We start from the raw sequence: 53981 nt of genomic DNA on the forward strand, positions 1-53981 counted from the left end.
CACAGATCACGCGCGTCAGCGGTCCCCGTCAGTCGCCGTCTCTGACCGGGGCCGCTTCTTTTCAAGTTGCAAGTGGCGGTGGGCCAGCCGGCCTCGACTGCGTCTCATGCAACATTCGTCGTCGGATCAAGTTTGACCGACGGCACCGGCGGAGACGTCTTGGCCCGCGCGGCGTCGATGCACACCTTGACAGCCTCGCCCATGCTCACAGTGACCAGGTCGGCCTTGGTCGCTTCTTGCAGCGCCTTCGCTGCGTCCTGATCGAGATCCGCCGCGCAGCAGACCAACATCACCTTGGCCCTCGGGAGGCGCCGCTTCAGGCGGCGGACTCCGTAGCGCATATGGGCAACGCCGGAGTGGCCGAGGTAAACCAGGCAGGCAATCGCAAGTCCTGCCGGCTCGAGCTTGATGACGTTCGCCGTCGACAGCGCCTCCGCTCCCGACACCTTCGCCCCCAATCCGTGCGCCGAGAACAACTGCGCAAGAAGCACCGCGGCCGCTTCATCGATCGGTGTTCGACCCGCCATGCAAAGCAACGGCTGTTCGCTTCTCCACCCTTCCGCAAGGCTATCTTTGCTGAGCACGGGTAACGTGTCAGCGTGCCCGTTGCTCGCCGAGCCGTCGATGGCTGACGCCGCTTCTGGATCGGTCGTCGTCTCGCCAGCCGCAGGAGCGTCATTCTGGTCGGAGAGATCGACGGTCAACTCGGTCACCGCGTCACGGATGGTCGCAAGGCGATCGTAAGCGAGCGCCCCTCGCTCGGCGTCGGCCTGGGCCAACTGCAGCCCCTTGACGGCGACCTCATCGCAATAGGCGATCAGGGACCGCTCTTTCAAAAACTCCTCGGCTTTCTCGGCCGCTTCCGTTGGATCGTTCGCGAGCATGCGCTGATAGAAGATCTCGGGCGGCGACAGCGCCGGACGATCGCCGAACATCACGTCGAGGAACTCCAGGCGCTCCACATGCCGTCCGATGACGACTAGGCAGACCGTCAGCGGCGTCGCGAGCACCAACCCGATGGGGCCCCACAGAGCGGTCCAGAACGCGGCGGACACGACCACGGCGACCGGGGACAGACCCGTGCTTCGTCCGTAGACCATGGGTTCGATGACGTGCCCGAGCAGCGGCTCGACCACGACAAACAGCGCCAGCGTCCAGATCAGCATCGTCCAGCCGGGGTCGACTGCCGCAGCCAGCGCCAGCGGAAAGGCTGCAGCGATGACGGCGCCGATATAGGGCACGAACCGCAGCGCAGCGGCGAGGATCCCCCAGAGAATGGCGCTGGGAATGCCGATGAGCCACAGCCCAACCCCGATCACGACGCCAAATCCGCCGTTCAGGGCAAGCTGGGTCAGGAACAGTCGACTGAGCCTGTAGGCCGCATCATCGAGCGCCGCCGTGGTGCGCTGCAGGTCGGAGGAGCCGGCGAGGCGAATGAGCCTGTTCCGGAGATCCTCGCGCTGGAGCAGGATGAAGATCACGAAGATGATGATGATGCCGGTGGTCGCCAGGGGATGAATGAGCGGCGAGATCAGCGTGCGAAGACTGTCCAACGCTCCGGGATCAGGCTGGCGCACCTCGACCGGAATCGGGGCCACAGGCGTCGAAGGAGTCCCTCGGAGTCCGCTCGGCGGCCGGGGCGCCTCCGGCTCCTTCGGCTTGTCGAGCTCCTTGCCCAGATCCTTGAGCATGTCCGACGCACGCTCGAGCGTTCCTCGCCCAGCCTTGGTGTCGCGGAACGACTGGATCTTGTTGCTCATCGTCGATTGATAGTTCGGCAACTCGCTGGCGAGCTGGGCGAGTTGCGTGGCGAGCAGGCTGCCGAGCGCAAAGATCACCACGAAGGCGAGAACGACCACACTGACGACCGCCAGCCCGCGCGGAGCCCGAAGCCGCTGCAGTTGCGCCACCAGCGGCGCCAGAACGAAGCTGAGCAGAATGGCCAGCGCCACTGGAACGAAGATGTCACGGCCGAAATACAACAGCGCAATGATGATGACCGCGAAGATCGCGACAGCCAACGCGCTGATCAGACCGAGAACTTCCTCGGTGGTTCGGACACTGAGCGGTTGTCGGCTGATCATCACCCGATAACAGACGAGTGAGCCTCCAGTTCCCGCGGGGACCTTTCGTCGCATGCGGGTCAGGGGGCCGCTCCGACTGACAGACCGATCACGCGTTCGACCGCTCCCATCAGTAAACGGGGCGCTTTGTGCCGAGAAGCAGCCACTTCGGGCCGAGAGAGGAGCCACGGCAACGGTGCACTCCCTCTCCCCGTTCTTACGGGGAGAGGGTTGGGGTGAGGGGCAGCCGCACGGGAAGTGCTTGCTTTGAGCGATCGCTCACACTGAACTCGAGCCGCAGTGCCCGTCCGATAGACCTATGTCTGGGCCCCGTATGTGAAATGCCCCTCACCCGGATTGCTGCGCAATCCGACCTCTCCCCGCAAAGAGCGGGGAGAGGTTTTGTCGCCGATGCTGAGACAGACTGCCTCAATGTGTCGATGGAGGCAACAATCCTGCTCAATGTCCCTAATATGAAGCTACTATCTGGGACAGCTCTGTGCGTTGGCCGTGTAATCCGATCAGCTTCAAAACCGCCGGTGCGCTCCCTCTCCCCGTTCTTCACGGGGAGAGGGGTGGGGTGAGGGGCAGCCGCACGGGAAGTGCTGCTTTGAGCGATCGTTTACATTGATGTCGAGCCGCGGAACGGGGTGAGATTACTCCGTCCAAGTTAGGAGGAAGCGCCTCAACCTTTCGCGGACAGCTTACTTCTTCCCGCCCACCGTCTGCTTCACCTCGAACCCCTCGAACTGCGGAGGTCCAAGATAGAGCGGCTTGTTGTCGCCCGCCCCCTTGTGAGCCATGCGGAAGGCTTCGGATTTGGTCCAGTCCTCGAAAGCCGTCTTTGACGCCCAGATCGTGTGCGAGGCGTAGAGCGTGTGGTCCTCGGCCTCTGGGCCCTTCAACAGGTGAAATTCGACGAAGCCGGGCACCTTGTCGAGATGGCTGTCGCGCGACAGCCAGACCTGCTCGAAGGCGGCTTCCGAGCCCTTGGCGACGCGAAAGCGATTCATGGCGATGAACATGCTGATCTCCTGGATGATGTGCCGCTGCACCCAGGATTAGCAGACTTTGCGCTGCGATGCGCCTGCTGACCGTGCCACCGATGGGGCGATCTCTCGCGCGATCGAAGGCGGACCCAGGGCCGCTCTCAGATAACGAACGGCTGAGTGGCTTACGCCACCAGCCCCTTCATCGGCTTCACGGCCGCGCTCTCGGGAAACACGCTGTCGCCGAGCGCGCGCTCACCGAGGCCGAGATGATCGGCGAGCACGCCCTTGAACACGGCGCGCAGATCCGTGGTCGGCGCGAGATCACGCCCCTGATAGAGGCTCGCCATCTTCAGCGTCGGCCAGTCGGCGATCACGCGACCGCCCTTGACCGCGCCGCCGGCGAGCAGCGCAATCGTGCCGGTGCCGTGATCGGTGCCCTGCGTGCCGTTGATCTTCGCCGTGCGCCCAAACTCGGTGGCGACGACCACCACCGTGTCGCGCCAGCGCGGGCCAAGCCCGCTTTCGAACTCCGCGAGCGCGCCATCCAGCCCCGAGAGCAGCTGCGCAAGACGGCCGACTGCGCCGCCTTCGTTCGCATGGGTGTCCCAGCCGTCGAAGGCCAGCGCCGCGATGCGCGGACCATCGTCGGCCGCGATCAGCTTCGCCGCCCCACGCGCGACCTGGCGCATCGCCGCGATCTGGTTGCCGCCTGGCTTGGGCTTCATTTCGTCGCCGAACGCGACCTTCTCCAGCTTCAGTCCCTGCGACAGCGCCGACGCCAGCACGGGATCGCGATGCGTGTAGAGATCGACCAGCCGCATCGCGGTGTCGTCGTCCGCCTGCGGCAGGGTCACCGGCGCCCAGCCCACGGTGGGCGCGGCGCCTCGCAGCACCAGCGGTGCGGTCGGTCCGACCGCGAGCGCGCCGGAGACGCGCGGCCCGCGCGGCAGCGCCTCCATCGCGCGGTTGAGCCAGCCGGATTGCACGCGGCCGGGACCGGCAAAGCCGCTTTCGAGCACATCCTGGCCGTCGAAATGCGAGCGCTCGCGATACGGCGTCGCGACCGCATGGATGACGGCCGCCTTGTTGTCGCGATACATGCGCGCGAATTCCGGCATCGACGGATGCAGCGCAAAGAACGAATCCAGCGGCAGCGCCGGGTGCGGTCCATCGGATGCGAGCGCGATGGCGCCGTGCAGTCCGGCATAATCGGGATCGCCGACCGGCGCGACCGTGGCGAGCCCGTCGAGCGCGCCGCGCAGGATGACGACGATCAGCCGTGGATCGCGCGCGTCGGCCGCGCGGGCGAATTTGGGCAAATACGCCCAGGCGGCAAAGGAGGCGCCGGCCAACATCAATTGCCGTCGCGAGGTCAACAGCGAGGTCGTGATCCGCTCCATCGTCATCTCCTCTGGAATTCCGGCGCCATCAACAGCAGCGCCAGCGCCTGCTGGCGCGATTCCGCGCGCTCGATCGTGCGCCGCGTCTCGGTGGACGTCGCCTCGCCCGCGACGAGATCGAGCAGGTCACGCGGATCGATGTTGTTGCCGAGCCGTGCGGCGAGTTGCGCCGAGATGTCGAGCCGCAGCTTCATGCCCTCGGGCGCGGCCCACATTGCATTGCTGTCGGCGAATCCGTTGGGACCGGCCGGCGCCCACAAGGGCTGGCCAAGCGTGTTCAGCGAGTTGAGATAGAAGCCGGGATCCTCGGGCACGCGCGCCAAGAGACGCCCCCCGGCGACCAGGAACTCATAGGGCGAGCGGATCTTGGTCAGTGGCGCAGACCACGCTTCATCGGAATCGACCAGCGCCAGCGTCACCGCCTTGAGATCGCCGTCGCTTTTCTTGAACACGGCCTCGAGCCGCGCGACCAGCGCCGGCGGCGGATCATCGGCGATGAAATGGCGCGCAAGCTTGGTGGCGACGAATTTCGCTGTCGAGGGATGGCGCGCGATGTCGGCGAGCGCGGCCTCGCCCTGCGTGACGCCGTCATCCTGATAGACCTTGCCGAGCAAGGTCTGCGGCCCCGGCTGGTGCGCATTGGCATTGAACACGAAGCTGCCCGGCGCGCCGTTGCGGGCATTGCGGCCGGCAAAACTCCAGCCGGTAATGATGCGCGCCAGCGAGGTCACGTCCTCCTGCGTGTAGCCGCCACCGACGCCGAGCGTATGCAGCTCCATGATCTCGCGCGCCAAGTTCTCGTTGAGGCCGCGCTTGCGGTTCTGGCCGGCGCGCGAGTCAGGGCCGAGCGATTCCTGGTTGTCGAGAAAGAACAGCATCGCCGGATGCTGCTCGACCGCCTTCAGCATGTCGGCGAAGCGCCCGAGCACGTGCGGCCGGATCGCCTCGCGCTCGAACGAACCGGCCCACATCCGCGCCAGCTCGCCCTTGCCTGCGGAGATGCAGAAATGGTTCGACCAGAACGCCACCAGACGCTCGGTGAAGCCACAATCGGCGAGCACCGCGCGCTGCAGCCGCGCCAGCGCTTCGGCGCGGAAGGTCTTCTGCACCACGTTCGGGGGCTGCTGCGGCTGAGCAGGCTTGGCCTGTGCCGCCTCTCCCGCAGCAGGGGCCATGCTGGCGCCTGTGGTCGGTGCAGCCGAGGCCGTTGCGGTCATCGGAGCGTCGGCGCCGTTCGTCGACAGGCGGGTCTGGCCGGGCTGCTCCGCCGCCGGCGTCTCGGCGGCCGACTTCGCCGCGGCTTCGCGCGCCCGCTTGACCTCCTCCTGGTAGGCGAACACGGCCTCGGCCAGCGCGGGCGTCGGCTGCAGACCGGGGACCTCGAGCAGAGCACCGCTCGGCCGCAGCAGCTCCGCCTTGACGAAGCCGCGCGGATCCGACGCCGCATTGAGGAGATCACCCGAAGCACCGCCGCGCGCGCCGAAGCCGAAGCGGTTCAACGCCACGAGGGCCGCCTGGGGATCACGGGCCATGCCAAAGCCTCATCGAATGCTGCGTCAGACTGAGTGCGCCAGCATCATGAACAGGTTCGATGCCGGTGTGCTGGCGCCCGGTATTGCTGCGCACTATACTTGCCCCACCAGATGAACCGGACATGAAAAAGGACCGGCCGAACGTGGTTCCGAACGTGACAAATCGTTTAGCAAACGTGACCGCGCGACAGCTCATCTGCGAGTCCTGCGGCACGGAATTCAGCTGCGATCCCGGCGGCGCGTGCTGGTGCTTCGACGAGAGCGTTCGCCTGCCGCTGCCGAAAGACGGGCAAAGCCGGTTCAAGGACTGCCTGTGCAGCAATTGTCTGACGAAGCTGGCCCGCGACTCGGAGCCGACATCGTGACACGCTGGCACGTCGAAGCCGTCCTGATCGACATGGACGGCACCCTGCTCGACACCGAGAAGGTCTATCTCGAAGCCTCCATCGCGGCGATGAATGCGCTCGGCTACCGCGACGGCGTCGTCGAACTCTGCCACGCGATGATCGGCATTCCCGGTCCCGACAATGAGCGCACCCTGCGCGATCATTTCGGCGACAACTTTCCGCTGATCGAAGTCAACCGCCTGTTCGCCGCGAAGACCGCGGAGATCCTGCATGCGGGCATGCCGCTGAAGCGCGGCGTGATCGACCTGCTCGATGCGATCGAGGCGGCCGGCCTGCCCAAGGCCGTCGTCACCTCGTCGTCGCGCAGCACGGCGGCCGAGCATCTTCGGCTCGCGGGGATCGACCATCGCTTCGATGCGGTTCTGACGCGCGACGATGTCAGCCGCGCCAAGCCGCACCCGGATCTCTATCTGCTCGCCGCCGAGCGGCTGCGCACGCGGGCGCCGGCCTGCGTCGCGATCGAGGACTCCAATCCCGGCGTCGCGGCGGCGCACGCGGCAGGCGCGATCACCTTGATGGTGCCGGACATCGTGCCGCCGACCGAGCAGTCGCGCGACAAATGCGTAGCCGTGCTGCCGCATCTCGATGCTGTCCGCGAGATGCTCGGCATGCGCTTGCAGCCGGTGCCGACGAGCCGACCCCGAGCTAGCGCGCACGCGCCGCCGTGGATCTCGTTCGCCGCGGCAACGCCGCCGCGACCAACGCTCGCGCCGCCTCGCCCGCGGTCTCCATGTAGCTGGCATCCCGATGCAGCAGCACGACCGCGAACGAGCCGTCGAGCAGCAGCAGCATCTGGCGTGCCAGTTCGGCTGCACGTTCGATGCCGGCCTCCTCGAAAATCGCCCGCAGCCAGGCCTCGAACTTCTTCTTGTGCGCGGCGCCGATCTTGATCGCGGGGTGACCGGGCAGATTGGCGAGCTCCGCCGTCGTGCGCAGGAAGCCGCAACCGCGCCACTTCGGGTGCCGCGCGGACTCGGCGAGATGACGGAAGATCGCTGCAATCTTCTCAGGCAAGGCGCCTTCGGCCTCATCGAACCAGCGCTTGAACAGCGCCAGGTTCGGCTGGTCACGCGCGGCGAGATAGGCCGCGACGAGGTCGTCCTTGCTGCGGAAATGGTAGTACAGCGTCTTCTTGGTGATACCGGCCTTCTCGGCCACCGCATCGACGCCGACGGCGCGGATGCCGTCGGCATAGAACAGCTTGTTCGCCGCAGCGAGAATACGCGCACGGGTGGGATCGGAGGAACGGGCCATGGCAGCGCTCGGCGATGTATACTCACCAGTGAATATACCTCGCTTGGCCTCGCGCCTAGTCTTCGCTGCACCATCTGCCAGCCAGCGAGGCGCCGCCATGACCGATCCCGTTCTGCTTCACGTCTCCGATCACACCGCCCTGCTCACGCTCAACCGGCCGCAGCGGCTGAATGCGCTGAGCTACGCCCTGATCGACGCGCTGATGGCCGCGCTCGACCGCATCGAGACCGAGCCCGGCATCAGGGCCGTGATCCTGACCGGCGCCGGTGAGCGCGCCTTCTCGGCCGGCGCCGACATTCATGAATTCTCGGAGAGCGTCAGCCAGGGCCGCGCCGTCGCGCTGCGCGACTTCGTGCGGCGCGGCCAGGCGATGACCGCGCGGCTGGAGGCATTCCGCAAGCCGGTGATCGCCGCCGTGAACGGGCTTGCCTTCGGCGGCGGCTGCGAGATCACCGAGGCCGTGCATCTGGCGGTCGCCAGCGAGCGCGCCAGCTTCGCCAAGCCGGAGATCCGGCTCGGCATGCCGCCGACCTTCGGCGGCACGCAGCGGCTGCCGCGCCTGGTCGGCCGCAAGCGCGGGCTCGAATTGCTGCTGACCGGCGATGCGTTCACGCCCCAGCGCGCTTTCGAGATCGGCCTCATTAACGCGATCGTGCCGCACGACCAGCTGCTGCCCGCGGCGCGCGCGCTCGCCCAACGCATCATCCGCCACGGTCCCGACGCCGTCGCCAGCGTGATCACCGCGACGACGCGCGGCCTCAACATGACGATCGGCGAAGGGCTTGATGTCGAAAGCGAGCAGTTCGCACGCCTCGTCGGCGGCCGCGAGTTGGGCGAAGGTCTGGCGGCGTGGCGCGACCGCCGGTCGCCGGCGTCCTAGACCGGATATCCCGGCGACTTCCGCGCCAGCCCGTCGAAGGCGTCGAGCAGCCGCTCGCGCCAGGCGTAGACGCTGTCAGTCTCCTCCAGCAGCTTGAACGGGCTCACCACGCGCGCCCATTGGAAGCCGCCGAACACGATGTAGTCGGCATAGTCAGGCGCATGGCCGCCGATGAAGGGATGCGCCTTCAAGGTCTGGCGCAGCGGCTCCAGCGATCTGCGGAAGCCGATGACCGCCTGGTCGCGGGGCGCCATGATCTCTTCCAGGCTCTTGCCAAGCCGCGCTTCGCGCGAGGCGCGGAAATACGCCGCGTCCTCGGCGGCCAGGTTCTTGGGGATATCAGCGATGATCAGCGGGAAGATGCCGCCGACGACAGTGATGTCACCCCAGGCGTTCATGAAGCGCGCCATCGCGCGGCCGCCGGCGCCGCCGAACAGCGAGGGACGATCGGCATAAGTGTCTTCGAGATAGCCGGCGATCACCCAGGAATCGACCACCGCCCGCTCGCCATCGAGCATCACCGGCACCTTCTCCGCACCATGCGGCGCCAGCGCGCTCTTTTCGGTGAAGCGCCAGGGGATCGTCTCTGCGCTCAGGCCCTTGTGCGCCAGCGCCATGCGCGTGCGCCAGCAGAATGGGCTGAACGGCCGCCCCGCATCGGTGCCCACGAGTTCGAACAGCTTCAGTGCCATGCCCGGTCGATCCTCCCTTTGGTGGATCGAGTCTAGCTGAGGATACGGCCGTTGTCGCGCAGCAGCTGCGTGCCGGTCGCGGTGACGACGATGCAGAGGCCTAGGCCGGCGATCGCCTCGCGCGCGACATAGCCGAGATCGGCGGCATCCTCCCACACCGTCAGCCGCGGGCAGCTGGTACGCCAGGTCGCGACCACCTCGGCATGGCTGCGCGGCTCGCGCGCGATCCATTCGACGAAATCCAGCACCAGCGGATCCGTGCTCATGCGTCCCTCATTCGGCTGCGACGGAGCGCTGCGCGAGCAGCAGCAGCCAGCCGCCATAGAGGATGTAGTAGCTCGCGACCGCCGTGATGATCCGGCTGGCCCAGGTGCGGAACTGCTGCTCGCTCATTGCCTCCAGCAGCCGCCGCGCCAGCGTCGTGCCGAGCACGGATGCTGCGATCGCGACGGCTGCGAGCAGCGGATCGAGGCTTGCGGCCTGGTCGATGATCCCGCCGAAATAGATCAGCTTGGTGAGATGGCTCGCGACCTGGCAGGTCGCCTTGGTGGCGACGATCGAGCGGCGGTCGAACCGCGCACCGAGGAAGAAGGTGTCGAGCAGCGGGCCGGACACGCCGGTCATCAGCATTAGCCCCATGCAGATCATGCCGTAGGTCGCGCCCTGCCAGACGCTCTCCGGATCGGGCTTCAGCGAGGCCGGCATCAGCCGCGCCATGAACGGCGTGACGCCGAGCAGCAGCAGCGCCGCCGGCTTGTCCGGCACGTGCACCAGCGACCAGGCGCCGAGCGCCAGCGCGCAGCCGATCAGATAGACCGCGACCGGCCGCCAGCGGATGTGGCGGCGCCACAGCACCGCGCGCCAGCCATTGGAGGCCATCTGCGTGATCGCGTGCAGCACCATCGCCGCCGGTAGCGGCATCAGCGCGAGCAGCACGCCGATCAGGATCAGCCCGCCGGCCATGCCGAACAGGCCCGACAGGAACGCCGTCGCGACCATCAGCAATCCGAGCGCTGCAATCAAAACCGGCGTCATGGCTGATCTCCTCTGCCCGCAAGGATCTCGCACTGGCGGCGATAGCGCAAACCGAGTTATCTTGCCCTCCATCAGCTTTCCTGAGGGCTCGCATGCGGCGGCTTCTGTTCCTGAACGGCATCAAGGCATTCGAGGCGGCGGCGCGCACAGGCAGCTTCGCAGCGGCCGGCAGCGAGCTCAGCGTGTCCGCCGCCGCAATCAGCCGCATGGTCAACCTGCTGGAGCAGCGGCTCGGCGTCGTGCTGTTCGAGCGCAAGGCCAACCGGCTCGCGCTGACCGCGCCCGGCCGTGCCTATCAGAGCGGGCTGACGCCGATCTTCGATGCGCTGTCGAGCCTGACCGCGCAGATCATGGCGCCGTCGGCGATGCGCGTGCTGACGCTCGGCGTCGGACCCACATTCGCGATGAAATGGCTGATCCCGCGGCTCGCTGATTTCAGCACCGAGGAGCCTGACATCGAGGTGCGCATCACCACCGGCGGCGCGGCGGTGCCGTTCGGCGACGATTGGAGCTGCGGCATCAAGCTCGGCGACGGCGCCTGGCCGGGCCTGGTCGCCGAGCCGCTGTTCGCGGCCGACCTGCTGCCGGTGTGCACGCCGCGGCTGGCCGCGACGCTGAAGCGGCCGGCCGATCTCAAGGGCCCCAGCCTGCTACGCGTGTCGCACGCGGCCGAGGACTGGTCACTCTGGTTGAAGGCCGCCGGCGTTACGCGCATCACCGCGCGAGGTACGGAGTTTCAGTATTACGGCCATGCGCTGCAGGCGGCCATCGACGGGCTCGGCGTCGCGATGGGCATCCGTCCCTACATCGACGACGATCTCGCGGCCGGACGCCTGGTTGCACCGTTCGCGCTGACCGTCCCAAAAGGCGAGCGCTGGTACCTGGTCTATCGCAGCTTCCAGGCCGGACGGCGCGATTTCACCGCGTTTCGGCGCTGGATCATGCGGGCCGCCGCGCAATCCGCCACACGGAACGCGCAACGGAAAGATACTGGCAAAAAAGACGCTGCCGTGTGAACCCGTTCACACTTGGCCAGACGTATTCATGCTGTCATTGCCGTTCGGGATATCCAGGACTGGGCAATGACGTACTTGTACGAGGACTTCGCCATCGAGCCGTTCGAAGCAGGAAAGGGCTTGTGGCACGCGCGGATTCGCCGCGCAGACATGACTCCCGTGGTGATCAATGGTGTCTCGTTTCCCTCTCTCGAAGTCGGCTTTGCCTGGTCGGATGCAGACATGGCGGTTGCCGATGCCAAGAGCCACATCGACCGGTTCCGGAAACGCTGGGGATAGTGCGACGAATTTGCAGCCGACGGAGGATATCGAACGAACCCCGGGAAAAGACGGATAGCGCGGCGTGGAACAATCTCCGAGAGTACCGCTTCGATGCATCCACCTTCGCTGAAGACGGTTCCAACCGACATTCACAACGCCAATTCGAAATGCCGAGTGTATTCGTAATGCGGACTGCAATTCATGGCTGAGCCTGCCGTCAAACACCTCGCTTTTTCGGTTCGCACGCGATGCCCGGACTGTGATGCGGAACTGAGCATCCTCAGCGTCATCAATGGCCGCGGCGGCTCGGAATACTGGGCGCTGCAATGCGTGGCCTGCCACGGCGTCCATCTCGACATCGTCGAACCGCCCACCCGGCATTAACCATCCGGCGGCGCCATCGCGCCGAACCATTGCTCCGGCGGTCGCTTCCCCAGGGCGATCGCCGGAAATGAGCGGAGCGGCTTGCCCATAGCTGCTGCCACCATGCTGTCAGCAGGGCTGGTGACAAGGCGCGTTCACTCTTTCATGTCGGCCCCATCGGTCCCATATTCGGCCCATGGCGAAGACCCCCGACACTCCCAAAAAGCCCGGCCGTACACCGAAATCCAAGGCGCACCGTCCGGACGTTCAGCCGATCGCGCCGGCGCTTGCCGAGTTGCTCAACCCCGCCATCAACCGCGGCGAGAGCGGCATCGGCTCATCAACGGGACTGAAGCCTCCGCCGGACAATTCCTGGGACCGGCGCAGCGGCGGCGAGGCGGCAGCGCATCGTGCGCGGGCCTCGACCAAGAGCAAGAGCGAGGACCTCGCGACGCGTGACGGCTCGGAGCGCGCGATGCCGCTGCGGCCGAATCCGCAGCCGGCCGGCGCGCGTTCGAGCCAAGCCGCCGATGAGAGCGACGAAGCAACGGGCCTCTCCGAAGCGCCGCAGGCCAATTACGGCACCGCCGCCACCATCCCCACGCTCGATCCGGAACTGGCGCGGCAGCTCGGCCTGCCCACGGCCGAGGATGACGATGAAGCCCTCGCCCGCCCGCCGCGCAGCAAGATGGAGGCGCTCGGCGTCAAGGCCACGGCGGAAGCGCTGGAGTCGCTGATCCGCGAGGGGCGTCCTGAGTTCCGCAAGGACGACGGCTCGCTGCGCGTCTGGACCCCGCATCGCCCGCCGCGCCCGGAAAAGAGCGAAGGCGGCGTCCGCTTCGAGATCAAGTCGGCCTACGAGCCCAAGGGCGACCAGCCGCAGGCGATCAAGGAGCTGGTCGAGGGCATCGCGCGCAACGACCGCACCCAGGTGCTGCTCGGCGTCACCGGCTCCGGCAAGACCTACACCATGGCCAAGGTGATCGAGGCGACGCAGCGTCCCGCGATCATCCTCGCGCCGAACAAGACGCTCGCCGCGCAGCTCTATGGCGAGTTCAAGAGCTTCTTCCCGGACAACGCGGTCGAGTACTTCGTCTCCTATTACGACTACTACCAGCCCGAGGCCTACGTCCCGCGCACCGATACCTATATCGAGAAGGACTCCTCGATCAACGAGCAGATCGACCGCATGCGCCACGCCGCGACGCGCGCGCTGCTGGAGCGCGACGACGTCATCATCGTCGCCTCGGTGTCCTGCATCTACGGTATCGGCTCGGTCGAGACCTACACCGCGATGACCTTCGCGCTGAAGAAGGGCGAGCGCATCGACCAGCGCCAGCTGATCGCCGACCTCGTCGCCCTGCAATACAAGCGCACGCAGCACGATTTCACCCGCGGTACCTTTCGTGTCCGCGGCGACGTCATCGACATCTTCCCGGCGCACTATGAGGACCGCGCCTGGCGCGTGAACCTGTTCGGCGACACCGTGGAGAACATCGAGGAGTTCGATCCGCTCACCGGCCACAAGCAGGACGAGCTGGAGTTCATCAAGGTCTACGCCAATTCGCACTATGTCACGCCGCGCCCCACCCTGGTGCAGGCGATGAAGTCGATCAAATCCGAATTGAGGATGCGGCTCGACCAGCTGCACGCGCAAGGCCGCCTGCTCGAGGCGCAGCGGCTGGAGCAGCGCACCACCTTCGATCTGGAGATGATGGAGGCGACCGGCAGCTGCGCCGGCATCGAGAACTACTCGCGCTATCTCACCGGACGCCTGCCCGGCGAGCCGCCGCCGACGTTGTTCGAATACGTCCCCGACAACGCGCTGGTTTTCGCCGACGAGAGCCACGTCACCGTGCCGCAGATCGGCGGCATGTTCCGCGGCGACTTCCGCCGCAAGGCGACGCTGGCCGAATACGGCTTCCGCCTGCCCTCCTGCATGGACAACCGCCCGCTGCGCTTCGAGGAATGGGACATGATGCGGCCGCAGACGGTCGCAGTGTCAGCTACTCCTGCGGCCTGGGAGATCAACGAGGCCGGCGGCGTGTTCGTCGAGCAGGTCATCCGTCCGACCGGACTGATCGACCCGCCCGTTGATATCAGGCCCGCCCGCACCCAGGTCGACGACCTCCTCGGCGAGGTCCGCGCCACAGCGCAGAAGGGCTATCGCTCGCTGATCACGGTGCTGACCAAGCGCATGGCCGAGGACCTCACCGAATATCTGCACGAGCAGGGCATCCGCGTCCGCTACATGCACAGTGACATCGACACCATCGAGCGCATCGAGATCATCCGCGACCTTCGCCTCGGGGCGTTCGACGCGCTGGTCGGCATTAACCTGCTGCGCGAGGGCCTCGACATTCCCGAATGCGCTCTGGTCGCGATCCTCGACGCCGACAAGGAAGGTTTCCTGCGCAGCGAGACCTCGCTGATCCAGACCATCGGCCGAGCCGCGCGCAACGTCGACGGCAAGGTCATCCTCTATGCCGACCAGGTCACGGGCTCGATGGAGCGCGCGATGGCCGAGACCACGCGCCGCCGCGAGAAGCAGATGGAGTACAACACGCTCAACGGCATCACGCCGGAGAGCGTGAAGAAGTCGATCGGCGACATCCTCAACTCGGTCTATGAGCGCGACCACGTGCTGATCGAAACCGGCGGCGGCACAACCACCGACGACGTCATCTCGATCGGCCACAATTTCGAGGCCGTGCTCGCCGACCTCGAAACCCGCATGCGCGAGGCCGCCGCCGACCTGAACTTCGAGGAAGCCGCCCGCCTCCGCGACGAAGTCAAGCGCCTGCGCGCCACCGAGCTCGCCGTCGTCGACGACCCCACCGCCAAGCAGCGCACCGTGCAGGACAAGGCCGGCTCTTACGCCGGCGCCAAGAAATACGGCGACGCCGCCAATCTACCGACGGCTGCGATGAAGGGCCGCGGCGACCGCGCGGCCTCTTCACCCTCCCCTGGAGGGGGAGGGTCGGCCGCCAAGGGCGGCCGGGGTAGGATGAAGCCCCGCGACCCGCTCGCGCCATCGCTCGACGATATCCTCAGCGGCGGCTCAAGCAGCGGCTCCAAGGTCCACAAGCCCCATCTCGACGAGATGCACGGCCCAGAGTCCCTGCCCTACCGCCCCAACGCCAAGCTGCCGCCCAAACCTTTCGGCAGCAGCAGCAAGATCATCCAGCCAACCAACTCGCGGGAGTCCGGCCCGGAATTCGGCCCCGCACCACGATCGACCGGCGGCGCACCAGGGAAGCGCGGTGGGTGGAAGAAGCGGTAGTTGCGCCTACCGCGCCTCGGGCAAGCTCACACCGACGAACTCGCAACTCATACTGCCCGTGCGGTCGCCCCTCACCCCAACCCTCTCCCCGTGAAGGACGGGGAGAGGGAGCGCACCGTTGGCGCGGCAATAGCTCGGATCACGTTGAAGAATTGGCCGGTTCATTGGGGCAATTGTTGTCGGCGCAGGCGGTGCAACCTCTCCCCGCTCTTTGCGGGGAGAGGTCGGATTGCGCAGCAATCCGGGTGAGGGGCATGGCACAAGCGCAACTCCGCGGAAGGGCCATCGGACCTACGTGTCAGCCCCTCGCGCCACTAACCGCCCTACTCCCTGAAAGTAGTCGTCGCGGTTGACGCCGTCATAGCGTCCGGACGTCATGCAGCAGGCCTTGAAACCTGCGTCCGGAGCCGCATGGGCAGAGATCGTTGCGGCCGAGCTTCTCGCTGAGCTCGACATCGCCGTGAACGAAGCGCCGTCCACGCTTCACATGCGTTTCTGAGGGATAGGAATTCCGCCGCTTACGCGTGACGCTGAAAGCTGGGGAGGTTGTCGAGATCATCGATCTTGCGCATGATGGCCTCCATCGTTTGAGGCGCAGCCTGATTGCCGCGAGAAGACTTCGGTAGCAGCTTGCGTTGCTGCTGGGAAGCCTAGCCGTTGATCCTTGTCGAGCATAGCGGATTACGCTGCGCTAATCCGCCCTACGGAGTGGAATGCGTAGGGCGGATTAGGCGAAGCCGTAATCCGCCGCCACAGACGCTCAGCTGTCGTCGGCTCTTGTCTCCACTCAGCCGCATCGGTAGGCCATCCATCATCTCGACGTTGGCTTCGAGTCCATGCCCAACTATCGTCGCGCATTCGTTCCAGGCGGTTGTTGGTTCTTCACCGTCAACCTCCTCGATCGGCGTCTTGGTCTGCTGATCGAACATATCGATCTCTGGCGTTCGGCCATAGCTGCGACTCGGGAGAGATACCCTTTCAAAATCGATGCCTTCGTTGTCATGCCCGATCATCTGCACGCAGTCTGGACGCTACCGCCTGATGATGCCGACTTTTCAACGCGCTGGCGGCTGATCAAAAATCGCTTCGCACGGGAGTTGCCAAGAACTGAACGCCTAAGCCCGGCTCGTCTCGCAAATGGAGAGCGGGGCATCTGGCAGCGCCGATTTTGGGAGCATCTCATACGCGACGAGGATGATTATGCCCGACACGTGGAGCATTGCTACATCAATCCAGTGAAGCATGGTCTGGTCAGCAGCGTGGTCGAATGGCCTCATTCGTCATTTCATCGCGACGTGCGCGCTGGGCTTTTTCCAGCGATTGGGCCGGTGGCCGCTGCAGGTTATGATTGGTAATGAGCTGGTTGACCAAGCGACGTATCCGCTCGGCCTTCGGCGCCTTCATGTCGAAGAGTGCGCTGCGTGCCCTCGAGCATGGCGACGTGTCGAAACCCCCGCCGGCAATGACGAGGGTGTGCCACGTTCTGCTTCAGGTCCGTGACGATACGGCCGAGGACATATCGAGGAATGTGTCCGTCGTGCCGAGTTGATCCTCGGCGAGGGAGCGATCATCGAGAGCGTTCTATCGTCGCTGATCTCCGCCGTCTTCGTGCCGGGGCCACCGGGAACGGGCCATGACATCGAACGGGCTCTCGGGCGACTGGGTCCGAATGTCAGGGCCGTCTACCACTACGGCGAGTACATGCGTGGCTTGTTCGGCTCACATGCTCGTATGACCTATGGTACCCTTGTTCCTGAGATGAGCACGATACTGGAAGTTCTGCTTTGCTCCGAGTTCGGCACAGCCATACGGCTTGGTCGCTGAGCCGGCCTTGAACTGCTCGGCGCGCCAGATCGCCTCCTGAAGGCGTGTCAGGCCGCCTCGTCCGTCATGAGCTTTTTGGCCGCCTGCACCAACAACCCGGACCGGGTAAAGCCGTGCGCTTCGGCATAGCGATCGATTTGGGCCAGCACGTCTTCGGGCAGCGTGACATTCACGCGCACTGCCCTGGACTGCTCGACCTTGGCTGGAACGAGAACAGCGACGCCGGAGCGGTTGGTTCGATGGGACATGATCTGCTCCAGTGAGGATGGCTCGGGAATGGCTTCGCCGTCCTCGACGAGACCTTCGATATGTAACGCCAGGGCTTCCTCGGCCATCACCCGCGCGTCATCCAGAGTTGTCCCCGCTGTCACGACGCCGGGCAAATCCGGAAATGAGACGCCGAAATGGCTATCAGCATCCTTGTGAATGAGACCGATGTAGTACCGCATGCTGCTCACCTCAGCTTGAGACCTGCTTGCTTCTCGATGCTTTTCAGCGTGCCGATCGGGAGGTCTCGCGACGGATGAGGAACGGTCACTCGTCCCTTTTTGGACGGATGCTTGAATTGGACGTGGCTGCCCTTCTGGGCGATTTGAACCCACCCGTCCCGTTGCAGAACCGAGATCACGTCCCGACTGTTCATGTGTGTATTTATACACACACGGGCTTGGCGCGTCAACGTGGTCTGAAGGAATTCCGGCCGTCCGCTTCCGGTCTTTGTATCGCTGCTCCCGAGTATCGTCACACGCCACGGCTTAGACAGCCTTGCGACAGACCCTGCGTGCCGTTTCGGATAACGATAATTATGTTGACGGCTTCGGCAAATCAGCAGTAAAGTCCCGCTCGTTCCGTTGCGTCGGAGGGGACGTATCGCGGTCGTCACGGACGTCGGCAGCGGAATGCGGTGGGTGTGTCGGGTCGCAGCGTGGCGGATGCCGCGCCGACGAACGATCCGGCACGCACGGTGAAGTCGCGTGGTCCTGGCCTCCCGGTGCTGAGGTCAAGCCTGCGGGCGGTGCGCTGAGCGCGGCGTGCAGGTGATGGGGGCAAGACAGCCGGTCCCCAGGGAGATCGCGTATAAATCGTAAAACCATCGCGCAGGGAAGGCCGGGCGTGCTCGGCCAGACCTGTGGTACCTGCCGCCTGCATTTATTTCCGCAGGCGGGCCACGGGCGCGGCCAGCGCCCGGCCTTCCCTGCGCCCTTCTCTGTGGAGGGCGATGCCGAGATCAAAGCTCGGGTGCGAGATGCGCCGCGAGAACGAGGCGACGCGTCCGCGGTGTCGATTGCTGATGCAGATCGTCGTTGGAGCCATGAATGCGCCCCACCCTCCCCTGTCGTCCCGGACAAGCCGCAGCGCGCGGCAGCGCGTTGCGACGCCGATCCGGGATCCATACGCCGCGGCGGTCATGATGAGCAGAAAGCCTACGGCCAGCGTGCCTCGATCCGCACCCTGGGGGTATGGGTCCCGGCGTTCGCCGGGACGACAGCGGTGGCCTTCGGGACAGCCGGGGCCCACATCTTCCCGCGATGGCAAGATGCACGTTCTACCGAGGTCAGCCGATCAGACGAAGTCCGACAGGATGGGGCGACTACTCAGTCGAACAAACTCGACACCGACTCCTCCGCCGCGGTGCGGCCGATGGCTTCGGCAATCAGCGGGGCGATCGGGAGGGCGCGGATGTTCGGGGCGCCGCGGACGGCTTCGGTCGGCAGGATGGAGTCGGTGATGACGAGCTCCTTCAGCCGCGACGAGCTGATGCGGGTCGCGGCGCCGCCGGAGAGCACGCCATGGGTGATGTAGGCGTAGACGTCCTTGGCCCCGTATTTGAGCAGCGCATCGGCGGCGTTCACCAGCGTGCCGCCGGAATCGACGATGTCGTCGATCAGGATACAGGTGTGGCCGGAGACGTCGCCGATCACGTTCATGACCTCGGACTCGCCGGGACGCTCGCGGCGCTTGTCGACGATGGCGAGCGGCGCGTTGATGCGCTTGGCGAGGCCGCGAGCGCGCGCCACGCCGCCGACGTCGGGCGACACCACCATGACGTTGGAGAGGTCGAAGCGATCCTTGATGTCGCGCACCATCAGCGGCGCGGCGAACAGATTGTCGGTCGGGATGTCGAAGAAGCCCTGGATCTGGCCGGCATGCAAATCGAGCGTCATGACGCGGTCGACGCCGGCATGAGTGATGAGGTTGGCGACCAGCTTGGCCGAGATCGGCGTGCGCGAGCCGGATTTGCGATCCTGCCGGGCGTAGCCGAAATACGGAACCACGGCGGTGATGCGGCGCGCGGAGGCGCGGCGCAGCGCATCGGTGATGATCAGAAGCTCCATCAGAAGGTCGTTGGCCGGATAGGACGTCGACTGGATGATGAAGACGTCGGAGCCGCGGACGTTCTCCTGGATCTCGACGAAGATCTCCATGTCGGCGAAGCGCCGGACCACGGCCTTGGTCAGCTGCAGGCCGAGCTCGGACGCGATGGCCGCGGCGAGAGGCGGATTGGAGTTGCCGGCGACGAGTTTGATGGAGCCGTTCTTGGCCGACATCGCGATTTCTCCTCGCGTCTCGCTGGAGACCTTGTTCAGCATATCGGACTATCCGTGGAACCGGCGGTTTTACACGGGCGAGGTGATATCAAGGACATAGCGCGGCTGGCAACCCGCCGCTTGTGTTTTCCCGGTCAAAAAACGGCGCAAAATGCGCCGCTTTGCCTAATGGTCGGTGTAGCCGAGGGCGGCGACGCTGGTGCCGTCGGCGGCCGGCTCGGCGGCTGCGATCGCGGGGCCGCGCGAGGCTGGCGCCGCAGGAGGCGTGGTCCCGGCAGGGGCGCCGTTCAGCATGTTGCTGAGCCCGCTGAAGCCGGCCTGCGCGATCTTTCTCAGCACCATGTCGTCCACGGCACCCCAGGGATCGCGGCCGCCACGGCCGATCGGCTCCTCGCCGGACATCCGGAGAGCGCGCTGCTGATTGCGGTCGTAGACGTCGAACACCCAGGCGATCACGCTCTTGCCGCTAACGACCTGCGCCGAGAGATAGGTGCGGACGCGATAGGCGGCCGGCGCTTCGCGCGAAACGATCGCAAGGCTGCGCAGCTTGGACTCGCTGTCGAGCACGCTCACCATGCGGTCGAAGATCTGCGGCGGCGGGCCGTCGATCTGCTCGAAAGCGATGGTGGCGCCGTCGGACGACGGCGCCATGGCGTAGGCGTTCGCAGGACCACTGCTGCCGCTGCCGGCACAGCCTGCGAGCGTTGCGGCGGACGCGATCAGCAAAGCGGCAACGCAGGCGTGCTGCGCAGCGCGGCTGATCAGTCGAAGTGGTGTCGGCGCTCCCCTCATCATCGGGAGCGATATCGTTAAAATCGATTAACGTCTAGGTCGCCGCTGCCACAGATTGGGACAGAACGTCGTCAGTTGTAGAGAAAGGGTTAAGCAATCCACATGCAGCCACAATGGCGCCCAGCTTCAGCCTTCGAGCATGATCGCGTGCACGTGCCGGCCGTAGTCCGGTTCTTGACGGTGCACGGAGCGGCGGTAACTGAAGAAGCGCTCGTCGGCATAGGTGTCGAGGCCGAGGTCATCGATCAGCAGCACACCCGCTTTTTGCAGCCGCATCCGGATGAAGCCACCGAGATCGAACATCGCGTGCCCCTCTCGCTCGGCTGGCAAGAAGAAGCGCGCATGCTCGGCATCGTCGTCGATGAAGCGGGTGACGAACTCAGGCCCGACTTCGTAGCTCGGCTGCCGGATCAGGGGACCGATCGCGGCGATGATCTGTCCGCGCTCGGCGCCGAGCTCTTCCATCGCCTGCAGCGTGGCTTCGAGCACGCCGGTCAACGCGCCCTTCCAGCCGGCATGCGCCGCGCCGACGACGCGCTTGTGCGGATCGGCGAACAGGATCGGCCCGCAGTCGGCCGTGGTGACGCCGATCGCGAGATTGGGCGTGGCGGTGACCAGGGCATCCGCCTTCGGCCTGACGGCGCCGTCCCACGGACCGGTCGCCACCACGACGTCAGGCGAGTGGATCTGATGCACGCTGAGGAACTGCTCGGGCGCGACGCCCATCTGCGCCGCCATCCGGCGACGGTTTTCCCGCACGGCCTCCGGCACGTCGTTGGATCCGAGCCCGCCATTGAGGCCGGCATAGATGCCGTCGGACACTCCGCCCTCCCGGGTGAAGAAGGCGTGGCGCAGGCCGGGGATTGCGGACATCACATCCGATGACACCAGCATCATGCGCCTCCCGTCTTCTCGCTCGTGTGCTCGTCGCTGATCCCCGCGAGCATCGGAATCCCCGGGTCGGATACGCCGAGCACCTTGAACAGCGAGCCCATGCCGTCGCGGCCGCCGCCGGTCAGGCGCTTCAGCCCGCTCGCAATGTCGGCGGAGACCTCGGGCGAGGCCTTCTGCATCAGGGTCAGCGCCCGCGTCTCGATGCCGAGCCGCTGCAGGAATTCACCTTGGGTGATCGGCCCATGAACACGCGCGCCGACCGCTTCCGCCGACCGCGCCAGCGCATCGAAATCGACATGCGCGGTGATGTCGGCGAGCCCCGGCGTCTTCAGCGGGTCGGCAAAGCTGTGCCGGGCGATCGCCTGGAAGGTGTCGCCGACATCGCTGCGGACATGGCCGTAGTCGATGATGACCGCGGCGCCGCGCTGCTCGCGAATGCGCTTGGCGATCGCCATGATCTCGGTGTTCGGCCGCCATTCGAAGATCGCGCCCGACGGAGCGGCGCGCACCAGCGGCGACAGCAGCAGCTCGAAGCCCGGCGTCGGGTCCGCGGCCGTGCCATAGACGAAGTTCTCCTCCTCATCGAGCTCGACGACGCGCTCGTGCCAGCCGGTTTCGCGCCTCACCACCTGGTGCACCGGCAGCACGTCGAAATACTCGTTGGCGAAGATGACGCTCGGCCCCTCCGGCACGTCGTCGAAATTGTCGTGCCAGGTGACGTTGCGCAGGCCGGTCAAGGTCGCCTTCTGTTTCTCACGCAGCACCGGGTTGATCTCGACGAGGTGCACCGAGATCGTCTGGTAGAGCGGCGGCAGCACGCGCAGCGCGCGCAGCGCATCCGACATCATGGTGCCGCGGCCCGGCCCCAGCTCGATCAGCCGGAACTGCTGCGGCGAACCCGAGGCTTTCCAGATCGAGGCCGCCCACAGGCCGAGCAGCTCGCCGAACATCTGGCTCACCTCCGGCGCAGTGGTGAAGTCGCCCTCGCGTCCCAGCGGATCGCGCGCGATGTAGTAGCCGTGCTCCGGATGCGTCAGGCACAGCTCCATGTAGCGCCAGACCGGCATCGGTCCCGACGCCTTGATCAGCCGCTTGAGCTCGGTGTGGAGCGGAGAGGTTTCGATCACGGCTGGGCCTGCAGCGCGGGAGTGGCGTGATGAACACCGGGCTTGCGCAGCGCCCTGATCACCAGGATCGCGCCGACGATCAGCATCGGCACCGACAGGATCATGCCCATGGTGAGATGGCGCCAGAAGAAGCCGAGCTGCTCGTCCGGCTCGCGGAAAAACTCACTGACGATGCGGGCCACACCATAAAGACCGATGAAGCTGCCGAGGATCAGGCCCGGGCGCCTCAACGCGCCGAACCGGATCATGATCGCGAGCACGATGAACAGCACGATGCCTTCGAAACCGGCCTCGTAGAGCTGGCTCGGATGGCGCGGCAGATGGGTCGGATCGCGCGGGAAGATCATCGCCCAGGGCACGCTGGAATCGGCCGGGCGGCCCCACAATTCACCGTTGATGAAGTTGGCGATGCGGCCGAGCAGCAGGCCGATCGGGGCAACCGCGGTGGTGATGTCGCCGAGCGACAGGATCGGCAGGCCGTTGCGGCGGGCGAACCAGATCACCGCGACGACGCAGCCCATGAAGCCGCCGTGGAACGACATGCCGCCATTCCACAGCTGCAAGATCTCGAGCGGGTGCTTGATGAAGTGCGGCAGGTTGTAGAACAGCACGTAGCCGGTGCGGCCGCCGAGGATGATGCCGAGCGTGGCCCACAGGATGAAGTCGTCGAGTTGGATCAGCGACACCGGCGCCGGGCCGCCCCACAGCCGCTCCTTCTTGAGCAGCGAGCGGGCATAGAGCCAGCCGATCACGATCCCGCAGATATAGGCCAACGCGTACCAGCGGATCGCCAGGGGGCCGACCGCGATCGCCACGGGATCGAACACGGGGAAGTCGATGAGGAGAGGCGTCATTCACAGGCTTTCGTGGGCACGCGTTCCGTTGTCCGGACGCACGCGAGCGAGACGGGCTTTGAACAGGCCCTCGCCGCAGGGGCGGCGCGATGCCGTCCAGGGCCGCTCATACAGCGCGGCGGGCCGACGCAACAAGTACGATGACAAGGAAACCGCGGCGTGACAAGACGGGCCCATCTTGAAGGCGGCGGGATGGATCGCCATTCTGTGATCGAGCGCGTCGCGGAGAGCGGAGTTTGAGCATGACCCAGACCAACAACCGGTTTTTCGACGAGATCGGCCGCCTGATGAACGACGCCGCCGGCGCCGCGCAGGGCATGAAGCGGGAGGTCGACTCCGTCATCCGCAACCAGGCCGAAAAGATCCTGAACGACCTGGACATCGTGAAGCGCGAGGAGTTCGAGGCAGTCAAGGACATGGCCCGGCTCGCCCGCGAGGAGAACGAGGCGCTGAAGGCCCGGATCGCGGCGCTCGAGGCCAAGCTGGGCGGGGCGGCCGGCGGTCAACCGGGCACCGGCAGCGCGGACGGCTGAGGCCGGGCGGACAGCCGCGGGGCGGAAGCATGGGGCCATCGGCCCCTTCATTTCCTTGTCATTTCCCGGGTTTGCCGCTAGAACGCCGCCACGTCCGCGGCCCCCGCACCCCTGGAGGCTTGCCGAAGGACCGTCCAGCAACGGGCCGCATTGCGGCCTTTAACTTTTTAAAACAAGGACTTGAGCAAGATGGCGACCGTCAGAGAACTGAAGGCGACCGCCCGTCCGTCAGTCGGCAAGGGGGCCGCACGGGCAGAGCGTCGCGCCGGGAGAGTGCCCGGAGTGATTTATGGAGACAACCAGCCCCCCCTGCCGATCTCGGTGGAAGACCGCGAGCTGCGCCAGCGCATCCTCGCCGGCCGGTTTCTGACCACGATCTTCGACATCAGCCTCGACGGCAAGAAGCACCGGGTGATCCCGCGCGACTTCCATCTCGATCCGGTCAAGGACTTCCCGATCCACGTCGACTTCATGCGGCTCGGCCAGGGCGCGACCATCCGCGTCAGCGTACCGCTGCACGTGGTGGGCTCGGAAGGCGCGCCGGGCGTGAAGCGTGGCGGCACGGTCAACATCGTGACCCACACGCTGGACCTCGAGTGCCTCGCGGAGAACATCCCGCAGTTCATCGAGGCCGATGTCAGCGCGCTGGAAATCAACCACTCGCTGCACATCTCCGACGTCAAGCTGCCGACCGGCGTCAAGACGCTGTCGCGCGATGACTCGACGCTCGTCACCATCGTGCCGCCGTCGGGCTATGGCGAGGAGCAGAAAGCCGCTGCTGGCGCTGCCGCGGCTCCCGCTGCTGCCGCTCCGGCTGCCGGCGCCAAGGCTCCTGCCGCCGCCGCGAAGGCCCCTGCTGCCGCCGCCAAGGCCCCCGAGAAGAAGAAGTAAGCCGATCCGCTGTCGGGGCGCGCGGGCTTACCTCGCGCGCTCCGAAAGCGACGGCAGGTCCCGGTGCCGCGCCATGCTGCTGTTCGTCGGTCTCGGCAATCCCGGCGCGAAATATGCGCGCAACCGGCACAATATCGGCTTCATGGCCGTGGACGAGATTTCCCGGCGCCACCGCTTCTCGCCCTGGCGCCGCCGGTTTCAGGGCGAGACCTCCGAAGGCACGCTCGACTCCGAGCGCGTCATCCTGCTGAAGCCGACCACCTATATGAACGAATCCGGCCGCGCGGTGCAGGAAGCCGCCAGCTTCTTCAAGCTCGGCGTCGGCGACGTCACCGTGTTTCAGGACGAACTCGAGCTTGCCCCGGGCAAGCTGCGCGTCAAGGTCGGCGGCGGCATTGCCGGACATAACGGGCTGCGCTCGATCTCCGCGCATCTCGGCAACGACTATCGCCGCGTCCGGCTCGGCATCGGCCATCCCGGCGTCAAGGAGCTGGTGCACGGCCACGTGCTGTCGGACTTCGCCAAGAGCGAGATGCCCTGGGTCGAGGCGCTGTGCGAGGCGGTGGCCGACAATGCTGAATTGTTGACGGGCAAGCGCGACTCCACCTTCGCCAACAAGGTGCATCTGGCGTTGCAGGCCAAAGGTTTTCTGGACAAGGGCGACGCCGGCGCCGCGTGAGGCGCGCGCGGTTGTTGCCTCGAAGAGGATGCGAGACGGATCATGGGATTCAAATGCGGGATCGTCGGCCTGCCCAACGTCGGCAAGTCGACGCTGTTCAACGCGCTGACGGAGACGGCGGCGGCGCAGGCGGCGAACTATCCGTTCTGCACCATCGAGCCGAATGTCGGCGAGGTCGCCGTGCCCGATCCGCGGCTTGAGAAGCTCGCGGCGATCGCCAAGTCCGGCCAGATCATTCCGACGCGGCTGACCTTCGTCGATATCGCCGGCCTCGTGCGTGGCGCCTCCAAGGGTGAAGGCCTCGGCAACCAGTTTCTCGCCAACATCCGCGAGGTCGACGCGATCGCGCATGTCGTGCGCTGCTTCGAGGATTCCGACATCACCCATGTCGAGGGCAAGATCGCGCCGCTCGCCGACATCGAGACCATCGAGACCGAGCTGATGCTCGCCGATCTCGACAGCCTCGAAAAGCGCGTCGACAATCTCGCCAAGAAGGCCAAGGGCGGCGACAAGGACGCCAAGGAGCAGCACGACCTCGTCACCCGCGCGCTGGTTCTGCTGCGCGACGGCAAGCCGGCGCGGCTGCTGGAGCGCAAGCCGGAGGAGGAGCGCGCCTTCGGCATGCTCGGCCTGTTGAGTTCGAAGCCGGTGCTCTACGTCTGCAACGTCGAGGAAGGCTCGGCCAAGGACGGCAACAGCTTCTCGCAGGCGGTGTTCGCGCGCGCCAAGGAGGAGGGCGCGATCGCCGTGGTGATCTCGGCCAAGATCGAATCGGAGATCGCGACCCTGTCGCGCGAGGAGCGCGTCGACTTCCTGGATACTTTAGGGCTCGAAGAGGCCGGCCTCGACCGGCTGATCCGCGCCGGCTATCAGCTGCTCGACCTGATCACCTACTTCACGGTCGGTCCGAAGGAGGCGCGTGCCTGGACCATCCACCGCGGCACCAAGGCGCCGGCGGCGGCGGGCGTCATCCACACCGATTTCGAGAAGGGGTTCATCCGCGCCGAGACGATCGCCTATGCCGACTACGTGGCGCTTGGCGGTGAAGCAGGCGCGCGCGAGGGCGGCAAGTTGCGGCTCGAGGGCAAGGAATATGTGGTCGCCGACGGCGACGTGATGCACTTCCGCTTCAACAACTAACGGCGCCGCATGGGGCGGACTACATCCGCCCCTGCTCGCGGATCGCGCCGAGATGCTCGTTGATGCGGAAGACGATCAGCACGAACTCCGCGATGATGCGCGAGAACACCATGCCGACGATGATGCCGGCGAGTGACGACAGCAGCATCAGGAAACCGCCGAACGGGCTGATCGCCATCTCGGACAGGCCCGTGAAAACGCCGCGAATGCCCGACAGGATGATCAGCACGATCACCAGCCAATAAAACGTCTTGATGATGGTGGGCGTGATGAAGCGGTCCCACTGGAACAAATCGCGAAATTCCAACATCCTGATCCCCCAGCACCTTCCGAATCGCAACGCACAACCGTCTTTAAGTCCTGCTCGAATCCGGCGCCAGCCGACATCAGCGGCGCGGATCTCAGCCCGGTATCAGGCGCCTTCTGGCGCTCTCTCTAGGACGCGACCGGGCGTCAGCCATGCGAGCGGCCCGGTTGTGATTGCTGCAAAGTGCGGCCACAATCGGGCTTCTTTCAGCCATTCCCGACCTCATGACCCTCACCTTCGAAGATTTTCCGCAAGGCCCGTTCGGCAGCTTCGGCCCGCGACACGTCACCCGCGACGAGATCATCGCTTTCGCCTCCGAGTTCGATCCGCAACCGATGCATCTGGACGAAGAGGCCGCCAAGCAGTCGATGCTCAACGGCCTCTCTGGGTCCGGCTGGCATCTGTGCTCGCTGATGATGCGCATGATGTTCGACGGCTTCATCGGCCACACCGCCTCGCTCGGCTCGCCGGGTGTGAACGAGGTGCGGTGGCTGTCGCCGTTGCGGCCGGATGACGAATTGATGCTCGATGTCGAGGTCATCGAGGCGCGGGTGTCGCGGAGCCGCCCGTCGACCGGGATCGTCACCTTCAAATGCGGCGTGCGCAACAAGGCCGGTGAGAGGCTGTGTGAGATGGTCTCTCCGATCATCGTCGAGCGCCGTGCAGCCGGCGCGGAGGTGGCCTGATGCGCTTCTTCGAGGATCTTGAGATCGGCCAGCGTCGCGAACTCGGCTCCTACACGTTCACGGCCGAAGAGATCATCCGGTTCGCGCGACAGTTTGATCCGCAGCGCTTCCACCTCGATGAGGAGGAAGGCCGCAACTCGCTGTTCGGCGGGCTGGCCGCCTCGGGGTGGCACATCGGCTCGGTCTGCATGAAGCTGATCGTCGCCGACAACCAGCGGCTTGCAGAGCTTGCGCGATCGCGCGGCGAGCCGGTTTCGGTCGGCGGACCGTCGCCTGGATTCCGCGAGCTGCGCTGGCTCAAGCCGGTGCTCGCAGGCGATACGATCGCCTTCTCCAGTGAGATTGATTCGCTACGCGCCTCCGCCTCGCGTCCGCAGTGGGGCATCCTGCAAGCGCGCAATACCGGCATCAATCAGCGCGGCGAGTTGGTGTTCTCAGTGCTCGCATCGGCATTTGTCCCGCGACGGAACAACCGTTGAGGCGAAAAGGTCACGCTGCGTAGGATTGTCTGCGCGGAACGAACTTCGCGCTAACGCATTCTGAACCCGGACTCTATAAGACAGCCCATCAGGGATCAGGATGTGGGGGATGAGTATGGCAGATCGCAGTGGTCTGAAACTCCTCGGCTTTATCTTTGCCAGCGTGACGCTCGCAGTGATGCTCGCCACGGGAATGGTCGTAAAGGGATACGCCGACGGTTCGTATTCGTTGGAGACGTCGGCTTCGGTCGAAGAGTGACGAACTTAAGAGTTCGTTAACGCCGAACGGCAAGAACGACGAACGGCGCAGCCCTCGTCCCGGCGGTCTACCGGCTCCAGATGAGCACCATGACCGCCATCGCAATCACCAGCAATCCGACGAAGCGGACCATGATGGTCCCGATCCGCTGAGGCTCCGGCCTCAGGGGGATCGGATCGGTTTTTTCCGGCCGGATCGTTTCCATGGAATTGACAGCCCCCGAACACACTCGCCCGCAAACAAATGGGCAGGAGTTGGTCGCGACGCTGTCGAACAACGTTCAACACTGGTCATTGCAATGAGAAAAGCCGCCGCGCGATGCCTCGCACGGCGGCTCTATTCCTCTCAGGAAAGATCGCTCAGCTGCTGCGCAGCCCGTCGGCGGCGCGCTTCCACTGCGTGACGTTCTCGGCGATCGCCCGGGTCGACTTCATCGCCGCCTGGCTGAGCTGGGCGTAGCTCGCGATCTCGCGCTGAACGCGCTGGCCCTCGGCGTGCAGCAGTTCGCGCAGGCTCTCGAGCTCGCCGATCAGGTTCTCGATCTCCGACAAAGACGTACCCGCCACGCGCTGAATCAACGTGGTGACGCTGTTGACGGCCGCGTCGGCATCGATGGCAGCCTCGGCCGTGGCAGCAGCATTGGGGCGGCGCAGATAGGCGATGTCATTACGCACGAAATCACGAATGCCGGCCTCGACTTCGGAGACCGCAGCGAGATCCGTGTCCAGCTCGGTTTCAGTTCCATCGATCTTGTCCGGACGAATGGCATTCATCGGCTATTTCCTCATTTCGCGTTCAAGCGAGCGCGGTGTCCCCGCACGACGAACTTCTCAAAGCCTATCAGTGCGGCCAAATTGGGCCGCAACGCGGCGAACCTGCGGCGATGGTTCGATCATTCGTGGCAGGCTGCCGCAATTCGCCGGGCTTACCAGCTGCGTTTGAACCCCGCCGAGATGCTCTTGCTGGTCCCGCCTTGCGGCGTCTCGCTGACCGAGCCGGATACGCTGAGACCATCCGACAGCTTCTGCTCAGCGCCGATCTTGCGCAGCCATTTATCATCGCTCGAGGACAATGTCTGTCCGGCCGTGACGCTCGTGCCCGTATCCTGGATCGAGAGCTTCGCGGATTGCTCGGTATCGAAGCTGCGACTGGTCTTCGGCGCCGCGCCGGGAATCGGCACCATGCCCTGCTGCGTGACGTTGTAGCCGTTCTGCAGAGTCAGATTGTAATGATCGATCGGCACGGCCTTGGTGATGGTGGTGCCGAGCCGGCTCTGATCGGAGCCGGGATCGACGCGGGCCTCGATGGCGGTCTTGTCCCAGATCGAGCCGGCGCCCGGTGCGGTAACGGCCGCCCAGGCCGAGCCCCCGGATTGAGGAGCGCTGCCGCCGTTCTCGGCCTTCTCCGCCAGCAACTCCGACATCGTGGTCGGCTGCCGCGCGACCGTCATGTCGGCGCCGACGCGCGCGTCCCAAAACGGCGATACGGACTGCTTGACCGAGACACCCGAGGCAAGGCTGCCCTTGTTCTGATTGGACCAGTCAAGCGAGGCCGCCTTCTCTGCGGCTGCCTTGCGCTTCGCCGCGGCGGCTGCTTCAGGGCGATCCAGAAACGTCAGTTCGTCGATCGCGAGCTGGCTCCAGTCGAGCTTGTCGACGTCGATGTCCTTCATCGGGTCGGCTGCTGCCACCTGATCTTCGGGCTTGCCGCCGTCCTCGTCCTGGGGCTCCGGCGCAATCTGCTGCCAGGGGGCGATCTGCAGCGGCTGCGGCGCCTGCATCAGCGTCTGCGCGTGCCCGGCGGACGCAAGAAGTCCGATGCCGGCCGTTACAACCGCCAGCGCGCAACCATACGATCTCATGAGAGCAACCCCCGCCGCCCGAACCTGTCTGCCGGAATATGGTGGAATCTTGGCGCAAAATTATGACCGCGCCAGTCACGAAGTGTTGGGTTGTGGAAAGCCGAAATGCAATCCGCGCACGCCCCAGCAGTCGGTACGCGTCTCAGGCGAAGCTGCCGATCCGCGGCAGGTCGATCGGCCGGCCGAGCGTCTGCTCGACGAGATCGAACGTGTCGATCAGGATGCGCAGCCGCGCCAGCTTGCCAGCGCGGAATTGCATGAATTGAGCAAGGCGAGCCGTGATCGGCCTGTCGGAATCCTGTGTCGTCATCGCGCATTTGACCATCGTTGCCGCGCCGCTCTCGTCCAGCATCAGCGTCTCGCGGTCGAGCTTGCGAATGTGGACGTTATCGGCGATCTGCCGAACCGTCTCGAGTACGGCATCCTTGCCCAAGCGGGCGCCGAGGAAAGGAAACATGTCGATGGGCCCATAGATGGCCCAATCGATTTCGTCGTCGAGAATCGCAGCGAGGTCGTCGAGATGGCGTTCGTTGATCGCGCGATGCAATGCGCGCGACAGACGCCAGAGGCTATGCTCCGTCATCTTCCTGGTCATCCTGATCTGGCTTGCAAGGCGGCGCGCCGGCCCTCAGGCGACATGGTCGTGATGTCGCGGCAGGGCGCCCAATTTATTTTCTCTATGCTCCCCTCATACGCCAGCCTGACGCACGCGCAACGAGTGTTTTTGCATTGCACAAATGCGCCCTGCCTTGCCGCAAGCGAGTTGGAGTCGTTGAGATCTCGTTAACCGTGCTGTCGAGGCATCTGCTGGCGCGCCAGCGCAAGCTCGTGATCGCGGAAGGCCGCGATCCCGAACAGGGTCGCGCCCCCCAGTCCCCCGATCAGGGCTCCAAGCGGCATGAACGTGAAGAACACCAGCATGCCGGCATAGCCTTCGAATTCGCTGGTGCTGAACAGCTCGATCCAGGCCAGGCCAAGGCCTACTCCGACCGTCGCGCCGCCCACGACGCCCATCACCAGTCCTGCCATCGCCAGGAAAGCGATCTTCATATGCATCGATGCCCCATCAACCACCCGCTGATGGGTTCCCGCCGCCTGCCGCAGGTTCAATGTCCCGAGCGGGAGTTTGCTGACGTTTGCGTGATCGGGCCGGATGGTCCGGGCAGCCGCCGCCCTGGCCGCCGAATCAGGGCCGGGCAGTCCCCGCAATCAGCAACCGGCTGAGGTCGCATTCGAGCACCTGCTGCACCAGGTCGAACGTATCCATGATCTCGCGGATGCGGCTGATCCGGCCATCCCGCAGCGTGTAGAAGGCGGCGAGGTCGTACTGCACGATACGGTCGTTGTCGCGCTTGCGCAGGAAGATGCGGAGGTCGGCGGCGACCTGGTCGCCTTCGCAGATCATCGTCTTGATCTCGTGCCTGACGTCGGCATAGCGGCTGCGGCCGGCCTCCCACATCTGCCTGACCTCGGCCTTGCCGTGGCGTCGCCCGAGATGGGGAAAGATGTCGATCGGGGCCGAGGCGAAGTGCTCGAGGTCGTCGGTGCAATGAGCCAGCACGGCGTCGAAATCGCCGGCGGCATGAGCCTCGAGCAGCTTGCGCACGCGCTGCTTGTTGATGTGCTCGATCATCCTGTCTCCACTGACCGGAAGCCCTTGTCCGCGCCCTTCGTTCTGGAGAGATTGGCTGGGGAGCGTCAATCGCGGAGCGCCAGCCTACAGTGACAATGCGCCGACACGGTGAATCGAAGCTTGGCATTCGTTCCTGCGCGCTATCAAATCTTCCGACCGGAAGGTCACGGTCAGGGTACCTCGCCGCTCACAGGGCGGAACCACGCCGCAGAGCCGTCGTTAGAGAGCATCATGTCCAGCGGAGCTCGATGATGAAAACCATGCTTGCCCTGTCCGTTGCAGCCGTCGCGCTGCTGTCCGCCCCGGCTGCCGAGGCCAAGGGCTGCATCAAGGGCGCCATCGTCGGCGGCGTCGCCGGCCATTATGCAGGCCATCACGGCGTGCTCGGCGCGGCTGCGGGCTGCCTGTATGGCCGCCACCGCGCCAAGGAGCAGGATCGTCAGCAGCAGCAGGGCCAGGTCAACGGCCAGGGCCGGACATAGTTGGCGGCCGGCGTCGCCCGGCATTGACGGCACGCTTCGTCAGCGTTCGGTAACACCCCCGGTGTGACGCGCGTCACGGTGCACACGGGGTGCGCGGGCTACATGGGAGCGGTCGGGTCCTCGTCGAGGACCGCCGCAACCGGACATTCAGCCATGCACGCCGTCTCATCGCCCAGCTCGTCTGCGCCGAAAGCCCCCCTGCTCAACCTGCTCGAAGGAATGGCGCTGACCGCGCTGTTTCAGGCGATCCCGACCTATGCCGGCGCCGCGCTGATCCTCAAGCTGGCGCGCAGCCATACGCTGCATACGAGCATCATCGGCTTCGTTGCAATCGCGACCATCATTCACGTGCTGATGACATCTGCCGCCGGTCCCCGCTATCCGCATGTGCTCAAGCAAGCGTATGCCGCAGAGTTTTACGACGCGACCCTCGGTCTTGCCGACAAGGTGCTGCGCTGGCGCATGCAGCCCGAAGCTTCGCTGCAACTGCTGAGCTCGACGGTGATGTTGGCGATCCTGTCGATCGCCGCGCTCGCGATGGGCTGAGGCCACGCGAATCCGCTGTGTGCAGCCGCGTCAGGATTGCGCAAGCGGCCCGCAGGAGCGGCCCACACTTAACCACCAAAGCCAATCGTCTTGCGCAGCCGAATGGCTTCCGTCACAACATCCTCTGGAGACGCCACCGGACAACAACAAGAACACTTCGAGCCACTGCCTTTCATGTTCAGCGCCATCGAACGCCCCGCCGGCCCGCCGCCTCCGCTCAGCCAGATCGCCGGCGATTTCGGTCCGCTCTATGCGACCCACGGCTTCATCGGCTGGCTGTTCGCCATCACCGGTCCCGTCGCCATCATCCTCTCGGTCGGCGCCAATGGCGGACTATCGCAGGCCGAGATCGCGTCGTGGATCTTCGGCGTGTTCTTCATCAACGGCCTGATCACGCTGGTGTTGTCGTGGCGGTACCGTGAGCCGCTGGTGCTGTTCTGGACCATTCCCGGCACCGTGCTGGTCGGCCAGTCGCTGACGCATCTCAGCTTCGCGCAGGTGGTCGGCGCGTTCTACGGCACCGCGCTGCTGATGTTCATTCTCGGGCTCTCCGGCTGGGTCAAGCGCGCGATGCAGCTGGTGCCGAGGCCGATCGTGATGGGCATGGTCGCCGGCGTCTTCCTGCGCTTCGGCCTCGATCTGGTGCGCGCCGTGCTGGCCGAATTCGCCATCGCCGGTCCGATGGTTGTCGTCTGGCTGATGCTGACGGCGTTGCCGGCGCTTGGCCGGCGCTGTCCGCCGATCATCGGCGCGCTCGTGATCGGCACGGTGGCGGCGATCGTGCTCGGCAAATACGACCACAGCGCCTCGCTGCAGATGGCGCTGATCCGTCCCGTGATCCCGACGCCCTCCTTCTCACTACCGGCCATGATCGAGCTGATCGTACCGCTCGCGGTGACCGTGCTCGTCGTGCAGAACGGCCAGGGATTTGCCGTGCTGACCGCCGCCGGGCACAAGCCGCCGGTCAACCTGGTCACGGTCGCCTGCGGCATCGGCTCGGCGCTGGCGGCCATCGTCGGCGGCGTCTCGACCTGTCTCACTGGCCCGACCAATGCCATCGTCGTCGCCGGCGGCGAGCCCAAGCGCCATTATACCGCAGCGATGGCGGTCGGCGTGCTCGCCCTCGGCTTCGGCCTGTTGGCACCGACCTTCACGACGCTGCTGCTGATCGCGCCGAAAGCGCTGATCACCGCGCTCGCCGGCCTCGCCATGCTGCGCGTGCTGCAGACGGCGTTCGTCACCGCGTTCAAGACGCGCTTCTCCCTCGGAGCTCTCACAGCCTTTCTCGTCACGGTCGCTGACGTGCCGCTGCTGAACATCGGCGCGGCGTTCTGGGGTCTCGTGGCCGGCTTTGCGCTCTCGTGGCTGCTGGAGCGTGCTGACTTCGCGGCCGGCGCGCAGGATTGAACGGCAGCGCTCTCGCTGCATCGCATCACGTTCGATCGTGACATCTGCGCACATCGCGCAACGCCCTGTTGCAGCGCCGCTCAATCGCGCTACACTTCCCAACCAAACAAAAAATCTTCTGGGAGGATACTGATGACCGCGATCACGCGCCGCAACATGCTTGCGGGCACGGCAGCAGCGGGCGCGCTGGCGCTCACCGGCCAGCCGGCCTGGTCGGAGCCGCAGTGGAAGAAATATGCCGGCACCAAGCTCGAGGCGATGCTGATCAAAGGGCCCCGCGGCGACAATGCCCAGAAATATCTCAAGGAATTCACCGCGCTGACCGGCATCGAGGTCGAGTCCGAGCAGATCCCGGAGCAGCAGCAGCGGCAGAAGGTGGTGATCGAGCTGTCGTCGGGCAAGCCGAGCTTCGACGTGGTCCATTTGAGCTATCACGTACAGAAGCGGCAGTTCGAGAAGGCCGGCTGGCTCGCCGATGTCACTGACATGATGAAGGATCCGAACCTCACGGCGCCGGACCTCGTCCCCGCCGATTTCTCCGCCGCGGGCCTCACTTACGCCAGCAACGACAAGGGCCGCATGTTCTCGCTGCCATGGTCGGTGGACTACTTCATCCTCTACTACAACAAGGAGCTGTTCGCGAAGAAGGGCGTCGAGGTGCCGAAGACGCTCGACGAGATGGTCACCGCGGCGCAGAAGCTGACCGATCCGAAGGACGGCACCTTCGGCTTCGTCGGCCGCGGCCTGCGCAACGCCAACATGACGTTGTGGACCAACTTCTTCCTCAATTATGGCGGCGAGTTCCTCGACGCCAAAGGCAACATTCTCACCGATGGTCCGGAAGCGGTCGAGGCGACCAAGCTCTATCAGAAGCTGCTGACGACCTGCGCGCCTCCCGGCGTCGCCGGCTTCAACTGGATGGAGTCGATGGCCTCGTTCACGCAAGGCCGCTCGGCGATGTGGATCGACGGCGTCGGCTGGGCGCCGCCGCTGGAAGACCCCAATGCCTCGCGCGTCGTCGGCAAGGTCGGCTACACCGTGGTGCCGGCTGGTCCCAAGGGGCAGTACTCGGCGACCTATGGCGACGGCGTCGGCATCCCCGCGGCGTGCAAGAACAAGGAGGCGGCCTGGCTGCTGTGCCAATGGATGGTCTCGAAGGCGCAGGGCGCGCGGCTCGTGCAGGCCGGCGGCGGCGTGCCGTTCCGCAACTCCGTGCTCAACGATGCCGGCATTCAGAGCGGAGTGAAGATGCCGAAGGAATGGCTGCAGTCGGCGATCGACTCCGGCAAGATCTCGAAGCTCGGCCTGCCCGTGGTCATTCCGGTCGCCGAATTCCGCGATCTCGTCGGCGCGGCGCTAACCGCCACGCTCTCGGGCGCCGATCCCGCGACCGAGCTGAAGAAGGCGCATGAGCAGTTCCGCCCGATCCTGGAGCGCAGCGAAAAAGCGTGAGCACGATCGTCGAACAGGCTGGCGCGGCAGCGGAAGTTGCTGCGCCTGAGCGCGCGTTGCGGCTGCCGTCGTATTGGCCGTTCGTGGTGCCCGCGCTGATCACCGTGCTCGCGGTGATCATCTTCCCCTGGCTGTTCACGATCTGGATGAGTTTTCAGGAGTGGAAGGTCGGTTCGCCCACGACCTTCGTCGGACTGTCGAACTATCTGCGGCTGCCCGCCGATCCGCGCTTCGTCGAAGCGATCGGACACACGCTGTCCTACACGGCGCTGTCGGTGCTGCTGCCGCTGGTGCTCGGCACCTTCGCGGCGGTGATCTTCCACGCCCGCTTTCCCGGACGCGGGCTGCTGCGGGCGCTGTTCATCATGCCGATGATGGCGACGCCGGTGGCGATCGCGCTGGTGTGGACGATGATGTTCCACCCGCAGCTCGGCATCCTGAACTACTTGTTGTCACTCATCGGCCTGCCACCGCAGCTCTGGGTGTTCCACCCGGGCACCGTGATCCCGTCGCTGGTGCTGGTCGAGACTTGGCAGTGGACGCCGCTGGTCATGCTGATCGTGCTCGGCGGCATCGCCTCGCTGCCGACCGAGCCGTATGAGAGCGCGCAGATCGACGGCGCCTCGACCTGGCAGATGTTCCGCTACATCACCCTGCCCTTGATCATGCCGTTCCTGTTCATCGCCGCCATGATTCGCGCGATCGACGCGATCAAGAGCTTCGACATCATCTTCGCGATCACGCAAGGCGGCCCCGGCTCGGCGTCGGAGACGATCAACCTGTATCTCTACAGCGTCGCCTTCGTCTATTACGACCTCGGCTATGCCTCGGCGATCGCCGTTGTGTTCTTCGCCCTGATCATCGCGCTGACCGCGCTGCTGCTGGTGCTGCGCCGGCGCGCGCAATGGAATGCGCTGGGGAGCGAGACATGAGCGTCAACACCCTGCTCGGCCGTCTCGGACTCGCCTTCGGCGTCTTCCTCATCGTCTCGCCGGCGATCCTGTTCTTCCTCTGGATGATCTCGCTGTCGGTGAAGTTCGAGGTCGACAACGCCGCCTATCCGCCGGTGTTCTGGCCGGAGCATTTCGCCTGGAAGAACTACACCGACGTGCTGTCGTCGAATCGGTTCTTCACCTATTTCAAGAACAGCCTGCTGGTCACCGGCGGCGCCACCGCGCTGGCGATGCTGGTCGGCGTGCCCGCCGGCTACGGCATCGCGCGAATGGCCGCACACAAATCCGCGATCGTGATCCTGATCGCGCGTATCACGCCGGGACTGTCCTATTTGATTCCGCTGTTCCTGCTGTTTCAGTGGCTCGGCCTGCTCGGCACCCTCTGGCCGCAGATCATCATCCACCTCGTCGTCACCGTGCCGATCGTGATCTGGATCATGATCGGCTATTTCGAGACCACGCCGATCGAGCTGGAGGAAGCCGCGCGCATCGACGGCGCCACGCGCTGGCAGGTCTTCCGCCATGTGGCCTTGCCGGTGGCCAAGCCCGGATTGGCCGTCGCCTTCATCCTCGCCGTGATCTTCTCGTGGAATAATTTCGTGTTCGGCATCGTGCTGGCGGGCCGCGAGACGCGCACTTTGCCGGTCGCTGTCTACAACATGATCTCGTTCGATCAGCTGAGCTGGGGCCCGCTCGCGGCTGCTGCGCTGATCGTAACGCTACCGGTGCTGCTGCTGACGGTCACGGCACAACGGCAGATCGTCGCGGGCCTGACTGCTGGCGCGGTCAAAGGAGGATAATCATCATACTTTTGAGGTCGCGCGAGCGGCTGGCAGCACGCGTATAATGCATGCCAGCGACAACCCGCGGCAGAAACTCCAGCCTGCCTTCGTCAGGCCACAGTCTGCCCCTTGGTTGTCGCTGATGGAACCCGGATTCGTCCAAAGGTGATCACCGCTTGCGGCGATCGCCTTGTGGGTTTCATCGCGTAGTGACGGCTTCGTTTCAGCCGGATTCCACCGCGTAGCGCGACCGTCCAAAGCCGGGTTGGCAACCCGCTAGGTCGATCGTGCTGCATGTTGCCACCCGCTGAACCGCCCGACGAATACAGACTCATGCCGTCCGATCGCGACGCACCTGCGCCAGACCGACTGAATGCCCTGTTGCAGACCGAGCTCCTGGACTCACCGCCAGAGCCCGGTTTCGACCGCGTGACGCGTCTGACAACGCGGCTCTTGCAGGCCCCCGCCGCGATCATCGCGCTGGTCGACCGCGATCGGCAGTTCTTCAAGAGCTCGGTCGGGCTGTGTGAGCCGTGGGCGTCGCTGCGCGAGACGCCGCTCAGCCACTCGTTCTGCCAGCACGTCGTGACCTCGGCCGAGCCGCTGGTCGTCAGCGACGCCAAGCAGCACCCGCTGGTGAAGGACAATCTCGCGATCCCGAGCCTTGGCGTTAACGCCTATCTCGGCGTGCCCCTGAAGCTGCCGAGCGGCGAGGTGATCGGTGCGCTCTGCGCCATCGATCACGAACCGCGGCCGTGGAGCGAGGACGACATCACCCAGATCACGGAGCTCAGCGAGATCGTCATGGACGAGATCGCGCTGCGCACCGAGAATGCGCGCCGGCGCAGCATCGAGCAGCATCAGCGCGTGCTGGTGCATGAGCTCAATCACCGGGTCAAGAACACGCTGGCATTGGTGGACAGCGTGATCGCGCTCAGCATCCGCGCCGCCCCCGCGCTCACCGATTTCGGAGAGGTGCTGCGCGGCCGCATCGCGGCACTGACCCGCAGTCACGCCTTGGCGCTGGACCGCGGTCGCGAGGCCATCGCGCTCGACGCGCTGGTCTGCGCCGAGCTAGCGCCGCTGCAATCCGATCGCGTCACCGTCGATGGCCCTGCGGTGCAGCTGTCGCCGGGCATCGCGCTGTATCTGTCGATGGGGCTGCACGAGCTCGTCACCAATGCCGTGAAATACGGCGCGCTGTCCAACGAGGCAGGACGGGTGGCGCTGAGCTGGACGCACCTCGATGACCGGCTCAGACTGGCATGGCAGGAGAGCGACGGACCCGAGGTGACGCCGCCGGCCCGCAACGGCTTCGGCTCGCTGCTGTTCGAACGCATCCTCGGCGCGGCCTTGAAGGGCCAGGTGACGCGCGACTTTGCCGCGGACGGGCTGAAGGTGACGTTCGACCTGCCCGTCTCGGTGTGACAGAGATCAGCCGCGCTGGCCGCGTCGGCGCATCAACGTGATCTCGGCCAGGATCGACATTGCGATCTCCTCCGGCGTGATGGCGCCGAGATCGAGCCCGGCCGGCGCCTTCACCTTGTCGAGCCGAGCTGAGTCGATGCCGTCCTTCGTCAGCCTGTCCCGCAAGCTGTCCATCTTGCGGCGGCTGCCGACGAAGGCGTGATAGGCCGCTTCGCAGCCGAGTGCGGCACGCAGCGCGGCCTCATCACCCTTGCCTTGCGTCGACACCACGATGAAGCGACGGCCGCCGGCGAGATCGTCGAGTGCAAAGCCATCGACCACGCGATCCGCGTCCGGCGTGCCGACGATATCGGCCGATGGTGCGGCGAGCGTGACGTGATAGCCGAGCGGCCGCGCCTGCGCCGCGAGCGCCAGCGCCACCGGACTGGCGCCGAGGATCACCAGCGCGGGATGCGGCAGCACCGGCTCGACGAAGATGTCCATGGTGCCCTTGCTCGGGCACATGTTGGCGGCGAAGCGCACGCCCTCTTTCGTTTCGCCGGCCTTGACGCCGAGCTCGGCGAGCAGGTTCTCCGGCTGCACCGACACCATGCGCGGAATGCCATCAGCCAGCGCCTCCCGCGCCGCCTTCAGCACCGCTCCGCGCGCGCAGCCGCCACCGATCCAGCCGGCAACGATGCTGCCGTCGGGCCGGATGATCGCCTTGGCGCCGGCTTTGGCGGCGGTCACCGATACCGTGCGCACGACGGTGGCGAGCACGAAGCTTTCCTCGTTGGCTTTCAACTGCGCTGCGAGGTCGAGCATCTCCGTCGACGTCGTCATGGATGAGCTCCTCTCGACGGCATGGCCTCATAACCTCGCCAGATACGGCTCCAGCGCCGCCAGCGAATTCAGCGTGTGCGCGGGGGCATAGAGATCGACATGCGGCAGCGCGGCCTTGATGCCGCGCGCTTCCGGAGCGTAGCCGTCCCAGCCGAGCATGGGGTTGAGCCAGACGATGCGGCGGCAGCGGCGGCGCAGCTGCGCCATCTCACGGCCGAGCAACGCGGGATCGCCGGTGTCGTAGCCGTCGGAGACGATCATCACGCAAGTGCGCGAATGAATTACGCGCGCGGCGTGCCAGCGGTTGAAGGTCTGCAGACTCTCGCCGATGCGTGTGCCACCGCCCGCACCCTGCGCCATCATCGAGAGCCGGTCGAGCGCCCGCGCCGCGTCGCGCTCCTTCATTGCATCGGAGACATGGGCGAGCCGGGTGTGAAACAGGAACGCCTCGGCCTCGCGAAATTGATCGAGCACGCCGTGGACGAAACGCAGGAATACCGCGGTGTAGGCGCTCATCGAACCGGAGGCATCGAGCAGCACCACCAGCCGCAGCGGCTTCTCCTTGCGGCGGCGATGCACCAGCGCGATCGGCACGCCGCCATGACTGATGTTGCGATGGATGGTCCGGCGGAGATCAAGACGCTCGCCCTTGCGGCGCAGCTGATCGCGCCGCGTCAGCCGCGTGCGCATGGCCTTCGCCAGCCGCGCCGCGGCCTCATGCGCCAGCGCGACCTGGTCGGGATCGGCGAGCTTGCGGAAGTCGGTGTCACTGATCGACTCCACGCGCGAGGCGCCCTCGCGCTGGCCCTCACCGGATGCCTCGCGCGGGATCTCATCCGAGGGAATCTGCTCGGTCGCGCCTTGCGGACCGCGCTCGCCGCCGCCAGCATCCTGCAAGCTCTTCAGCGATGGGCTGTTCGCCGCCTGCGAATATCCCGACGCGAGCACCCGCGAGCGCACGCGCTTGCCGAGCCAGAACGCATCGAACAGACCATCGAAGCGATCCCACTCGCTCTTGCGTGCCGCGAACAGGTGCTTGAACGCGGAGCGCAGCAGGCCCGGCTTGTCGGCATAGCCCGCCGCCATCACCGCCGCCGCGTCGTGGCCTTCCGGCATTCCAACCGCGAAGCCGTTGTCGCGCAGCGTCCGGAGAAACGCACCGAGCCGGCCGGCGACGAGCCGCGCCACCGCGTCCATGTCCTCATGATCAGGAGTGGCGCCGCAGCAGCTCATGCGACCTTCCCCAGCAGCCGCGCCGTGACCTCGCGGGAGACGCGGGAGCGATCCTCGTGAGTCTTGAGCAGGCAGATCAGCGTGTCGTGGACGACTTCCGGCTGATCCTTGAGGTCGCGGATATCAAGCCCGACCAGCGCCGCGGCCCAATCGAGCGTCTCGGCGACACCCGGCACCTTGCGCAGCTCCTCCTTGCGCAGGCCCTCGACCATCCGCGCGATCTGCAGCGCAAGCTGCGCGGAGGCGCCGTCGATCCGTGCCAGGATGATGCGGGCCTCGCGGTCGACGTCGGGATAGTTGACATAGTGATACAGGCAGCGCCGGCGCAGCGCGTCCGACAGCTCGCGGGTGCCGTTGGATGTCAGCACCACATGCGGGATGCTCCTCGCCTTGATGGTGCCGAGCTCGGGGATCGAGACCTGGAAGTCGGACAACAGCTCCAGCAGGAACGCCTCGAATTCGTCATCGGCACGGTCGATCTCGTCGATCAGCAGCACCGGCGGCGTGGCGCGACGGATCGCGGCGAGCAGCGGGCGTTCGAGCAGATATTTCTCGGAGAAGATCTGGTCCTCGATGGCGTCGGCATGGCCACGATGCGCCTCGATCGCCAGGAGCTGGCGCTGGTAGTTCCACTCGTAGAGCGCGGCGCTCTGATCGAGCCCCTCGTAGCATTGCAGTCGGATCAGCTCGGTGCCGTGGACCTCAGCCAGCGCCTTCGCGACCTCGGTCTTGCCGACGCCGGCCTCGCCCTCCAGCAGCAACGGCCGCTTCAACAGCTGCATCAGCGCAATCGCCGTCGCCAGCTCGCCATCGGCGATGTAGCCGCAGGCGGCGAGAGATTGCGCGATGTCGTCGCGGGTTTTCATCGTTACTGTCGTTCCTCGTGGCGGTGTCGGCGGTCTTCACCTCTCCCCGCGTGCGGGGAGAGGTCGGATCGCATCGCAAGATGCGATCCGGGTGAGGGGGCTTTCCGCGAGGTCACTGGGTGTGGCTGCCCCTCACCCCAACCCTCTCCCCGTGAAGAACGGGGAGAGGGAGCGCACTACCGATGCCGCTATGTCTCTTTAAACAGTTTCGCTCGCTCTCTCCGCGTCATTGCGAGCGAAGCGAAGCAATCCAGGGGCTCGGGTGGGACTCTGGATTGCTTCCGCCGTCGCCCTTCGGGCTATGGCGGACACATCGTCGCTTCGCTCCTCGCAATGACGCCTGTGCTCTGGATGAGAGACCTAAGCCACCACACCCAAATTCTTCGCCGCCTGCCAGTTGCGCCAGAAGTCGTGGGGCATCTGGATGTGCGTCGCGCCCAGGAACGAGAACGCGTCGTTGACCGCGTTCGAGAACGCGGGCACGCCGCCGACATTGGGGCTTTCGCCGACGCCCTTGGCGCCGATCGGGTGGTGCGGCGACGGGGTCACCGTGTAGTCGGTCTCCCAATGCGGGGTCTCCACCGCAGTCGGCATGAAGAAATCCATGAACGAGCCGGTGACGACGTTGCCCTCGGCATCGTAGCGGATTTCCTGGCCCATCGCGATGGCGAAGGCCTCGGTGAGGCCGCCATGGACCTGGCCCTCGATGATCATCGGGTTGATGCGGGTGCCGCAATCGTCGAGCGCGTAGAAGCGCCGGACCTTGTACACGCCGGTGTCGACGTCGATGTCCATCACGCAGAGATAGGCGCCGAACGGATAGGTCATGTTGGGCGGATCGTAGTAGCTGACCGCCTCGAGCCCCGGCTCCATGCCCGGGGGCACCGAGTTGTACGCCGCCCAGCAGATGTCCTTCATCGACATCGCCTTCTCCGGCAGGCCCTTGACCCGGAAGCGGTCGATGTCCCATTCGAGATCGTCCTCGTGAACCTCGAGCTTGTAGGCCGCAATCATCTGCGCCTTGGCCTTGATCTTGCGCGCAGCCATCGCGATGGCCGCGCCAGCCACCGGCGTCGAGCGCGAGCCGTAGGTGCCGAGGCCGTAAGGCGCGGTGTCGGTGTTGCCCTCCTCGACCATGATATTGTCGGCGGGAATGCCGATCTCGCTGGCGATGATCTGCGCCCAGGTGGTCTCGTGCCCCTGGCCCTGGCTCTTGGTGCCCATCCGCGCGATGCCGGCCCCCGTGGGATGCAGCCGGATCTCGCAGGAATCGAACATCGCGATCCCCAGGATGTCGCAGTTCTTCGACGGGCCGGCGCCGACGATCTCGGTGAAGAAGGAGATGCCGAGGCCCATGATCTCGCGGGTCTCACCGCGCTTGAACGCCGCGCGCTTCTCCGCCTGCTCCTTGCGAAGACCGGCATAGTCGACAGTCTCCATCATCTTGCGCATGGCGGTGTGATAGTCGCCGGAATCGTATTCCCACCCCAAGGCCGAGTGATACGGAAACTGCTCCGGCTTGACGAAGTTCTTCAGCCGCAGCTCCGCCGGATCCATGCCCAGCTTCTGCGCGAGAATGTCCATCGCGCGCTCGATGCAATAGGCCGCCTCGGTGACGCGGAACGAGCAACGATAGGCGACGCCGCCCGGCGCCTTGTTGGTGTAGACGCCGTCGACCACGAGATGCGCGACCGGGAAGTCGTAGGAGCCGGTGACGATGTTGAAGAAGCCGGCCGGCCATTTCGACGGATCCGCGCAGGCATCGAAGCCGCCGTGATCGGCGAGCACATGCACGCGCAGGCCGGTGACCTTGCCATCCCTGGTCGCGGCGATCTCGGTCGTCATGTGATAGTCGCGCGCGAACGCAGTCGCGGTGAGATTCTCGATGCGGTCCTCGACCCATTTCACCGGCTTGCCGGTGACGATCGAAGCCACGGCCGCGCAGATGTAGCCGGGATAGGCGCCGACCTTGTTGCCGAAGCCGCCGCCGATATCCGGCGCGATGACGTGGATCTTCTGCTCAGGGAGCTTGGCGATCAGCGACACCACGGTGCGGATGACGTGCGGCGCCTGGAAGGTGCCCCAGATCGTCAACTCGCCCTTGATCTTGTCGAACGAACAGACGCACTGGCAGGTCTCGAGCGGCGACGGATGGGTGCGGTGATAGGAGATCATCTCCTTGATCGTCACATCCGCCTTCTTGAACGCCGCATCGGTCAGCTCCTTGTCGCCGACGCTCCACTCGAAGATGTGGTTGTGGTGCTTGCGCGGGCCGTGCGCGCCTGATGTCTTGCCGGTAAGATCCTCGCGCAGGACAGGCGCATCCGGGTCCATCGCCTTGAACGGATCGACCAGCACCGGCAGCGGCTCGTAGTCGACGACCACCTTGGAGACGCCGTCATCGGCGGCGTAGCGATCGGTGGCGACGACGAAGGCAACCTCCTGGTTCTGGAACAGCACCTTGCCATCGGCGAGCACCATCTGCACGTCGCCGGCCAATGTCGGCATCCAGGCGAGGTTGACGGTCTTCAAGGTCTCGGCGGTGATCACTGCGAGCACGCCCGGCACCTTCAGGGCGTCCTCGGTGTGGATCGCCTTCACCCGGGCATGGGCATGCGGCGAGCGCACGAAGTCGCCATGCAGCATGCCCGGCAGCTTGACGTCATCGACGTAGTTGCCCTTGCCTTGGGTGAAGCGGATGTCCTCGACGCGCTTGCGCCGGCAGCCCATGCCTTCGAGCGCGGCTTCGCGTTGTTCCCGCGTGGGAGTCATGTCGTTCATTCCGCGGCCTCCTGGAATTCAACGCCGTTGATCTTGGCGGCGGCGTATTGGATTGCCTTGACGATGTTCTGATAGCCGGTGCAGCGGCAGATATTGCCGGAGATGCCGGCGCGGATCTCGGCTTCCGTCGGCGACGGATTCTCCTTCAGCAGCCGATGCGCGCGCAGAATCATTCCGGGCGTGCAGAAGCCGCATTGCAGGCCGTGCATCATGCGAAAGCCTTCCTGCAGCGGCGACAAGGTGCCGTCGGCATTGGCCATGCCCTCGATCGTGGTGATCTCGGCACCGTTGGCCTGCACCGCCAGCATGGTGCAGCTCTTCACGCTCATGCCGTCGATATCGATAGTGCAGGCGCCGCAATGGCTGGTCTCGCAGCCGATATGCGTGCCGGTGAGCTGCGCCTGCTCGCGCAGGAAGTGGACCAGAAGCGTGCGCGGCTCCGCGAGGCCCTCGACCTCGCTGCCGTTCACCTTCATCGTGACATGGGTTTTGGGCATTCGGTGCTCCCTGGAAGATTCTTTTGAGCTTTGTGCCGAGCTATCAGCCGCGATCTCGGTGCGCTCCCCTCCCCCTTGTGGGGAGGGGTCGGGGGTGGGGGTCCCAGGAAAGACCACCCGCGTGGACCCCCCACCCCGACCCTCCCCCGCCTAGCGAAGCTCCGCTTCGCGCGGGGGGAGGGAGAAGAGCGTTTGCGCCGCAACGGCAGTGTCACTAACTAATTGGCCCTGCTCGCCGCGCGCTGCAGCGCGCGCATCACCATGATGCCGCCGACATGCACGCGATACTCGGCCGGCCCCCGCGCATCGGACGCCGGCTGCATGATCGCGCGCGCCGCCGTTGCCGCGGCCTTCAGCGCCGCCTCGTCCAGCGTGGTCCCGATCACCGCCTTCGCCGCGTCGGTCGCCAACAGCGGCGTCTCATGCAGGTTGGTCAGCGAAATCACGCAGCTCGCCACCTTGCCGCCGGCCATCGTCAGCACGACGCCCGCCGCCGCGGTCGCATAATCGCCCACCTTGCGCTTCAGCTTCTCATAGGCGTAGCCGTGACCCGCGGGCGGCACGGGAATGGTGACTCCCGTCAGGATCTCGCCAGGCTCCAGCGCCGTGAAATACGCCCCCTGGTAAAACTCCCGCGCCGCGACCTCGCGGGCGCCGTTCGGTCCCTCCAGCCGATAACTCGCATCCAGCGCCAGCATCAGCGCCGGCATGTCGTTGCCGGGATCGCCATTGGCGACATTGCCGCCCAGCGTGCCGCGATAGCGCACCTGCGGATCGGCAATCAGCAGCGCCGCCTCGTGCAGGATCGGCAACGCCTCACCGATCTCCTTGGAGGCCAAAAGCTCTGCCTGCGTCGTCATCGCACCGATCGCGATGCGGTCGCCGTCGCGGCAGATGCCCTTGAGGCCGGCGATGCCGTGCAGGTCGATCAGATGCGCCGGCGTCGCCAACCGCAGCTTCATCATCGGCAGCAGGCTGTGGCCGCCAGCGAGCGGACGCGCGTCGTCACCGAGATCGGCGAGCAGCTTGATCGCATCGCCGACACTCGCGGGCCGGTGATAGTCGAACGGGCCTGGAATCATGGCGTTCCCTCCTGGACTGGCTTGCCTTGACGGCTAGGCCTTGCGCGGATGCAGTGGGCGTTCATGCTGCGAGAGCGAAAGCGAACGCGGGCGCATTGCGCTGTTGGCGGGAAGTTCGATCCTGATTGGCGGATCGCGCAACGAAGCCGGCACGGAGAGCGATGAATTCGCACGAGTTGCGGATCAGCGCGCACGAATTGCGACAGCGACGCCGACCTAATTATGCGCGCCGCGAGGCCGATCCGATCGGCAGGACCCAAACTCGCTGAACCAAGCTTGAGTTCAGATTCCTCCTCGCCGTCATGGCCGGGCTTGTCCCGGCCATCCACGTCGTTCGGCGTGCTGGGAAAGACGTGGATGCCCGGGACAAGCCCGGGCATGACGGAGCAACTAACCCGCAGGATCGCTCGTCGCGACGGCCTGCATCTCGCTATACGAGAGTCCTGATGCGAACGCGTGCGATGCAGAAAGATCTGCGCGTCGTATTTGCAGTTGCGAACAGATTTAGGCCGGCCGCCGCAGCCCGAGCCGCGCCTTGACTTCGGCGACCTTGGCGCGGCTCACCGGCACGCGCGGCTTGGACGGGCCGTCCAGCTCGATGATCGCGCCCTCGCCTTCCTTGCCGACGAAGGTCACGTGCTCGATCGCGACGATGTGACTCCGATGCACGCGGATGAAGCGGCCGGGATCGAGCTGGGCCTCGGCCTCGGAGATCGACCACGGGCACATCCGCTCGCGGGTGCCGTCGTGCACTCGGGTGTAGTGCGCGTCGGCGCGGACGCTGCGGACATCGCCGGCGTCGATAAAGTGGGTGCCATTGGCGCCTTCGAGCGGCAGCCGCACGGCTGCGATGCGTGGCGGCTGGCCGATGCCGCCGAGCGGCGCGGCGGTGATGCGGGTGGACGCGATGGTCTCGACGGGTTCTGCAGGCGACGGCGCAGCGGATTGCGCTGGCGGCGGCATGGCCGGCTCAGGCGCCAGTTCAGGGGCGGGCTCGGCCAACACCGTTGCCGGCTGCGACGCGCGATGCGGCTCCGGCACCAGTGACAGCAGGAAGCCTGCGGCGACGACAAAACACAGCACGGCGACCACGATCGCCAGCGCCTGCGGTGATGCCGCAAGCCCCGCGGCCTGATGATGGTGGCCCTCGCCGGCCGGCACCACATGCATGCCCAGCATCGCCGTATAATGCATGCCTGACACGGCAATGCCGAAGGCGAGCGCGCTGATGGCAAGCCGCAAGCCATCCTGCCGCGCCAGGAAGATGCGCAAGCCTCCGTAGGCGGCAACGATCGCAATCGCGACCGACAGCGCCACCAGCGCCGGGTCATGCGTCAGTCCAAAGCTTCCGGCGAGCCCGTGCATCCCGACATAATGCATGCTGGCGATGCCGGCGCCGAGCAGCAGCGCCGAGGGAATGACGCGCTTGGCCGAGGGATCACCGATGCTGACGAAGAACAGCGAGATGCCGACGACGAGCGCGCAGATCAGGAAGGAGATGATGGTCGGCAGCACCAGATAGACGGCATCGGTGGGCATGGGCGCGGCCATCATGCCCACGAAATGCATCGTCCAGATGCCCACCGCCAGGATCGCCGCCGCGCCGGACAGCAGCACGCGCGGATTCGCTCCCGGCCCGCTGCGGATGCGCGCCGTCAGACTGAATCCGGTATAGCCACCCAGGCTCGCGATCACGACCGAGAGCGCGACGAGATAAGGATCGTATCCTTCGATCATCCTTGCCGGCCGCCCGTCGCCACGGGCCAGCCTCCTCCCGGGAGAGGTTTTACAGGGGGCGGGCGGGGAATGACAACACAAGGCGGGGAGCGCGAGAGGGCGTGATGTCGCTGCGTGGCAGGACTGATGTGCGCGCAACATTTCGGTCGCGAAGTTGGGATTCGAGCTCTCACCGCGAAGACGATGCACTCCCCTCCCCCTTGCGGGGAGGGGTCGGGGGTGGGGGTCCACGCATTCCGCTCAAAGTGATGAGCTTCGACTCCGGTAAGGCATTTTGTCGGAAGTGAGTCTCACGGAATTCAGCGTCCGGAGACCCCCCGCAAGGGGGAGGGGAGCCGACTGCCCGTGTCGAGGGATGTGCGATCTTGCAATCAGAAAGCGTGCGGCTGACCTCCGCCAGCCACACGCGCTCACCCGGTCAGATGATCCCCGCCGCTACTTGGCTGCGCAGCCGCTCGAGGCTCAGCAGGGTCTCCGCGCATGCCGTGGCCACTTCGACGCCCTTGGTCGCAAAGTGCTTCCGGAAGAAATCGAAATGCGCCTGCGTCTCGTGGAATTGCTGCGGGGTCAGCACCGCCGAGAACACCGGCACCTCGGTGCGCAGCTGCACGTCCATCAAAGCCTTGATGACGGTGTCGGCGACGAATTCGTGGCGATAGATGCCGCCATCGACGACGAGGCCGGCAGCGACGATCGCGGTGTAGCGACGCGTCTTGGCGAGCAGTTGTGCATGCAGCGGGATCTCGAAAGAGCCCGGCACCTCGAAGATGTCGACGCGGTCGCGGGCAATGTGGCGTGCCTCGATCTCGTCGAGGAACGCCACGCGGCATTCGGCGACAACGTCGCGATGCCAGGCCGATTGCACGAAGGCGACCCGCTGCGGCTTGGCGAAGCGGGGATGCGCCGGCGCTGGCGGCCGCTCCTCGGGTGGTGAGGCGACCGGCGTCTCCGCCGGCGGCGCGGTTTCGGTGGTGGTGTCGATGGAGGTGGTGTCGATGGAGTCTTGCAGCATCTGATTCATGGTTGTCCTCGTTGAGAGACCAGAATCAGGGCACACGGAACGACGACGCCCCCACGCTGAATTGCGCGGGGTGCCGGGACCCGTTCTCTTTCATCCGGACTTTAACCGTCGGCTTCGGAGTCACACCGAATCTGCTGACCCTTCTCTTCGAGGCGCGATCCGGAGAACGGGATTCTCCAGATCATGCGTTGTAGAGAAGGCGCTCGCGGGCTCGCGCTCTCGACCGAGACCGCTTACCGCCGGTGGGGAATTTCGCCCCGCCCTGAGAACATGAGCCGCCCGGCTGGACGGCCCGCATGAACTATGCAGGCGCTCTTAGGCTGCGGCAAGGCCCGACGGCCGCAATCCACGAGGGCCGGCCATGCAGCCCGCGGCCGTCGTTCCTGCGGCAAAATCGGCCCAGCCGGCGCATTTGCGGCGATTCCGATTCCGTTTTGTTCTCGTTTGGCCATGATTCCACAGGCTGGACAGGAGTTGTGGACGAAGCGGTGTTTCGCTGTGGACGGACTCGCCCCCCCGTTGCGCAGATTCCGCAAATCACATCAGTTTGTCCTCGCACGCCCGGGGCACCTCCGGGGCTGCAAGCCAGGTCGCGAAGCGCCGTGAGGGCGCGGGCCGGGTCGCCGCGTATGTACCAACGAGATCAAGAAGACGAGGTCGAGACGGCATGTCCCTGCTCGAAAGCACTATCGATTCCGGAAATCATCCTTTGAGCGTCGTCGAGAACATCGCCGCCGACAACAACTGGATGTTCGAGCGCTCCGGCGAGGACGAGATCACGATCGCCTCCAAGGGCCAGTGGACCGACTACCAAATCTCCTTCACCTGGATGGGTGAGATCGAGGCGCTGCATCTGGCCTGCGCCTTCGACATGAAGATTCCGGAAGCGCGCCGCGCCGAGGTGCAGCGGCTGATCGCGGCCATCAACGAGCAGCTCTGGCTCGGCCATTTCGACATCTGGACCCACACCGGCATGGTGATGCACCGCCAGGCCCTGGTGCTGCCCGGCGGCATCACCGCCTCGGGTCCGCAATGCGAGAGCATGCTGGCCGGCGCCATCCACGCCTGCGAGCGCTATTTCCCGGCCTTCCAGTTCGTGGTGTGGGCCGGCAAGTCGACCCAGGAGGCCATGGCGGCGGCGCTGTTCGATACGGAAGGCGAGGCATAAGCGGCCGGCGCCTCGACACACTCGGTGTCGTCCCGGCCTTGAGCCGGGATCCATACCGCGTGATATCGGCGTGGCGCGCGATGCTTGTCGCTCTGCCCTCGCTCCACTAGAACCGCCTGCGTTTATGGGTCCCGGCTTTCGCCGGGACGACAGTGGAGTGCGTCGTGGCTTCAGCGGACAACAACCTGCTTCATCACTTCACCGGCACGATCGTGCTCGCCGGCGCCGGCAAGATGGGCGGGGCGATGCTGACCGGCTGGCTGGCTGGTGGCCTCGATCCCAAGCGTGTCGTCGTGATCGAGCCGATGCCGTCGGCGGAGATTACGGCGCTGGCGGCCAGGGGCGTCCGGCTCAATCCGACGGATGCCGCGCCGGCTGAGGTCGTCATTCTCGCCGTCAAGCCGCAGATGTTCCGCGACGCCGGGCCGGCGCTGAAATCCTGGGTGGGCGACGCCACGCTGGTGCTGTCCATCATGGCCGGCACGACGATCGCGAGCCTGCAGCAGGTCGTGGGCGGCGCTGTCGTCCGCGCGATGCCGAACACGCCGGCCGCGATCGGCCGCGGCATCACGGTCGCGGTGCCCGCCGCCAATGTCAGCACCGCGCAGCGCGCGCTGACCGATGCGCTGCTGCGCGCGACGGGTGGCATCGAGTGGGTCGACGACGAGGCGCTCATGGATGCGGTCACCGCCGTATCCGGCTCCGGCCCCGCATATGTGTTCCTGCTCGCCGAGGAGCTGGCCCGCGCCGGCGTCGCCGCCGGCCTGCCCGAGGCACTGGCCACCAAACTCGCCCGCGACACGGTCTCGGGCGCCGGCGAGCTGCTGCGTCAGTCGGAGTTGCCATCGGCGACCTTGCGGCAGAACGTCACCTCGCCCGGCGGCACGACCGCAGCCGCGCTGTCGGTGCTGATGGCCGGTGACGGCTTCCAGCCGCTGCTGGAGCGCGCGGTGGCGGCCGCGACAGCACGGTCGAAGGAATTGGCGAAGTAGCCGGCAGCGCCGCAGCTGCCACCCTCCCCTCGAGGGTGCCCTCCAGGGCAGGGTGAACTAAGGCACCGCGAAGCGCTTCTTGAACTGCTCGACATTGATCAGGCCGCGGCCATGGCGGCCACCGCCGATCTTCACATCGCCATGATAGGCCTCGACGCTGAAGCGGATGACGCGGCGCTCGACCTCGATCACTTCGGCCACGGTGCGGATGGTGGCCCCCACCGGCGACGCCGCGAGATGGCGGATGTTGACCTCGGTGCCGACGGTGACCCAGCCCGGCGGCAACATCGGCTTGATGGCGTCGCCCGACGTCATCTCCATCTCCAGGATCATCATCGGCGTCGCATAGACCATCGGCATATCAGGCACGAAATGCCCGACCGTGCGCTCCGGCGGCACGACCAGCAGACGCTCGGCGCGCATGCCCGGCTTGATGAAGTCACGTGCGTCCATGGGTGCTCCGAATTCCGCTGTCGTCCCGGACAAGCTGCGACGCGCGAAGCGCGGCGTGGCGCCGATCCGGGACCCATACGCCGCGCCGGTCGTGACGGGCAAAAAGCCAATGACCAGCGTGCCTTGAACCGCTCCCTGGGGATATGGGTCCCGGCGTTCGCCGGGACGACAGCGGTGAATGGCGATGGCCACGCTCCGCCGGTGCGGCGTCTGGGCTACTTCTTCTGCTCGGCCAGGCGCTCGACGAAGGTCTTGCCGCCCTTCATCTTGTGGGTCAGCGGCGCCTCGTTGATCTGGATGACGACGGCTTCGGGGTCGACGCCGAGATGCGTCACCAGCGCCTTGCTGATGTCGCGCATCATGTTGGTCTTCTGCTCTTCGGTCCGGCCGGCGGCCATGTTGATGGTGATCTCGGGCATTGAGTTTCTCCTTGTATCTCTCGTCGTTCTTACGATTGGCTCGTGAGTAAGATCGTCATCGCGAGGAGCGAAGCGACGAAGCGATCCAGGGCTGCTCCGAAAGATCGTTCTACCTAGCCCCTGGATTGCTTCGCTTCGCTCGCAATGACGTAACAAATCAACGGCGCCGTTTGACATGATGGATGCGCGGGTCAAGCCCGCGCATGACGAGTATCCCTACCCCCAGCTCACATCATGGCGCGCGAGCACCTCGCGGACCGCGGCGACGAGTTCGTCCTCCTTGGCCGAGAATTGCGCCGGGCGGCTCTCGCGCCATTCCTGGTTGGAGGCGATCGCGGCCGCGGCCTTGGCGCCCTCAATCAGGTCCTTGATCTGGACCTCGCCGCGCGCCTTCTCGTCCGAGCCCTGGATGATGACGCAGGGCGCGTTGCGGCGGTCGGCATATTTGAGCTGGTTGCCCATGTTCTTCGGGTTGCCGAGATAGAGCTCGGCGCGGATGCCATGGCCGCGCAGGGTCGAGACCATCTTCTGATAGTCGGCGACGCGATCGCGATCGAACACGGTGACGACCACGGGGCCGAAGGCGGGGCGCGTGTCGAGCTTGCCGAGCAAGGTCAGCGCCGCCTGCAGCCGCGACACGCCGATCGAGAACCCGGTCGCCGGCACCGGCTCGCCGCGGAAGCGCGAGACCAGACCATCATAACGGCCGCCACCGCCGACCGAGCCGAACACCACCGGCTGGCCCTTCTCGTTCGGGATCGCGGCCAGCAGCTGCGCCTCGAACACCGGGCCCGTGTAGTATTCGAGACCGCGCACGACCGATGGATCGACCATGATCTGGCTGTGATAGCCGGCGGCATCGACCAGACGCGCGATCTCGACGAGCTCGTTCAGGCCGTCGACCGCGAGCTTCGAGTCGGCAAAGGTCTCGCGCAGCATGTCCACGATGCGGCGCGCGATGTCGTACTCATTCTCCTTGCGATCGGTATCGCCGGCGAGTCGCTGCGCGACATCCTTGTCGCCGGAATAGGCGAGCGTCGGCGGCGCGACCAGGGAGCGCGCATTGACGAAGGTCTCGATCTTCCTGATCTGCGTCTCGTCGAGTCCGGCGCCCTTGGTGAAGTCACCGCTCTCGTCCTTGCGGCCAGCGCCCAGCAGCTCGCGCACGCCGCGCTCGCCGAGACGGTCGAGCTTGTCGATCGCGCGCAGCACCGTCAGGCGGCGGCCGATGTTCTCGTCGCCACCAAGGCCGATCGCCTCCATCACGCCGTCGAGCACCTTGCGATTGTTGACCTTGATCGCGTAGTCGCCGCGCGCAATACCGAGTGCCTCCAAGGTATCGGCCGCCATCATGCACATCTCGGCATCCGCCGCCGGCGAAGCCGAGCCGACGGTGTCGGCGTCGAACTGCATGAACTGGCGGAAACGGCCGGGGCCGGGCTTTTCGTTGCGGAAGACGTAGCCGGAGCGGTAGCTGCGATAGGGCAGCACCAGGCCGTCGGTGCCGTAACGCTCGCCGACATAGCGCGCGAGCGGCGCGGTGAGGTCGTAGCGCAGCGAGATCCACTGCTCGTCATCGTCCTGGAACGAGAACACGCCCTCGTTCGGGCGGTCCTGGTCCGGCAGGAACTTGCCGAGCGCGTCGGTGTATTCGAACGCCGGCGTCTCCACCGGCTCAAAGCCGTAGCGCTCGTAGACAACGCGGATCTTCTCGACCATCTCGCGCGTCGCCGCGATCGCCGCGGGGCCGCGATCCTCGAGCCCGCGCGGCAGCCGCGCCTTCAGCTTCTGGGGTTTCTTGGGTTTGTCGGACATGGGACTCGACACGTAGGGTGGGCAAAGCGCAGCGTGCCCACCGTGGGTGACAAACACCGCAGCGGTGGGCACGGCCCGCTTCGCGGTCCTTTGCCCACCCTACGGGATGGAATGCGTTGAAGGGTTGGTAGCAGCCAGGGCGGGGGGCGGCAACCCGAAGGGCGGGTTGGGCGACCACGCATCATATTGGTCACTCATGCCCAATGAGAGGCAGGATGTTTGCTCACCGGCGGTGGGCGCCCCTCCCCCTTGCGGGGAGGGGTTGGGGGTGGGGGTCCCAGCAAAGACTGCCCGTGTGGACCCCCACCCCCGACCCCTCCCCGCAAGGGGGAGGGGAGTCGACCGTCATCGCGGCTCGA

The 53981-nt window shown here is 65.8% G+C and carries 57 protein-coding genes, 1 pseudogene and 1 riboswitch; of the genes and pseudogenes, 24 read left to right on the forward strand and 34 right to left on the reverse strand.

The window, feature by feature from the left end:
- Positions 1-104 precede the first annotated feature (104 nt).
- The 4 genes from BRAD285_RS26770 to BRAD285_RS26785 all read right to left on the reverse strand — a co-directional run bounded on the left by BRAD285_RS26770 (position 105) and on the right by BRAD285_RS26785 (position 5987).
- Positions 105-2084, reverse strand: coding sequence for an AI-2E family transporter (locus BRAD285_RS26770; RefSeq protein ID WP_006609228.1), 1980 nt, complete (start codon positions 2082-2084; stop codon positions 105-107).
- Positions 2085-2767: 683 nt separating this feature from the next.
- Entirely contained in the window at positions 2768-3088 is a 321-nt protein-coding gene (locus tag BRAD285_RS26775; RefSeq protein ID WP_006609227.1) for an antibiotic biosynthesis monooxygenase, read from the reverse strand.
- Between the two features lie 149 nt (positions 3089-3237).
- Positions 3238-4461: a DUF1501 domain-containing protein gene (locus BRAD285_RS26780; protein ID WP_006609226.1), complete on the reverse strand. Its 1224-nt coding sequence runs from the start codon at positions 4459-4461 to the stop codon at positions 3238-3240.
- Positions 4458-5987: a DUF1800 domain-containing protein gene (locus BRAD285_RS26785; protein WP_006609225.1), complete on the reverse strand. Its 1530-nt coding sequence runs from the start codon at positions 5985-5987 to the stop codon at positions 4458-4460. Before BRAD285_RS26785 ends, BRAD285_RS26780 begins: the two co-directional genes overlap by 4 nt.
- Positions 5988-6109: 122 nt before the next feature.
- On the opposite strand from BRAD285_RS26785, the gene BRAD285_RS26790 reads away from it, so the two are divergent.
- Entirely contained in the window at positions 6110-6352 is a 243-nt protein-coding gene (locus BRAD285_RS26790; RefSeq protein ID WP_371507255.1) for a cysteine-rich CWC family protein, read from the forward strand.
- Positions 6349-7014: pseudogene (locus BRAD285_RS26795) on the forward strand (HAD family hydrolase); the annotation flags it as partial. The gene BRAD285_RS26790 and the pseudogene BRAD285_RS26795, both read left to right, overlap by 4 nt.
- Positions 7015-7039: 25 nt before the next feature.
- On the opposite strand, the gene BRAD285_RS26800 reads toward BRAD285_RS26795, so the two are convergent.
- Entirely contained in the window at positions 7040-7648 is a 609-nt protein-coding gene (locus BRAD285_RS26800; RefSeq protein WP_006609222.1) for a TetR/AcrR family transcriptional regulator, read from the reverse strand.
- A 97-nt stretch (positions 7649-7745) separates the two neighbouring features.
- Between BRAD285_RS26800 and BRAD285_RS26805 the strand changes: the two genes are divergently transcribed.
- Positions 7746-8528 carry a crotonase/enoyl-CoA hydratase family protein gene (locus tag BRAD285_RS26805; protein WP_006609221.1) on the forward strand — a complete coding sequence of 261 codons (783 nt, stop codon included), beginning with the start codon at positions 7746-7748 and terminating at the stop codon, positions 8526-8528.
- Here the strand turns inward: BRAD285_RS26805 and BRAD285_RS26810 are convergent.
- Genes BRAD285_RS26810 through BRAD285_RS26820 form a run of 3 tightly spaced genes read right to left on the reverse strand, consistent with a single transcriptional unit; the run spans position 8525 to position 10255 of the window.
- A complete protein-coding gene (locus BRAD285_RS26810; protein WP_006609220.1) occupies positions 8525-9220 on the reverse strand; it encodes a glutathione S-transferase family protein in 696 nt (231 codons plus the stop codon). The genes BRAD285_RS26805 and BRAD285_RS26810 overlap by 4 nt on opposite strands.
- Positions 9221-9252: 32 nt before the next feature.
- Positions 9253-9486: a hypothetical protein gene (locus BRAD285_RS26815; protein WP_006609219.1), complete on the reverse strand. Its 234-nt coding sequence runs from the start codon at positions 9484-9486 to the stop codon at positions 9253-9255.
- Positions 9487-9493: 7 nt separating this feature from the next.
- Positions 9494-10255 carry a sulfite exporter TauE/SafE family protein gene (locus BRAD285_RS26820; protein WP_006609218.1) on the reverse strand — a complete coding sequence of 254 codons (762 nt, stop codon included), beginning with the start codon at positions 10253-10255 and terminating at the stop codon, positions 9494-9496.
- A gap of 92 nt (positions 10256-10347) precedes the next feature.
- On the opposite strand from BRAD285_RS26820, the gene BRAD285_RS26825 reads away from it, so the two are divergent.
- From BRAD285_RS26825 to uvrB, 4 genes are all read left to right on the forward strand, one after another.
- Complete coding sequence (locus BRAD285_RS26825) at positions 10348-11271, forward strand: LysR substrate-binding domain-containing protein (protein ID WP_006609217.1); 924 nt, start codon at positions 10348-10350, stop codon at positions 11269-11271.
- 66 nt (positions 11272-11337) lie between these two features.
- Positions 11338-11550 (forward strand): hypothetical protein, encoded by a 213-nt coding sequence (locus tag BRAD285_RS26830; protein WP_035644345.1) that lies wholly within the window; start codon positions 11338-11340, stop codon positions 11548-11550.
- A 183-nt stretch (positions 11551-11733) separates the two neighbouring features.
- A complete protein-coding gene (locus BRAD285_RS26835) occupies positions 11734-11916 on the forward strand; it encodes a hypothetical protein (protein WP_006609215.1) in 183 nt (60 codons plus the stop codon).
- Between the two features lie 175 nt (positions 11917-12091).
- Positions 12092-15178, forward strand: coding sequence for an excinuclease ABC subunit UvrB (uvrB, locus tag BRAD285_RS26840; protein WP_006609214.1), 3087 nt, complete (start codon positions 12092-12094; stop codon positions 15176-15178).
- 358 nt (positions 15179-15536) lie between these two features.
- Here uvrB and BRAD285_RS36695 read toward each other — a convergent pair whose 3' ends face one another.
- Positions 15537-15737: an SEC-C metal-binding domain-containing protein gene (locus tag BRAD285_RS36695; RefSeq protein ID WP_006609250.1), complete on the reverse strand. Its 201-nt coding sequence runs from the start codon at positions 15735-15737 to the stop codon at positions 15537-15539.
- A gap of 277 nt (positions 15738-16014) precedes the next feature.
- Here BRAD285_RS36695 and BRAD285_RS26850 point away from each other — a divergent pair, with 277 nt between their 5' ends.
- Positions 16015-16533, forward strand: a complete 519-nt coding sequence (locus tag BRAD285_RS26850) for a transposase (protein ID WP_006609251.1) — start codon at positions 16015-16017, stop codon at positions 16531-16533.
- A gap of 516 nt (positions 16534-17049) precedes the next feature.
- Here the strand turns inward: BRAD285_RS26850 and BRAD285_RS26860 are convergent.
- From BRAD285_RS26860 to lgt, 7 genes are all read right to left on the reverse strand, one after another.
- On the reverse strand, positions 17050-17451 hold the full coding sequence (locus tag BRAD285_RS26860) for a type II toxin-antitoxin system HicB family antitoxin (protein WP_006609254.1): 402 nt from the start codon (positions 17449-17451) through the stop codon (positions 17050-17052).
- 5 nt (positions 17452-17456) lie between these two features.
- Positions 17457-17645 (reverse strand): type II toxin-antitoxin system HicA family toxin, encoded by a 189-nt coding sequence (locus tag BRAD285_RS26865; RefSeq protein WP_006609255.1) that lies wholly within the window; start codon positions 17643-17645, stop codon positions 17457-17459.
- 952 nt (positions 17646-18597) lie between these two features.
- On the reverse strand, positions 18598-19551 hold the full coding sequence (locus BRAD285_RS26875; protein WP_006609256.1) for a ribose-phosphate pyrophosphokinase: 954 nt from the start codon (positions 19549-19551) through the stop codon (positions 18598-18600).
- Between the two features lie 165 nt (positions 19552-19716).
- Positions 19717-20346: a hypothetical protein gene (locus BRAD285_RS26880; RefSeq protein WP_006609257.1), complete on the reverse strand. Its 630-nt coding sequence runs from the start codon at positions 20344-20346 to the stop codon at positions 19717-19719.
- Positions 20347-20469: 123 nt separating this feature from the next.
- Positions 20470-21216: a peptidoglycan editing factor PgeF gene (gene pgeF, locus BRAD285_RS26885; protein WP_006609258.1), complete on the reverse strand. Its 747-nt coding sequence runs from the start codon at positions 21214-21216 to the stop codon at positions 20470-20472.
- A 20-nt stretch (positions 21217-21236) separates the two neighbouring features.
- Entirely contained in the window at positions 21237-22364 is a 1128-nt protein-coding gene (locus tag BRAD285_RS26890; RefSeq protein ID WP_006609259.1) for a class I SAM-dependent methyltransferase, read from the reverse strand.
- Positions 22361-23218 (reverse strand): prolipoprotein diacylglyceryl transferase, encoded by an 858-nt coding sequence (lgt, locus tag BRAD285_RS26895; protein ID WP_006609260.1) that lies wholly within the window; start codon positions 23216-23218, stop codon positions 22361-22363. The genes BRAD285_RS26890 and lgt overlap by 4 nt, the downstream gene beginning before the upstream one ends.
- A 242-nt stretch (positions 23219-23460) precedes the next feature.
- Between lgt and BRAD285_RS26900 the strand changes: the two genes are divergently transcribed.
- The 4 genes from BRAD285_RS26900 (at position 23461) to ychF (ending at position 26461) form a co-directional block, all read left to right on the forward strand.
- A complete protein-coding gene (locus BRAD285_RS26900) occupies positions 23461-23751 on the forward strand; it encodes an accessory factor UbiK family protein (protein WP_006609261.1) in 291 nt (96 codons plus the stop codon).
- A gap of 189 nt (positions 23752-23940) precedes the next feature.
- Complete coding sequence (locus tag BRAD285_RS26905) at positions 23941-24642, forward strand: 50S ribosomal protein L25/general stress protein Ctc (protein ID WP_083846314.1); 702 nt, start codon at positions 23941-23943, stop codon at positions 24640-24642.
- Positions 24643-24715: 73 nt separating this feature from the next.
- Complete coding sequence (pth, locus tag BRAD285_RS26910; RefSeq protein ID WP_006609263.1) at positions 24716-25321, forward strand: aminoacyl-tRNA hydrolase; 606 nt, start codon at positions 24716-24718, stop codon at positions 25319-25321.
- 42 nt (positions 25322-25363) lie between these two features.
- Entirely contained in the window at positions 25364-26461 is a 1098-nt protein-coding gene (ychF, locus tag BRAD285_RS26915) for a redox-regulated ATPase YchF (protein WP_006609264.1), read from the forward strand.
- A 19-nt stretch (positions 26462-26480) separates the two neighbouring features.
- Here the strand turns inward: ychF and BRAD285_RS26920 are convergent, their stop codons facing one another.
- The gene (locus BRAD285_RS26920; protein WP_035644382.1) at positions 26481-26771 is read right to left on the reverse strand and encodes a DUF4282 domain-containing protein; all 291 of its coding nucleotides are present in this window, start codon (positions 26769-26771) and stop codon (positions 26481-26483) included.
- A gap of 221 nt (positions 26772-26992) precedes the next feature.
- On the opposite strand from BRAD285_RS26920, the gene BRAD285_RS26925 reads away from it, so the two are divergent.
- From BRAD285_RS26925 to BRAD285_RS35500, 3 genes are all read left to right on the forward strand, one after another.
- Positions 26993-27454 (forward strand): MaoC family dehydratase, encoded by a 462-nt coding sequence (locus BRAD285_RS26925; RefSeq protein WP_035644385.1) that lies wholly within the window; start codon positions 26993-26995, stop codon positions 27452-27454.
- Positions 27454-27933, forward strand: a complete 480-nt coding sequence (locus tag BRAD285_RS26930) for a MaoC family dehydratase (RefSeq protein ID WP_006609267.1) — start codon at positions 27454-27456, stop codon at positions 27931-27933. The genes BRAD285_RS26925 and BRAD285_RS26930 overlap by 1 nt, the downstream gene beginning before the upstream one ends.
- 109 nt (positions 27934-28042) lie before the next feature.
- A complete protein-coding gene (locus BRAD285_RS35500) occupies positions 28043-28192 on the forward strand; it encodes a hypothetical protein (RefSeq protein WP_157681694.1) in 150 nt (49 codons plus the stop codon).
- Positions 28193-28259: 67 nt separating this feature from the next.
- On the opposite strand, the gene BRAD285_RS35905 is transcribed toward BRAD285_RS35500, so the two are convergent.
- From BRAD285_RS35905 to BRAD285_RS26955, 6 genes are all read right to left on the reverse strand, one after another.
- Positions 28260-28397 (reverse strand): hypothetical protein, encoded by a 138-nt coding sequence (locus BRAD285_RS35905; RefSeq protein WP_172889818.1) that lies wholly within the window; start codon positions 28395-28397, stop codon positions 28260-28262.
- A 154-nt stretch (positions 28398-28551) separates the two neighbouring features.
- Positions 28552-28965 (reverse strand): hypothetical protein, encoded by a 414-nt coding sequence (locus BRAD285_RS26935; RefSeq protein ID WP_006609269.1) that lies wholly within the window; start codon positions 28963-28965, stop codon positions 28552-28554.
- 152 nt (positions 28966-29117) lie between these two features.
- Entirely contained in the window at positions 29118-30053 is a 936-nt protein-coding gene (locus tag BRAD285_RS26940) for a hypothetical protein (protein ID WP_006609270.1), read from the reverse strand.
- 142 nt (positions 30054-30195) lie between these two features.
- Complete coding sequence (locus BRAD285_RS26945; protein WP_035644388.1) at positions 30196-30636, reverse strand: nuclear transport factor 2 family protein; 441 nt, start codon at positions 30634-30636, stop codon at positions 30196-30198.
- 200 nt (positions 30637-30836) lie between these two features.
- Positions 30837-31103: a hypothetical protein gene (locus tag BRAD285_RS26950; RefSeq protein WP_006609272.1), complete on the reverse strand. Its 267-nt coding sequence runs from the start codon at positions 31101-31103 to the stop codon at positions 30837-30839.
- A 136-nt stretch (positions 31104-31239) separates the two neighbouring features.
- Positions 31240-31686, reverse strand: coding sequence for a nuclear transport factor 2 family protein (locus BRAD285_RS26955; RefSeq protein ID WP_035644390.1), 447 nt, complete (start codon positions 31684-31686; stop codon positions 31240-31242).
- Positions 31687-31937: 251 nt separating this feature from the next.
- Between BRAD285_RS26955 and BRAD285_RS26960 the strand changes: the two genes are divergently transcribed.
- From BRAD285_RS26960 to BRAD285_RS26990, 7 genes are all read left to right on the forward strand, one after another.
- Positions 31938-32168, forward strand: coding sequence for a hypothetical protein (locus tag BRAD285_RS26960; RefSeq protein ID WP_035644398.1), 231 nt, complete (start codon positions 31938-31940; stop codon positions 32166-32168).
- 153 nt (positions 32169-32321) lie between these two features.
- The gene (locus tag BRAD285_RS26965; protein ID WP_063828190.1) at positions 32322-32714 is read left to right on the forward strand and encodes a hypothetical protein; all 393 of its coding nucleotides are present in this window, start codon (positions 32322-32324) and stop codon (positions 32712-32714) included.
- 174 nt (positions 32715-32888) lie between these two features.
- Complete coding sequence (locus tag BRAD285_RS26970; RefSeq protein ID WP_006609277.1) at positions 32889-34121, forward strand: benzoate/H(+) symporter BenE family transporter; 1233 nt, start codon at positions 32889-32891, stop codon at positions 34119-34121.
- Between the two features lie 132 nt (positions 34122-34253).
- Positions 34254-35573, forward strand: a complete 1320-nt coding sequence (locus BRAD285_RS26975; protein WP_006609278.1) for a sugar ABC transporter substrate-binding protein — start codon at positions 34254-34256, stop codon at positions 35571-35573.
- Positions 35570-36505 (forward strand): carbohydrate ABC transporter permease, encoded by a 936-nt coding sequence (locus BRAD285_RS26980; protein WP_006609279.1) that lies wholly within the window; start codon positions 35570-35572, stop codon positions 36503-36505. The genes BRAD285_RS26975 and BRAD285_RS26980 overlap by 4 nt, the downstream gene beginning before the upstream one ends.
- Entirely contained in the window at positions 36502-37326 is an 825-nt protein-coding gene (locus tag BRAD285_RS26985; RefSeq protein ID WP_006609281.1) for a carbohydrate ABC transporter permease, read from the forward strand. The genes BRAD285_RS26980 and BRAD285_RS26985 overlap by 4 nt, the downstream gene beginning before the upstream one ends.
- Before the next feature lie 315 nt (positions 37327-37641).
- Positions 37642-38736: an HWE histidine kinase domain-containing protein gene (locus tag BRAD285_RS26990; protein WP_006609282.1), complete on the forward strand. Its 1095-nt coding sequence runs from the start codon at positions 37642-37644 to the stop codon at positions 38734-38736.
- Between the two features lie 6 nt (positions 38737-38742).
- On the opposite strand, the gene BRAD285_RS26995 is transcribed toward BRAD285_RS26990, so the two are convergent.
- From BRAD285_RS26995 to BRAD285_RS27035, 8 genes are all read right to left on the reverse strand, one after another.
- Positions 38743-39558 (reverse strand): XdhC family protein, encoded by an 816-nt coding sequence (locus tag BRAD285_RS26995; protein ID WP_006609283.1) that lies wholly within the window; start codon positions 39556-39558, stop codon positions 38743-38745.
- Positions 39559-39585: 27 nt separating this feature from the next.
- Complete coding sequence (locus BRAD285_RS27000; protein WP_006609284.1) at positions 39586-40791, reverse strand: VWA domain-containing protein; 1206 nt, start codon at positions 40789-40791, stop codon at positions 39586-39588.
- A complete protein-coding gene (locus BRAD285_RS27005; protein WP_006609285.1) occupies positions 40788-41657 on the reverse strand; it encodes a MoxR family ATPase in 870 nt (289 codons plus the stop codon). The genes BRAD285_RS27000 and BRAD285_RS27005 overlap by 4 nt, the downstream gene beginning before the upstream one ends.
- A 360-nt stretch (positions 41658-42017) precedes the next feature.
- The gene (locus BRAD285_RS27010; RefSeq protein ID WP_006611353.1) at positions 42018-44438 is read right to left on the reverse strand and encodes an aerobic carbon-monoxide dehydrogenase large subunit; all 2421 of its coding nucleotides are present in this window, start codon (positions 44436-44438) and stop codon (positions 42018-42020) included.
- Positions 44435-44935 (reverse strand): (2Fe-2S)-binding protein, encoded by a 501-nt coding sequence (locus BRAD285_RS27015; RefSeq protein WP_087877671.1) that lies wholly within the window; start codon positions 44933-44935, stop codon positions 44435-44437. The genes BRAD285_RS27010 and BRAD285_RS27015 overlap by 4 nt, the downstream gene beginning before the upstream one ends.
- Positions 44936-45153: 218 nt before the next feature.
- Positions 45154-46017: a xanthine dehydrogenase family protein subunit M gene (locus tag BRAD285_RS27020; protein WP_006614913.1), complete on the reverse strand. Its 864-nt coding sequence runs from the start codon at positions 46015-46017 to the stop codon at positions 45154-45156.
- A gap of 504 nt (positions 46018-46521) precedes the next feature.
- Positions 46522-47754, reverse strand: coding sequence for an MHYT domain-containing protein (locus BRAD285_RS27030; protein WP_006614912.1), 1233 nt, complete (start codon positions 47752-47754; stop codon positions 46522-46524).
- A 418-nt stretch (positions 47755-48172) separates the two neighbouring features.
- Positions 48173-48775: a 6,7-dimethyl-8-ribityllumazine synthase gene (locus BRAD285_RS27035; RefSeq protein WP_035648530.1), complete on the reverse strand. Its 603-nt coding sequence runs from the start codon at positions 48773-48775 to the stop codon at positions 48173-48175.
- Between the two features lie 78 nt (positions 48776-48853).
- Positions 48854-49049, reverse strand: a riboswitch (FMN riboswitch).
- 393 nt (positions 49050-49442) lie between these two features.
- Here BRAD285_RS27035 and BRAD285_RS27040 point away from each other — a divergent pair.
- Both BRAD285_RS27040 and proC read left to right on the forward strand, forming a co-directional pair.
- Complete coding sequence (locus BRAD285_RS27040) at positions 49443-49943, forward strand: YbjN domain-containing protein (protein ID WP_006614910.1); 501 nt, start codon at positions 49443-49445, stop codon at positions 49941-49943.
- Between the two features lie 164 nt (positions 49944-50107).
- Complete coding sequence (proC, locus tag BRAD285_RS27045; RefSeq protein ID WP_006614909.1) at positions 50108-50935, forward strand: pyrroline-5-carboxylate reductase; 828 nt, start codon at positions 50108-50110, stop codon at positions 50933-50935.
- A gap of 57 nt (positions 50936-50992) precedes the next feature.
- Here proC and BRAD285_RS27050 read toward each other — a convergent pair whose 3' ends face one another.
- The 3 genes from BRAD285_RS27050 to hisS form a co-directional block, all read right to left on the reverse strand.
- Positions 50993-51388, reverse strand: coding sequence for a thioesterase family protein (locus tag BRAD285_RS27050; RefSeq protein ID WP_006614908.1), 396 nt, complete (start codon positions 51386-51388; stop codon positions 50993-50995).
- A gap of 215 nt (positions 51389-51603) precedes the next feature.
- Positions 51604-51807, reverse strand: coding sequence for a tautomerase family protein (locus BRAD285_RS27055; RefSeq protein ID WP_006614907.1), 204 nt, complete (start codon positions 51805-51807; stop codon positions 51604-51606).
- Positions 51808-52023: 216 nt separating this feature from the next.
- Positions 52024-53622, reverse strand: a complete 1599-nt coding sequence (gene hisS, locus BRAD285_RS27060; protein ID WP_006614906.1) for a histidine--tRNA ligase — start codon at positions 53620-53622, stop codon at positions 52024-52026.
- Positions 53623-53981: the final 359 nt, after the last annotated feature.

Source organism: Bradyrhizobium sp. ORS 285 (assembly GCF_900176205.1).
Classification (GTDB): domain Bacteria; phylum Pseudomonadota; class Alphaproteobacteria; order Rhizobiales; family Xanthobacteraceae; genus Bradyrhizobium.

What these genes read in the sequence shown, in the direction of transcription:
- BRAD285_RS26770 (WP_006609228.1), bottom strand. Translation starts at nt 2,084, where the DNA reads ATGATCAGCCGACAACCGCTCAGTGTCCGAACCACCGAGGAAGTTCTC.
- BRAD285_RS26775 (WP_006609227.1), bottom strand. Translation starts at nt 3,088, where the DNA reads ATGTTCATCGCCATGAATCGCTTTCGCGTCGCCAAGGGCTCGGAAGCC.
- BRAD285_RS26780 (WP_006609226.1), bottom strand. Translation starts at nt 4,461, where the DNA reads ATGACGATGGAGCGGATCACGACCTCGCTGTTGACCTCGCGACGGCAA.
- BRAD285_RS26785 (WP_006609225.1), bottom strand. Translation starts at nt 5,987, where the DNA reads ATGGCCCGTGATCCCCAGGCGGCCCTCGTGGCGTTGAACCGCTTCGGC.
- BRAD285_RS26790 (WP_371507255.1), top strand. Translation starts at nt 6,110, where the DNA reads ATGAAAAAGGACCGGCCGAACGTGGTTCCGAACGTGACAAATCGTTTA.
- BRAD285_RS26800 (WP_006609222.1), bottom strand. Translation starts at nt 7,648, where the DNA reads ATGGCCCGTTCCTCCGATCCCACCCGTGCGCGTATTCTCGCTGCGGCG.
- BRAD285_RS26805 (WP_006609221.1), top strand. Translation starts at nt 7,746, where the DNA reads ATGACCGATCCCGTTCTGCTTCACGTCTCCGATCACACCGCCCTGCTC.
- BRAD285_RS26810 (WP_006609220.1), bottom strand. Translation starts at nt 9,220, where the DNA reads ATGGCACTGAAGCTGTTCGAACTCGTGGGCACCGATGCGGGGCGGCCG.
- BRAD285_RS26815 (WP_006609219.1), bottom strand. Translation starts at nt 9,486, where the DNA reads ATGAGCACGGATCCGCTGGTGCTGGATTTCGTCGAATGGATCGCGCGC.
- BRAD285_RS26820 (WP_006609218.1), bottom strand. Translation starts at nt 10,255, where the DNA reads ATGACGCCGGTTTTGATTGCAGCGCTCGGATTGCTGATGGTCGCGACG.
- BRAD285_RS26825 (WP_006609217.1), top strand. Translation starts at nt 10,348, where the DNA reads ATGCGGCGGCTTCTGTTCCTGAACGGCATCAAGGCATTCGAGGCGGCG.
- BRAD285_RS26830 (WP_035644345.1), top strand. Translation starts at nt 11,338, where the DNA reads ATGACGTACTTGTACGAGGACTTCGCCATCGAGCCGTTCGAAGCAGGA.
- BRAD285_RS26835 (WP_006609215.1), top strand. Translation starts at nt 11,734, where the DNA reads ATGGCTGAGCCTGCCGTCAAACACCTCGCTTTTTCGGTTCGCACGCGA.
- uvrB (WP_006609214.1), top strand. Translation starts at nt 12,092, where the DNA reads ATGGCGAAGACCCCCGACACTCCCAAAAAGCCCGGCCGTACACCGAAA.
- BRAD285_RS36695 (WP_006609250.1), bottom strand. Translation starts at nt 15,737, where the DNA reads ATGATCTCGACAACCTCCCCAGCTTTCAGCGTCACGCGTAAGCGGCGG.
- BRAD285_RS26850 (WP_006609251.1), top strand. Translation starts at nt 16,015, where the DNA reads ATGCCCAACTATCGTCGCGCATTCGTTCCAGGCGGTTGTTGGTTCTTC.
- BRAD285_RS26860 (WP_006609254.1), bottom strand. Translation starts at nt 17,451, where the DNA reads ATGCGGTACTACATCGGTCTCATTCACAAGGATGCTGATAGCCATTTC.
- BRAD285_RS26865 (WP_006609255.1), bottom strand. Translation starts at nt 17,645, where the DNA reads ATGAACAGTCGGGACGTGATCTCGGTTCTGCAACGGGACGGGTGGGTT.
- BRAD285_RS26875 (WP_006609256.1), bottom strand. Translation starts at nt 19,551, where the DNA reads ATGTCGGCCAAGAACGGCTCCATCAAACTCGTCGCCGGCAACTCCAAT.
- BRAD285_RS26880 (WP_006609257.1), bottom strand. Translation starts at nt 20,346, where the DNA reads ATGATGAGGGGAGCGCCGACACCACTTCGACTGATCAGCCGCGCTGCG.
- pgeF (WP_006609258.1), bottom strand. Translation starts at nt 21,216, where the DNA reads ATGTCCGCAATCCCCGGCCTGCGCCACGCCTTCTTCACCCGGGAGGGC.
- lgt (WP_006609260.1), bottom strand. Translation starts at nt 23,218, where the DNA reads ATGACGCCTCTCCTCATCGACTTCCCCGTGTTCGATCCCGTGGCGATC.
- BRAD285_RS26900 (WP_006609261.1), top strand. Translation starts at nt 23,461, where the DNA reads ATGACCCAGACCAACAACCGGTTTTTCGACGAGATCGGCCGCCTGATG.
- BRAD285_RS26905 (WP_083846314.1), top strand. Translation starts at nt 23,941, where the DNA reads ATGGCGACCGTCAGAGAACTGAAGGCGACCGCCCGTCCGTCAGTCGGC.
- pth (WP_006609263.1), top strand. Translation starts at nt 24,716, where the DNA reads ATGCTGCTGTTCGTCGGTCTCGGCAATCCCGGCGCGAAATATGCGCGC.
- ychF (WP_006609264.1), top strand. Translation starts at nt 25,364, where the DNA reads ATGGGATTCAAATGCGGGATCGTCGGCCTGCCCAACGTCGGCAAGTCG.
- BRAD285_RS26920 (WP_035644382.1), bottom strand. Translation starts at nt 26,771, where the DNA reads ATGTTGGAATTTCGCGATTTGTTCCAGTGGGACCGCTTCATCACGCCC.
- BRAD285_RS26925 (WP_035644385.1), top strand. Translation starts at nt 26,993, where the DNA reads ATGACCCTCACCTTCGAAGATTTTCCGCAAGGCCCGTTCGGCAGCTTC.
- BRAD285_RS26930 (WP_006609267.1), top strand. Translation starts at nt 27,454, where the DNA reads ATGCGCTTCTTCGAGGATCTTGAGATCGGCCAGCGTCGCGAACTCGGC.
- BRAD285_RS35500 (WP_157681694.1), top strand. Translation starts at nt 28,043, where the DNA reads ATGAGTATGGCAGATCGCAGTGGTCTGAAACTCCTCGGCTTTATCTTT.
- BRAD285_RS35905 (WP_172889818.1), bottom strand. Translation starts at nt 28,397, where the DNA reads ATGGAAACGATCCGGCCGGAAAAAACCGATCCGATCCCCCTGAGGCCG.
- BRAD285_RS26935 (WP_006609269.1), bottom strand. Translation starts at nt 28,965, where the DNA reads ATGAATGCCATTCGTCCGGACAAGATCGATGGAACTGAAACCGAGCTG.
- BRAD285_RS26940 (WP_006609270.1), bottom strand. Translation starts at nt 30,053, where the DNA reads ATGAGATCGTATGGTTGCGCGCTGGCGGTTGTAACGGCCGGCATCGGA.
- BRAD285_RS26945 (WP_035644388.1), bottom strand. Translation starts at nt 30,636, where the DNA reads ATGACGGAGCATAGCCTCTGGCGTCTGTCGCGCGCATTGCATCGCGCG.
- BRAD285_RS26950 (WP_006609272.1), bottom strand. Translation starts at nt 31,103, where the DNA reads ATGAAGATCGCTTTCCTGGCGATGGCAGGACTGGTGATGGGCGTCGTG.
- BRAD285_RS26955 (WP_035644390.1), bottom strand. Translation starts at nt 31,686, where the DNA reads ATGATCGAGCACATCAACAAGCAGCGCGTGCGCAAGCTGCTCGAGGCT.
- BRAD285_RS26960 (WP_035644398.1), top strand. Translation starts at nt 31,938, where the DNA reads ATGAAAACCATGCTTGCCCTGTCCGTTGCAGCCGTCGCGCTGCTGTCC.
- BRAD285_RS26965 (WP_063828190.1), top strand. Translation starts at nt 32,322, where the DNA reads ATGCACGCCGTCTCATCGCCCAGCTCGTCTGCGCCGAAAGCCCCCCTG.
- BRAD285_RS26970 (WP_006609277.1), top strand. Translation starts at nt 32,889, where the DNA reads ATGTTCAGCGCCATCGAACGCCCCGCCGGCCCGCCGCCTCCGCTCAGC.
- BRAD285_RS26975 (WP_006609278.1), top strand. Translation starts at nt 34,254, where the DNA reads ATGACCGCGATCACGCGCCGCAACATGCTTGCGGGCACGGCAGCAGCG.
- BRAD285_RS26985 (WP_006609281.1), top strand. Translation starts at nt 36,502, where the DNA reads ATGAGCGTCAACACCCTGCTCGGCCGTCTCGGACTCGCCTTCGGCGTC.
- BRAD285_RS26990 (WP_006609282.1), top strand. Translation starts at nt 37,642, where the DNA reads ATGCCGTCCGATCGCGACGCACCTGCGCCAGACCGACTGAATGCCCTG.
- BRAD285_RS26995 (WP_006609283.1), bottom strand. Translation starts at nt 39,558, where the DNA reads ATGACGACGTCGACGGAGATGCTCGACCTCGCAGCGCAGTTGAAAGCC.
- BRAD285_RS27000 (WP_006609284.1), bottom strand. Translation starts at nt 40,791, where the DNA reads ATGAGCTGCTGCGGCGCCACTCCTGATCATGAGGACATGGACGCGGTG.
- BRAD285_RS27005 (WP_006609285.1), bottom strand. Translation starts at nt 41,657, where the DNA reads ATGAAAACCCGCGACGACATCGCGCAATCTCTCGCCGCCTGCGGCTAC.
- BRAD285_RS27010 (WP_006611353.1), bottom strand. Translation starts at nt 44,438, where the DNA reads ATGAACGACATGACTCCCACGCGGGAACAACGCGAAGCCGCGCTCGAA.
- BRAD285_RS27015 (WP_087877671.1), bottom strand. Translation starts at nt 44,935, where the DNA reads ATGCCCAAAACCCATGTCACGATGAAGGTGAACGGCAGCGAGGTCGAG.
- BRAD285_RS27020 (WP_006614913.1), bottom strand. Translation starts at nt 46,017, where the DNA reads ATGATTCCAGGCCCGTTCGACTATCACCGGCCCGCGAGTGTCGGCGAT.
- BRAD285_RS27030 (WP_006614912.1), bottom strand. Translation starts at nt 47,754, where the DNA reads ATGATCGAAGGATACGATCCTTATCTCGTCGCGCTCTCGGTCGTGATC.
- BRAD285_RS27035 (WP_035648530.1), bottom strand. Translation starts at nt 48,775, where the DNA reads ATGAATCAGATGCTGCAAGACTCCATCGACACCACCTCCATCGACACC.
- BRAD285_RS27040 (WP_006614910.1), top strand. Translation starts at nt 49,443, where the DNA reads ATGTCCCTGCTCGAAAGCACTATCGATTCCGGAAATCATCCTTTGAGC.
- BRAD285_RS27050 (WP_006614908.1), bottom strand. Translation starts at nt 51,388, where the DNA reads ATGGACGCACGTGACTTCATCAAGCCGGGCATGCGCGCCGAGCGTCTG.
- BRAD285_RS27055 (WP_006614907.1), bottom strand. Translation starts at nt 51,807, where the DNA reads ATGCCCGAGATCACCATCAACATGGCCGCCGGCCGGACCGAAGAGCAG.
- hisS (WP_006614906.1), bottom strand. Translation starts at nt 53,622, where the DNA reads ATGTCCGACAAACCCAAGAAACCCCAGAAGCTGAAGGCGCGGCTGCCG.